The organism is Paracoccus sp. BR5-17, assembly GCF_055693925.1.
Map to the genome: position 1 here is coordinate 780,001 of NZ_JBVFUV010000003.1, position 56,046 is coordinate 836,046.

The following is a 56,046-nucleotide window of genomic DNA, read 5'->3' on the forward strand; positions in this document are numbered from 1 at the left end:
GAGGCGCGGCCACATAGGCCAGCCTGTGCAGCCTGCGCCACGCCGCGCCGCCCATCCTGCGGATCGAGGCGTTGTTCGATGTGACGGCCAAGGCCAGCAGCATCAGGAAGGCCGCCATGCCGAAGACCAGATAGGGCCGCTTGACCACGTCCTGCGCCATCAGCCCCCAGAGCAGCGCCATGTCCATGACCGACCACGCCAGCACATGCAGCCCGGCATAGGTGAAGCAGAGAAGGCCTAGGGCGCGGCGGAAGCGCATGAAGCTGATCCCGGTGATGCGCAGCACCGGCGTCACGGCCAGGCTTGCCACCAGGAAATACAGCGCCGTCCGGCCCAGCCGATGTTCGATGTCGCGGATCGGGTCGATCCCCAGGCCCCCGTTCAGCGTGTCCCAGACCAGCAGTCCCAGGGGCACCAGCCCGCCCAGCCACAGCGCCCAGACGGGAATCGCCCGAAGCCACCCGTTCACGGCGGCCCGCATCAGTAGTCCCTTGCCAGATCCATCCCGGCATAGAGCGACGCCACCTGATCGCCGTAGCCGTTGAACATCTGCGTCGGCTCGCGCCCGCCGAACAGGCCCGCGCCGATGCGGCGCTCGGTCGCCTGGCTCCAGCGGGGGTGGTCGACCTGCGGGTTCACGTTGGCGTAGAAGCCGTATTCCGACGGCTGCATCGCCTGCCAGGTGGACACCGGCTGACGGTTGGTCAGGGTGATCTTCACGATCGACTTGATGGACTTGAAGCCGTATTTCCACGGCACCACCAGCCGGATGGGCGCGCCGTTCTGGTTGGGCAGCACGTCGCCGTAAAGCCCGGTGGCCAGGATCGTCAGCGGGTGCATGGCCTCGTCGATCTGCAGCCCTTCCTTGTAGGGCCAATCCAGAAGCGGGCTGGCCTGGCCGGGCATCTCCTCGGGGCGGTAGAGCGTCTCGAAGGACACGAAGCGGGCGCCGGGCTGCACGCCGGCCTTGTCCAGCACGCCCGCCAGGGGAACGCCGATCCAGGGAATCACCATCGACCAGGCCTCGACGCAGCGCAGGCGATAGATGCGTTCTTCCAGCGCATTGTCCGGAGCCAGATCCTCCACGCCATAGCGTCCGGGCCGATCCACTAGGCCGCCGACCTCGACCGACCAGGGATCGGTGGTCATGGCGCCCGCATAGCGCGCGGGATCGGTCTTCTCCATGCCGAATTCGTAGAAGTTGTTGTAGTTGGTGATCTCTTCCAAGCTGTTCGGCTTCTGGTCCGTCGAATAGGCTGACGGCTTGCCGGTCAGCGCCCAGGCCGGCGCGGCCATCGCCGCGGCGCCTGCCGCGATGAAGGCGCGGCGGTTGAGGTAGTCGGCTTTCGGCGTGACATCGGACCAGCGAAGTTTCATGACACTCTCCCCAGGGGTTGCAGCACGAGGATAGTGATGCAGAAACGCCCGGGGCAGGGCATCACGTTCACTTTACACTGACGGGCCATCAAGCCGCTGCGATCTCGCGCAGGAAGGCGGCGCCGAAGCGGTCCAGACGCGCCGGGTCCAGGTGGCGCGCCAGGCCCGCCTCGTCTGCGGGCCGCGCCTCGGCGATGCGGCGGATCTGGGCGGTGGAACAGGACAGGGGCTTTTCCGTTCCGTCCGGCCCGCGCAGCAGATCGGCCTGCACCGCCACCAGCCGGTCGAACAGCGCGCCTTCCGGCCGGCCCGCCAGTTTCCGGCGCTGCGGGTGCATCTGGGGCACCTCGCCTGCAATCACCGACAGGAAGGCGCGGCCATAGCTTTCCAGCTTCTTCGCGCCCACCCCGCCGACCTGCGCCATCTGGTCCAGGGTCTGAGGGCGCTTCTCGGCCATCTCGATCAGGGTGCGGTCGGGGAAGATGACATAGGCGGGCACGCGCGCGGCCTCGGCCAGCGCGCGGCGCCTGGCCTTCAACGCGGACAGCAGCGGCTCGTCCTCCTCGTCCACCTGGGTGCGCAGCACCGTGGCGGGCCTGCTGGCCGTGGTGTCCTGGCGCAGGATCACGCTTTCCTCGCCCCGCAGCACCGGATGGGCAGCCTCGGTCAGGCGCAGGGCGCCGTGGCGTTCGGGGTCGGGGCGGCAGAGATCGCGGCCCATCATCTGCCGGAAGATCGCCTGCCACTGCGCGCGGCCCTGGTCGCGTCCGACGCCGAAGGTCGGCAGCCGGTCATGACCGCGCTCGCGCACCTTCTCGGTGGCGGTGCCGGTCAGGATGTCGATCAGGTGCGCGGCGCCGAACCATTCGCCCGAGCGCAGGATGGCCGACAACGCCTTGCGCACGGGCTGGGTCGCATCGAACAGCCTGGGGGGCGTCTGGCACAGGTCGCAATTGCCGCAGTCTTGCGCCAGTTCTTCTCCGAAATAGGCCAGCAGCCTGCGGCGGCGGCAGCCGGTCGCCTCGGCCAGGCCCAGAAGCGCGTTCAACCGCGCATGGTCGGCCGTCTTGCGGGCGGGCTCGGCCAGACCCTCGTCGATCTGGCTGCGGCGCAGGCGGATGTCGTCGGGACCGTAAAGCGTCAGCGTGTCGGCAGGATCCCCGTCGCGGCCCGCCCGGCCGATTTCCTGGTAATAGCCCTCGATGGTCTTGGGCAGGTCGGCGTGCAGCACCCAGCGGATGTCGGGCTTGTCGATGCCCATGCCGAAGGCGACGGTGGCCACGACGATCAGCCCGTCCTCGCGCTGAAACCGCGCCTCGGCCTCGCGGCGGGCGTCCGGGTCAAGGCCCGCGTGATAGGCGATGGCCGGGTGGCCCGCCTCGCGCAGGGCCTGGGCCAGGGTTTCGGTGCGGGCGCGGGCGCCGCAATAGACGATCCCGGACTGTCCGCGCCGGGCGGCGACATAGGCCAGCACCTGACGGCGCGGGCTGTCCTTGGGCTGGAAGGCCAGCCGGATGTTCGGGCGGTCGAAGCCGCGCAGGAAGGTCACGGGCTCCTGGCCGCCGAACAGCCGGGTGACGATCTCGGCCCGGGTTTCCACGTCCGCCGTGGCGGTGAAGGCCGCCAGCGGCACGCCCAGGGCGCGCCTCAGATCACCGATGCGCAGGTAGTCAGGGCGGAAGTCATGGCCCCACTGGCTGACGCAATGCGCCTCGTCGACGGCGATCGCCGTCACCCCGGCGCGCCGCAGCAAGGGCAGCGTCCCGCCCGAGGCCAGCCGTTCCGGCGCCATGTAGAGCAGCTTCAGTTCGCCCCGTGACAGCGCCTGGAACACCGCGTCGGTTTCCGCGTCGGTGTTGCCGCTGGTCAGCGCGCCCGCCGCGACGCCCGCCTCGCGCAGGGCGCGGACCTGGTCGCGCATCAGCGCGATCAGCGGCGAGATGACCACCGTCACCCCCTCGCGCATCAGCGCGGGCAACTGGAAGCACAGCGACTTGCCGCCCCCGGTGGGCATGATCGCCAGCACCTCGCGACCCTGGGCCACGGCCTCGACGATCTCTTGCTGGCCGGGGCGGAAGCCGTCGAAGCCCCAGACCTGTCGCAGCAGATCCGCGGGCATCACATGCCGTAGAAGAAGCCTGCGTTGTTCGCCAGGGCGCGCTGCAGGATGATGATGATGATGAACAGGACCAGGGGCGCCAGATCCAGCCCGCCGGTGTTCGGCAGCACGTTGCGGATCGGGCGATAGACGGGCTCCAGCAGGCGGTTCAGGCCGTCCCACAGTTGCGCCACCAGCGGCTGGCGCAGGTTCAGCACCTGGAAATTGATCAGCCAGGACATGATGATGTGGACGATCATCACGAACCACACCACCTGCAGGATCAGTTGCAAGGCCTCGTACAGCGTTCCCATCAGGTCCTCTTTGTCGTGTTCGGGGTTGTTATGGGGATGCGGGCGGTGCTTCGCAAGCAAGTTGCCGCAGCGTTCGTGGTTGACGATCGCGTGGGCCGGGGCCACGCCCTGCACCAGCCAATCGAAGGATCCGCGATGTATCCCCTGTTCCGCTTCGCCAAGGAGATGGTCAAGTTCCGCAGCGCCCCCCGGCTGGGGGTGACGGGGACGCATGTCTCGACGCATGTCTGCTGGCCCTGGGATCTGGATCCGTGGATCGAGCTGAACAACGGCCGCACCCTGACGCTGTTCGACCTGGGCCGCATCCCGATGGCGCAGCGCACCGGCCTGATCCCGGTGCTGCGCCAGCGGGGCTGGGGCATCACCGTCGCGGGCAGTTCGGTCCGCTACCGCCGCCGCATCAGGATGTTCGAACGCTTCACCATGTTCTCGCGCGTGGCGGGCTGGGACCAGCGCTTCCTCTACATGGACCAGTCGATGTGGAAGGGCCGGGACTGCTGCAACCAGGTGCTGATCCGCGCGGCGATCACGTCCCCGAACGGCATCGTGCCCCCGCCCGAGGTGATGGCGGCGCTGGGCGCCCCGGCCGAAAGCCCGCCCCTGCCCGGCTGGATCGCCGCCTGGGTCGAGGCCGACGCCCAGCGCCCCTGGCCGCCCGAGCTTGGCCCTGACGCAAAAGCCCACTTGTCAGCCTGACGCCGCTTCGGCCTTATGACGCGCCAACGGCGCGCGAGGGGGGATGGACCGAAAACGGATCTGGGGCTGGTGGTTTTTCGACTGGGCCAGCCAGCCTTTTCATACGCTTCTGCTGACCTTCGTCTTCTCGGTCTATTTCGCCGAGGTCGCGCAACGCCATTTCCTGGTGATCGGCGGCGATCTGCGGCTGGCGGGGGCGCAGGCGCAGGCGCTGTGGGGATACGGGCTGTCGGCCGCGGGCATCGTCATCGCCCTGGGCGCGCCGATCCTGGGGGCGATCGCCGACAGTTCGGGGCGGCGGATGCCCTGGATCTGGTTCTTCTCGATCCTCTATGTGCTGGGCTCGGCGGGCCTCTGGACGCTGATGCCGCAGCAGCCCGCGCTGGTGCAGGCGGTGGTGCTGTTCGGCATCGGCCTGATCGGCGTCGAATTCGCCACGATCTTCACCAACGCCCTGCTGCCGGGCCTTGCGCCCCCCGCCGAGATCGGGCGGCTGTCGGGGTCCGGCTATGCCTTCGGCTATCTGGGCGGCGTCGTGTCGCTGGCGGTCATGCTGGCGTTGTTTCAGGAAACGCCCGGCGGCAGGACGCTGATCGGCATCGACCCGCTTTCGGGCTGGACCCCGCCGCGCGCGAGGGCACGCGCTTTGTCGGGCCCTTCGTGGCGGTCTGGTATGTCGTCTTCATGATCCCCTTCTTCCTGTGGGTCCGCGAACCGCGCGGCCCCCGCCGCCCCGTCCGCATCGGCGCCGCCATGGGCGACCTGTGGGCGCTGATCCGCAGCCTGCGCCACCGCAGAAGCCTCGCCGCCTGGCTCGCCTCGTCGATGCTGTCGCGCGACGCGCTGAACGCGCTTTACGGCTTCGGCGGGGTCTATGCCGGGACGGTGCTGGGCTGGCCGGTGTTCCTGGCCGGCGTCTTCGGCGTCGTCAGCGCCGTCGCCGCCGCCGCCGTCAGTTGGGCGGGCGGGCGGGCCGACCGGCGGTGGGGGCCAAGGCCGGTCATCATCGCCGCCACCCTGGTCCTGACCGCCGTCTGCGTCGTGGTGGTCGGCATGACCCGCCAGACGCTGTTCGGCCTGCCGCTGCCCCAGAACCCGGCCCTCGGGCGCCTGTACGTGCCCGATCTGGTGTTCTTCCTCTGCGGGGCGCTGATCGGGGGGCGGGCGGCGCCCTGCAGGCCGCCAGCCGCACCCTGATGGTCCGCCACACGACACCCGACCGCGCGACCGAGGGCTTCGGCCTTTACGCCCTGTCCGGCAAGGCCACCGCCTTCCTGGCCCCGTTCCTGATCGCGCTGGTCACCGACATCAGCGGGAACCAGCGTCTGGGCATTTCTGCGCTGATCGCGCTTTTTATCCTGTCGCTGATCCTGCTAGTCTGGGTCAAACCCGAAGGAGAGGTAGAGCAGTGATCCGCAAAATCCTGGCCGCCGCCGCCATCGTGGCCGGCCTTGTCGTGCCCGCATCGGCCGATCCCTTGGCCAAGGACGTCTTCGGCGGCTTCCGCGCCGCATCGCAGGGGCCTGCGGTGTCCATCGGCTTCTATTCCCGGGGCTGCGGGCAGGGGTTCGTGCAACTGCCCGAAACCGGCCCAAGCTGGCAGGCCATGCGCCTGTCCCGCAACCGCAACTGGGGCCATCCGGAACTGGTCGATTTCCTGATCGGCCTGTCGCGGGCCGCCCAGCAGGCCGGCTGGCGCGGGCTCTATATCGGCGACATGAGCCAGCCGCGCGGCGGGCCGATGACCTCGGGGCACGCCAGCCACCAGCTGGGGCTGGACGCCGACATCTGGATGCTGCCGCCCTCGTCCCTGAGCCTGTCGCCGCGGCAGCGCGAGAACCTGTCATCGGTATCCATCACCGATCCCCGGGGCGTCGGGCTGACGGATGTCTGGAACGGCGGGCACATGTCAATCATCCGCGCCGCCGCCCGCGATCCGCGCGTGGAACGGATCTTCATCGACCCGGTCGCCAAGGTGGCCATGTGCCAGATGGAACGCGGCGACCGGGCTTGGCTGCGCAAGGTTCGTCCGATCAACGCCCACAACTATCATTTCCATGTCCGGCTGGCCTGCCCCCGCGGGTCGATCTGCGACCGCCAGGATCCGCCGCCCCCGGGCGACGGCTGCGCCGAGGCCGCCGAATGGATCAGGAACCGCATCGACCCCGGCCGCGTGGCGCCGACGCCGCCCGACCCGGACTATCGCCACCCCCGGACCTTCCGCCTTTCCGAATTGCCCCGCCAATGCCGAACCGTCGCCGGCGCGCCCTAGGCGGGCTGCTGTCGCTGTTGCTGATCGCGGCCGCCGCCCCGGCGCCGGCCGTGTCGCTGGACTATGTCGGCACCTTCGTGTGGTCGGCGGGCGACGACAGCTTCGGCGGCTTTTCCGGGCTTGAACTCAGCGCCGACGGCAGCCGCTTCCATGCGCTGACCGACCGTGCGCATCTGTACTGGGGCAGCGTCGACCGCGATTCCCAGGGCGTGATCCGGGGCATGAACATCGCCGGGCGCGCGCATCTGAAGAACCGCCAGGGCGTGCCCCTGAAGCCCGGCTATCACGGCGACAGCGAGGGTCTGGCGATCGGCGAGGATGGCCGGATCTGGATCAGCTTCGAGGGGCTGAACCGCGTCTCGCTCTATGCCGATCCCGACGCGGTCCCGGCCCGCCGGCGCCTGCCGCCCGACCTGCCCTGGATGCGGGTCAATTCGGGGCTCGAGGCCTTGGCGATCCGCGGCGACACGCTCTATGCCGTTCCCGAACGGTCGGGGGTCGAGGCCAGGCCCTTCCCCGTCCTGACCGTCCGCGACAACCGCTGGGGCCGGGCCGGAGAGGTCCGCCGCGATCCCCGCTGGCTGCCGGTGGGGGCGGATTTCGGGCCGGACGGCTGGTTCTATCTGCTGGAACGCGACTTCCAGGGCATCCTGGGCTTTGCCTCGCGCGTGCGCCGGATGCGGCTGACCGAAACCGGCCCCGCGGACGAGGAAATCCTGCTGACCACCCGGCCGCTGCAATACGACAACCTGGAAGGAATCGCCGTCTGGCACGACGGCCAGGGGATTCGCCTCACGCTGATCTCGGACGACAATTTCCTTTTCGTGCAGCGCACCGAACTGGTCGAATACCGGCTGCGCGATTGACAAGGCGGCGGCGCTGCGCATAAGCGCCCTGTCCCGCAGGGTGCGGGGCCGAGTTGTTCCGCGACCTTGTAAAACGGAAAAGCCATCCATGACCCGCCATCTGCCCGGCATCCTTGCCATGGCCAGCATCGTCCTGGCCTCGAACATCCTGGTGCAGTTCCCGATCGGCCCCTGGCTGACCTGGGGCGCCTTCACCTATCCCTTCGCCTTCCTGGTCACCGACGTGATGAACCGCGTCCACGGCGCGGCCGCGGCGCGACGGGTCGTGCTGGCGGGCTTCGTGGTGGGCGTCCTCTGGTCGCTGTTCGCCGCCGGGCTGGACCAGACCACGCTGCGGATCGCCGTCGGGTCGGGCGTGGCCTTCTTCGTGGCGCAGCTCTCGGACATCGCCATCTTCGACGCCTTCCGCAACCGCCGCTGGTGGGTGGCGCCGTTCCTGTCGTCGCTGATCGGATCGGCCCTGGACACGGCGCTGTTCTTCGGCATCGCCTTCGCCGCCAGCCTGCCCCACGACGCCAACACCGGCTGGGCCAACGAGGCCGTTCCGCTTCTTGGTCAAGGACCGCTCACCGCGCTGTGGGTTTCGCTGGCAACTGCCGATTGGCTGGTCAAGATCGGTCTGGCCCTACTGGCGCTTGTGCCTTTCCGCATCATCGTCCGCAATTTGTTGCGCAACGGCCGAACAATCTGATTGACTCGACCCCGATCTGTGTCACGCTTCCCCCATACGGCAACACATTGAAAGGAGGTGGTCCAGTGTCGAGAGTGATATTGGAGAGAGGTGTCGGAACAGTCGGGGGGGCCGTGGCCTGAGGGCAGCCCCGAGGGTCGTAAACCCTGATTGGGACCGGAACATCCGCCATCCCTAACCGGACCATCTCCGTGGATCTCGCGGGCCGCCTCGATCCGGGGCGGCCCGTTCCCTTTGGGGCCGGGGCCGGCGCGTGACCGCATTGGCGGCTTGCCTTGGCCGCGCCGATGGGCGAGTGCTTGGCCGTTCGCCGCAGCAAGGTCCGGCCATGTCCCACAACACCGCACGCCTCGGGCCTGCGTTCAACCTGCGCGGCGCGCTGTTCATGGTGCTGTCGATGGCCGGTTTCGCGATCGAGGATTCTGCTTCTCAAGATCGCCGCCCTCAGCCTGCCGCCCGGCCAGATCCTGATCACCTTCGGCATCTTCGGCACCGCCATCTTCACCCTGCTGACCCTTCTGGCGCACGAGCCGCCCGTCACCCGGGCCCTGCGGGGCCGCGCGATGGTGCTGCGGTCCCTGTCCGAGGTCACGGGCCGGCTGTTCTTCATGCTGGCCATCGCGCTGACGCCGCTCTCGACCGCCTCGGCCATCCTGCAGGCGACGCCGCTGGTGGTGATGATGGGCGCGGCCCTGCTGTTCGGGGAACGCATCGGCGCGCGCCGCTGGCTGGCGGTGGCCCTGGGCTTCGCGGGGGTCCTGCTGATCCTGCGCCCGGGAACCGACGGCTTCGGCCCGCTGTCGCTGCTGGCGGTCATGGCGATGCTGGGCTTTGCGGGGCGCGATCTGGCCACGCGCGCCGCGCCCGCGTCGCTGTCCTTCCGGCAGCTTGGCGTCGCGGGGTTTTCCATGCTGATCGTGGCGGGACTGATCGTCCTGCCCTTCGGCCATCCGCCTGTGGCCCCCGACGGCCCGACCTGGGCGGCGCTTGCCGCGGCCTCGGCGACGGGCGTCTGCGCCTATACCTTCCTGACGGTGGCGATGCGCACGGGCCAGGTCGGCGCGGTGACGCCCTTCCGCTATACCCGTCTGGTCTTTGCCATGATCGCGGGCGTCCTGGTCTTCGGGGAAAGCCCCGATCGCTGGACGATCATCGGCAGCGCGGTGATCGTCCTGGCCGGGATCGTGGCCCTGCGCCTGTCGCGGCAAGCCGGCCGGGCGCAGGCCGTGGGCGTCACACCAGTTCGATAGCCAAGGCGATGCCCTGCCCGCCGCCGATGCACATGGTGACCAGCCCGCGCTTGCCGCCGATGCGCTCAAGCTCGTAGAGCGCCTTGACGGTGATGATCGCGCCGGTCGCGCCGACCGGGTGGCCCAGGGCGATGGCGCCGCCGTTGGGGTTGACCCGCGCCGGGTCCAGGCCCAGCCCCTTGTTCACGGCAAGGGCCTGCGCGGCAAAGGCCTCGTTCGATTCGATCACGTCGAAGTCGCCCGCCGACAGGCCGGTCTTATCCAGCAGCTTCTGGACCGCCGGGATCGGGCCGATGCCCATCACCTCGGGGCGCACGCCGGCCACCGCATAGCCGATGATGCGCGCCCGCGGCGTCAGCCCGGCCGCCTGGGCGGCGTCGGCCCGCGCCAGCACCACCGCCGCGGCGCCGTCGTTGATGCCGCTGGCATTGCCGGCCGTCACGCTGCCGTCCTTCTTGAAGACCGCCTTCAGCCCGGCCAGCTTGTCCAGGCTGGTCTCCTTGGGATGCTCGTCGGTGTCGAACATGACCGGACCCTTGCGGCCCTTCACCTCGACCGGAACGATCTGGTCGCGGAAATGGCCCGCGGCGATGGCCGCCGCGGCGCGGCGCTGCGATTCCATCGCGAATTCGTCCTGCGCCTGCCGGCTGATGTCGTGTTCGGCCGCGACGTTTTCGGCCGTCACGCCCATGTGGCCGGTGCCCATCGGGCAGGTCAGGGCGCCGGTCATCATGTCGATCACCTTCTGGTCGCCCATCTTGGCCCCGAACCGCGCCGAACTGATGGAATAGGGCGACCGGCTCATGCTTTCGGCGCCGCCCGCCACGGCGAAATCGGCGTCACCCTGCATCAGCGCCTGCGCGGCCGAGACGAGGGCCTGCACCCCCGACCCGCACAGCCGGTTGACATTCATCGCGGGCGTCGTGTCGGGAACGCCCGCGTCCAGCATGGCCACGCGCGACAGATACATGTCGCGCGGTTCGGTGTTGATGACATGGCCGAAGACCACCTGCCCGATCCTGTCGGGGGCAAGGCCCGCCCGTTCGATCGCGGCGCGGGTCACGGTGGCGGCCAGGTCGATCGGCGGGACGGCGGCCAGGCTGCCGCCGAAGGTGCCGATGGCGGTGCGCGCGCCGGACAGGATGACGATGTCGTTGGTCATGACGGAACTTCCCCTTGTTGTCGGCCGCAGCATAGGCCGCGCCCCCCGCCCGCCAAGCGCATCGTGGCGTCGTTTGCGCCGGCCCTGCCCCTGTGGCTAACCTGCGGCAAGGACAGGAACCGAATCGCCATGGACAGGCACGGCCCCCGCATCAAGCTGCGGCTGGAATACGACGCTCCGCTGGTGCTGGGGCCGGGCAAGGCGCGGCTTCTGCGGCTGATCGGGCAGCATGGGTCCATCTCGGCCGCGGGCCGCGCCATGGGGATGAGCTACAGGCGCGCCTGGACCCTGGTCGAGGAGATGAACACCGCCTTCGCCACCCCCCTGGTGGACAGCAGCCGGGGCGGGCCGGGCGGCGGCGGCGCCGTGGTCACGCCCGCAGGCCGGACGGTCCTGTGCCACTACGAATCGCTGGAACGGCTTTTGCGCGACAAGGGGGCGGCCGACCTTGCCGCCATCGGCGCCCTGATGAAAACGGAGGAACCATGACGATACTGGCGATGGATCAGGGAACCACCTCGTCCCGGGCGCTTGTGTTTCGCGACGACCTGACGGTGCAGGCCAAGGCCCAGCACGAGTTCCCGCAGCATTTCCCGCGCTCGGGCTGGGTGGAACACGATCCCAACGACATCTGGACCAGCAGCGCCGGGACCGCGCGGGCCGCCATCGAGAAGGCCGGCGCCCCGCGCATCGACGCCATCGGCATCACCAACCAGCGCGAGACCGTGGTCATCTGGGACCGCCAGACCGGGGAACCGATCCACAACGCCATCGTCTGGCAGGACCGCCGCACCGCCGATGTCTGCGACCGCCTGCGCGACGAAGGGGCCGAGGATCAGGTCACCGGCACCACCGGCCTGCTGCTGGACCCCTATTTCAGCGCCACCAAGATCGCCTGGATGCTGGATCATGTCGAAGGCGCGCGCGACCGCGCCCGGGCGGGCGATCTGGCCTTCGGGACCGTGGACAGCTTCCTGATCTGGAAGCTGACCGGCGGGCGGTCCCATGTCACTGACGCCACCAATGCCAGCCGCACGCTGCTCTACGACATCCGCAAGGGCGACTGGTCCGACGACATGTGCCGCCTGTTCGGCGTCCCCCGCGCGCTGCTGCCCGAGGTCCACGACAGCGCCGATGACTTCGGCACCACGCGCGCCGACCTGTTCGGCCGCGAGATCCCGATCCTGGGCGTGGCCGGTGACCAGCAGGCCGCGACCGTGGGACAGGCCTGCTTCCGGCCGGGCATGATGAAATCGACCTACGGCACCGGCTGTTTCGCGCTGCTGAACACCGGCGATCAGGCGGTGCGGTCGCAGAACCGGCTGCTGACGACGATCGCCTATCGCCTGGACGGCAGGACCAGCTATGCCCTGGAAGGGTCGATCTTCATCGCCGGGGCGGTGGTGCAGTGGCTGCGCGACGGCCTGCGGCTGATCCGCGACGCGAAGGAGACGCAGGATCTGTCCGCCAAGGCCGACGACAGCCAGCAGGTCATCCTGGTCCCCGCCTTCACCGGGCTGGGCGCCCCCCACTGGGCGCCCAATGCGCGCGGCGCGGTCTTCGGGCTGACCCGCAACACCGGCCCCGCCGAATTCGCCCGCGCCGCCCTGGAAAGCGTAGGCTTCCAGACCCGCGACCTGCTCGAGGCGATGCGCGCCGACTGGCCGCAGGCGGGCGAGGCGGTGCTGCGGGTCGATGGCGGCATGACCGCAAGCGAACCGGCGATGCAGTTCCTGGCCGACATCCTCGGCGCGCCGGTGGACCGGCCCCGCAACACCGAAACCACCGCCCAGGGCGCGGCCTGGCTTGCGGGCTATCGCGCCGGCCTGTGCCCCGGCCCCGACGACTATGCCCGCGCCTGGCAGCTCGACCGCCGCTTCGAACCCGCGCTGTCCGACCAGGATCGCGACAGCAGGTATGCAGCCTGGAAAAGGGCCGTGCAGGCGGTGCTGGCGGTGTGATCTTCCGGCTTTGTGATTTCAACCGCCCGTGATTTTCCGTAAGATCGCCCCAAAACGACAAGAGGGCAGGATGAGCAGGCTTCTGAAACTCGCGATCGTCGGGCTGGTCGCGTCATGCGGCGGCGGCAATTATTCGGCGCCGCGCCAGCTGGACAACGCCTGTGCCATCGTGGCGGAACGACCGGCCTATTATCGCGCCATGAAGGCCTCCGAACGCAAATGGGGCATTCCCGTCCATGTGCAGATGGCCGCGATCCATCAGGAATCGAAATTCGTCGGCGACGCCCGCACCCCGCACCAGTACGCGCTCGGGGTGATTCCCATCGGCCGCCAGTCCAGCGCCTACGGCTATTCCCAGGCGCTTGACGGCACCTGGGAGGAATACCAGCGCGAAACCGGCAACCGCCGCGCCCAGCGCGACAACATCCGGCACGCCACGGACTTCATGGGCTGGTACATGCACAACTCGACGCAGCGGCTCGGCATCTCGAAATGGGATGCGGCGGGGCAGTATCTTGCCTATCACGAAGGCCGGGCGGGATTCGCGCGGCAATCTTATCTGGGCAAGCCCTGGCTGGTGCGGGTCGCCGCCCAGGTGGGCCAGCGGGCGCAGATGTATCGCGCGCAACTGGTGTCCTGCCGCAAGGCCTGAACCCTTGCCCTTCCCCGTCGGGCGGGTTGATATGCCCCGGCAACCGAAGGAGCCGCCATGACCGACCACCGCATCAGACGCGATGCCTGCGACCAGCCGGAATACGCCATCCACATCGGCGCCCGCCTGGTCAGCGCCACGCCCGACCGGGTCGAGTTCGAGATGCCGGTGACCCACGTGCTGGCCAACCGCAACGGCGTGCTGCACGGCGGCGCCATCATGGGGCTTGCCGACAATGCCGGCGGGACCGGGACCTTCCTGAACCTGCCGGAAGGCAAGACCACCACGACGCTGGAAAGCAAGACCAACTTCCTGCGGCCGATCCGTCTGGGCGACGTGGCCCGGGCGGTCAGCCTGCCCCTGCACATCGGACGCACGACGCAGATCTGGCAGACCACCATCAGCCGCGGCGACGGCAAGACCGCAGCGATCGTCACCCAGACGCAGTTGATCATCGACTGGAAGGGCTAGGGGCGGCCAGACCCGCCACCAGGCCAGCGCGTCCGCCGCCGCATCCGCCCTGACCTGCCTGCAATGGCCCATCCCGGCGGGCCGCCGTCTCCCTTGTCCAAGCCTCGTTCCCGCCAAAGGCGCGGCGCGATCAGCCGGATCCCGCCGCGGCCAGCCGCGCGGCGGCCGCCTGTCCGGCCAGCAGGCCGCTTCCCAGGCAGGCGGTCAGAAGATAGCCGCCGGTCGGCGCCTCCCAGTCCAGCATCTCGCCTGCGGCGAAGACGCCGGGCATGGCGCGCAGTTCCTGTCCCTCGGCGAGGGAATCCCAGGTGACGCCCCCGGCGGAGGAGATCGCGCCTTCCAGTCCCATCGGTCCTGCATGGCGCAGGGGCAGGGCCTTGGTCCGCGCGGCCCAGCCTGCAGGATCGGCGGGATAGGGCTTGCCCCATTCCAGCAGCAGCGCGACCCTGAGCGGATCCTCCAGAACCCGCCGCAGCCAGTTGCCCAGGGACAGCCTGCCCCTGGGCCGCGCGAAGCGCGCCGCCAGGGCCGCAGCGTCCAGATCGGGCGCCAGATCCACGAAGCCCGCCGCACCGTCGCGCAGGGCAGCCGAGATCTCGTAGATGCCGCCGCCCTCGACCCCGTGCCGGCCGACGATCCATTCGCCGCGGCTGGACAGATCGCCCGCGCGCAGGGCCGTCCCCTTGACCGCCGCGCCGAAATGCCGCGCCATGGGCGGCGACCAATCCACGCGAAAGCCCATGTTGGCCGGCCGGAACGGCGCCACCCCCACCCCTGCCGCCCGCAGCCAGGGAACCCAGGCGGCATCCGATCCCAGCCGTGGCCAGCTTGCCCCGCCCAGCGCCAGCACCGCCACGCGGGGCCGCAGGATGCGCGGACCCTGCGGGGTCTCGAACTGCCATCCGCCGCCGATCCATCGCCAGCGGGTCCGCACCTCGACCCCGCCCGACCGCAACCGCGCCAGCCAGGCCCGCAGCAGCGGCGAGGCCTTCATCCCGACCGGAAACACCCTGCCCGTAGAGCCGGTGAACAACTCGATCCCCAATCCCCGTGCCCAGGCCATCACCTCGGCGGGACCGAAGGCCGCTTCTTCTTTGTCCAAATACCCCGGGGTCCGGGGCAGAGCCCCGGCTTCTGCCCGGAACCGTCTCGCGAACTCCGCCAAGGGCTCGTCCCTGGTCAGGTTCAGCCCAGACTTGCCCGCCATCAGGAACTTGCGCGCCGGCGTGGGCATGGCCTCGGCTACCAGCACGCGGCGTCCCGGCGCGGCCAGCGCCTCGGCCGCCATCAGCCCGGCAGGGCCCGCGCCGACCACCAGGGCATCGACCGCCTCGCTCACCGCCGCCCCCGCGTCATGGCCAGGCGGATCAGCGCGCGCTCGACCAGGGCCATCTGCGGGGCGCGGGTCGATCCGCGCAGCGTCAGGTCGCAGTCCAGCAGCGACCGGACGGCTTCCTCCAGGGGCCCCATGCCCCAGGCCTGGGCCTGGCGGGCCATGCGGTCGCGGCGGGGACCGAAGACCGGCGGGCGCAGCCGGGACAGCGCCACGCCCGGCCCGCCGGGATCGGCCGCCGCCAGATGCAGCGCCCGGAAATGGCGCAGCGCCGCGATGCAGAGCGTGACCGGGTTCACCCCCTGCCCCTCGATCCGCCGCATCATCGGGCCGAACTCGGCCTCGCGGCGTTCGGCCACAATGTGGATCAGTTCGTCCAGATCCGCCTCGATGGTGGCGGGGGCCATCAGCGCGACCTCCTCCGGGGTGAGGGGGGCAGGATCGCTGTGCTTGTAAAGCCCGATCTTCTCGATCGTCTGGCGCAGATCCCCGGGATCCAGCGCGCGGGCCAGCGCCATGATGTCCCTCATGGCCGGGGCCGGCACCTCGCGCAGCCCCGCCTCGGACAGCCAGCGCGACACCTCGTCCTCGGCCGGGGGATCGTCATAGACGGGCGCGGCGACGGCGGCCGGATGCGGCTCGAACAGCTTGCGCAAGGCCGAGGTCCTGCCAAGCCCGGCCGCCGTCACCACCATCACCGCGTCGCCCGGCTTCCAGGCGGCCAGGGCCGCGCCGACGGGTTCGGCCGCGGCGTCGGGCGCATCCTCGACCAGGACGACCCGCTGGCCGGGAAAGAAGCCCACCTCCTTCAGCGCGTCCAGAAGCTGCGCGGGATCCTTGCGCAGCCCGCTGCCCGCCAGCCGGGTCAGGCGCATCTCCTCCTCGGCATTTTCGCCCAGCAGGGCCTTGACCGCCTCGGCCCGCTTCATCGCGACGCGCATCGCGTCCTGGCCGTGGATCAGCAGCGCCGGGCGCGAGGGGTCCGGCCGCGCCAGATAGCGCGCGATCTCGGCGCCCTTCAGGATCATGCGCCGGTCATCCGGGCAGGTGCACCGACGCCGCCAGCAGCCGCGTGACGACCTGATCGGCCAGCATCTCGGCCAGACGGGTGCGCGCATCGCCTTCGGCCGTCAGGGTGGCGATAGTGGTGCCGGTCGTGGAATACGAGGTGAAGTTGCTGACCCGGCCCTGCGCCAGAACCCGCCCCGTCCGGTCGGTCAGCGCGAAATCGGCGGTGCCGTTCAGCGAATAGCGGTTGGTCACCTCGTCCCGGGTGATCGCCTGCGGGACGACCCCCACGGTGATGCGGTAATCCAGATCGTATTGCGACCCCTCGCCGCCCAGACGCTCGGCCAGGCGGCGGTTGAAGGCGAAATCCTGATAGGTCTGGGGATCGCGCGGGCGGACCTTGCCGAACAGCCGCCGGCCCGCGCCGCCCGGGCCATAGACCGGCGTCAGCCCGCAGCCTGCAAGGGCCAGCAGCGCCAGCAGCACGGCGCGCCGGCCCTGGCGGTCAGGCGACCACATTGACGATCCGCCCCGGCACCACGATCAGCTTCCTGGGCACTGCGCCTTCCAGGAAGCGCTGCACGGTCTCGTCGGCCAGCACCATCGCCTCGATCTGGTCGCTGGGCATGTCCCGGGTGACGCGGATCTCGGTCCGGCGCTTGCCGTTGATCTGGATGGGCAGCGTCACCGTGTCGTCCTCCAGCAGCGCGGGATCCGCCTTGGGCCAGGGCGCATCGACCAGCAGGCCCTGCCCCCCGCCATGGCCCAGACATCCTCGGCCAGGTGCGGCACCATCGGGCCCATCAGCTGCGCCATGATCCGCAGGACGGCGCGGCGGCTCTCGCCCCCGGCGCCGGACTTGCCCAGGGCGTTCGCCAGTTCATAGATCCTGGCGACGGCCTTGTTGAAGGCGAAGCCCTCGATGGCCCTCGTCACCTCGGCGATGGCACGGTGCGCCGCGCGGGTCAGGTTGGGATCCTCGTCCCCCTCTCCCGCCTCGTCGGCCAGGCGCCAAACACGGGCCAGGAACTTGTTGGCGGCCTCGGCCCCGGCCGAGGTCCATTCCACGTCGCGTTCGGGCGGGCTGTCGGACAGCATGAACCAGCGGGCGGTGTCGGCGCCGAAGCTGGCGACGATGTTGACGGGATCGACGACGTTCTTCTTGGACTTCGACATCTTGGCCGAGGGGATCACCTCGACCGGCGTGCCGTCCGCCAGCCTGCCGTCGGTCACGTCCTCGGGCAGGTGATAGACCGGGCGGCCCCGGTCGTCGCGGGTCATGTAGATCTCGTGCGTCACCATGCCCTGCGTGAACAGCGCGTCGAAGGGTTCCCTGGCGCTTTCCGGCAGGTGACCGGTCCTGACCATGGCGCGGGCGAAGAACCGGGAATACAGCAGGTGCAGGATCGCGTGTTCGATGCCGCCGATATACTGGTCCACGTTCATCCAGTAATCCGCATCCGCCCGGTCGGTGGGTGTCTGCGCATGGGGGCTGGTGAAGCGCGCGTAATACCAGGACGAATCCACGAAGGTGTCCATCGTGTCCGTCTCGCGCAGCGCCGCGCCCCCGCAGCGCGGGCAGCGCGCCTGACGCCAGGTCGGGTGGCGGTCCAGCGGGTTGCCGGGCGCGTCGAAGGTCACGTCCTGCGGCAGCAGGACCGGCAGGTTCTCCTTGGCCTCGGGAACCGTGCCGCAGGCGTCGCAATGAAGCACCGGGATCGGACAGCCCCAATAGCGCTGGCGCGAGATGCCCCAGTCGCGCAGGCGGAACTTGGTCACGCCCTCGCCATAGCCGTTGGCCTCGGCATGGGCGATGGCGGCGGCGACCGCGGCCTCTCCGGTCTGTTCGGCCGCGCCGCTGAAGCCGCGCACATAGGTGACGGTCTCGGATTTCGGCGGAACGTAGGGTGCCTGTGCAACCATCGCGTCGGCCTGGTCCGGCGTCATGCCGCGCTGGCCGAAGGTGGCGCGGATCGGCAGCCCGTATTTCGTGGCGAATTCGTGGTCGCGTTCGTCATGCGCGGGGCTGCCGAAGATCGCCCCGGTGCCGTAATCCATCAGCACGAAATTGGCGATCCAGATCGGCAGGTGCCAGTCGGGGTCCAGCGGATGCCGCACCGTCAGGCCGGTATCGAGGCCCAGCTTGGGCGCGGTCTCGATGGCCTCCTCGGTGGTGCCGATGCGGCGGCAGTCCTCGACGAAGGAGGCGACGCGGGGATCGGCGGCGGCCAGATCCCTGACCAGAGGGTGGTCGGGCGACAGCGCCACGAAGGACGCCCCCATCAGCGTGTCGGGGCGGGTGGTATAGACCTCGATCGCCTCGAAGCCCTCGGGGGCGTTCACCGTCCGGAACCGCAACTGCAGGCCGCGCGACTTGCCGATCCAGTTGGCCTGCATCAGCCGCACCTTGTCGGGCCAGCCGGTCAGCCCGTCCAGCGCCGAAAGCAGTTCCTCGGAGTAGTCCGAGATGCGGAAGAACCACTGCGTCAGTTCCCGCCGTTCCACCGGGGCGCCCGACCGCCAGCCCCTTGCCGTCGATGACCTGTTCGTTGGCCAGCACCGTCATGTCCACCGGATCCCAGTTCACCTGCGCGGACTTGCGGGTGATGAGGCCGGCCGCCAGCATGTCCAGGAACATCGCCTGCTGCTGGTGGACGTAGTCGTCGTCGCAGGTCGCGAACTCGCGGCTCCAGTCGATCGACAGGCCCAGGGGCTTCAGCTGCTCGCGCATGGTGGCGATGTTGGCATAGGTCCAGTCGCGGGGATGGCCGCCCTGTTCCATCGCGGCGTTTTCCGCAGGCATCCCGAAGGCGTCCCACCCCATCGGGTGCAGCACGCTGAAGCCCTGGGCGCGCTTGAACCGCGCCACCACGTCGCCCATCGTGTAGTTGCGCACATGGCCCATGTGGATGCGCCCCGAGGGATAGGGGAACATCTCGAGCACGTAATACTTGGGGCGGTCGTCGCGCCGGGCGGTGAAGCTGCCGGCCTCGGCCCAGGCCTTCTGCCAACGGGATTCGCTGCTGGAGGGATCATAGGGCATCGTGCGGACCTTTGGCGTCGTTCGTCGCAGCCGGGTTTATACCCGCCCCCCGGCAGGTCCAGTGGGCGCCGCCCCGCGGACCCGCCCTGCGGGCGCCGCCTACAGGCGCCCGTCCTGGATCCGCAACTGCCGCGCGCGGGTCAGGATCGCGTCCTCGACCGCCCGCACGGTGCCGGGCTCGACCGCCGTCCCGCCGGGGCCCTGCAGCGACAGCTTGAGGCTGCGCGCGTCCAGCGCCGGATCGGCGATCTTGATGGTGGCGCGATAGGACCGTCCGCCGCCCGGCGGCGTTCCGTAACCGGTCTGGATCACCCCGGTGAAGGGATCGACCGTCTGCACCGGCAGGAAGTTCAGCACCTCGAGGCTGGCGTTCCACAGATACTTGTTCACGCCGACCGCGGTATTGGGGTCCTCGGACCCGTTCAGGGCATCCCAGATCGTCGTGCCCCGCACCTCGGGGCGCATGTCGGCGCTTTCCTGCGGGCCGGCATTCGGGCCGCCGCGGCCGCCGCAGGCAGCCAGTCCGGCGCAAAGCGTGGCGGCGACAATCAGGCGCGCGGCTGGTGCGGTTTTCATGCGGTCCCCCGTTCTTTCGCGTTGGCGAAGCTTTAGCCCGGATCGGCCCCGCGCCACAAGCGCCTTGCCCGGCCCGGCGAAACTTGCGGTTCCCGCCGTTCACGCAAAGGTGTGGCCCTTGTGCATCACAGATTCCGCCGTGGCTGCGGGGCCCATGCGATTCCGTTGCATCGTGAGGGCGGACGGGGGAAACAAACAGCATACCCAAGGCGGTAATGCCGGTTTGGGCATCAGAGAGACAAGAGGGAACTTGACATGAAAAAGGCTCTTATCGCCTCCACCGCACTGGTTCTGACAGCCGGCGTCGCCGCCGCCGACGTGACGATTTCCGGCTATGGCCGGACGGGTGTGCAGTACTACGAAGACGGCATCCTGACCGGCTTCGACCCGGTTCTGGGGATCGAGGGGGAAGAAACCCAGGTGATCTCGCGCCTGCGGATGAACATCGACGCCGCGACCTCGACCGATCAGGGCGTGGACTTCGGCGCCCGCTTCCGCATCCAGTGGGACCAGAACAGCAACTCGCGCGGCGACCAGGCCGAACTGAACGCCGGCAAGCTGTATGTCACCTCCAGCGGCCTGACGGTCGAGGTTGGTAACGTCGAAGGCGCGATCGATACCTCCAAACTCATCTATGCCTCGGAACTCGGCGCCTTCGACCGTTCGGTTGGCGGCAACGCCCTCGGGTCCTACTTCGCCTATGTGACCGGACCCTATGAAGATGACGACCGGGTGGGCGTCTATGCGGTCTACACGCTGGACACCCTGAAGATCGGCGTATCCTATATCGACCCCGATCAGACCGGCTTCCGCGAAGACTCCATCATCTTCGATCCGGATGCGGGCGAGGACGGCGAAGGCGCCTTCGTCGAGCAGAACGTCGAGGAAGAGTTCTCGCTGGTCATCGACTATACCTGGCAAGAGCGTCTGGAACTGTCGGCCGGTCTTGCCATTAACGGCGGCGGGGTCGAGGATCATGACGTCTACTTCGTCGGTGCCCGCTACGCCGTCATGGAAAACGCCCGCATCGGCCTGAACTGGTACGACAACGGCGAAGCCGGCAGCATCACCGGCATCAGCGGCAACTCGCCCGAGCCTTTCCTCCTCGATGACCTCGGCAACACCGTCACGCTTTATGGCGACTATACCCTGGCCGACGGCCTGACCAACATCGAAGCCTACATCGCCAACAACAGCGGCGACTGGACGCAGAAGGAAACCGACAACTCGTTCGGTATCGGCGTCAACTACGACCTGGGCGGTGCCCGTCTGGGCGCCTCGATCCAGCGCGACTACCAAGAGCGCGTGACCGCCGACATGGGCGTGCGCTTCGACTTCTGATCCTCTGGATCGGCAGTCAAACTGAGGAGCGGGCCTTGCGCCCGCTCTTTTCTTTTGTCTTGTCGCCTCATGGGACTGGATGACATCAGGCGCCGCATCGCCGCGGCCGAGGAACGGGCCGGCCGGGCGCCCGGCAGCGTCACGCTGATCGCCGTCAGCAAGGTGCAGCCCGAAAGCCGCGTGACCGGCGCGCTGCAGGCCGGGCACCGCGTCTTCGGCGAGAACTACGTCCAGGAAGCCCAAGGCAAGTGGCCCGGCTGGCGCGCCCGCTGGCCCGGGATCGAGCTGCACATGATCGGCCCGCTGCAGTCCAACAAGGCCAGGGCCGCGGTCGACCTGTTCGACGCCATCCACACGCTGGACCGCATGACGCTGGCGCGCAAGCTGGCCCAGCAGATCGCCCAGCAGGGGCGCAGCCCGCGGCTGTTCATCCAGGTCAACACCGGGGACGAGCCGCAGAAGGCGGGGATCCTGGCCGACGAACTGCCGGTCTTCCTGTCGTCCTGCCGCGATCTGGGCCTGTCGCCGCAGGGCCTGATGTGCATCCCGCCCGAGGGTCAGGACCCCCTGCCCCATTTCCGCCTGCTGCGCAGGCTGGCGCAGGACCACGGCCTGCCGGATCTGTCGATGGGCATGAGCGCGGATTTCGAGACGGCGATCGCCGAGGGTGCGACCCATGTGCGCGTCGGCTCGGCCATCTTCGGGGCGCGCGACCACGGCTGATTCCTCTTGCGGAACGCCTTGGTCCCGCGTATTCCCGGCGGCGGGACACCCTTCCCCAACGAAGGGCTTTTTAGCTGGAAGGCTAGCATGAAAGACCTGACCACTCCGGTGGCGCGCCCGGCAAACCCGCGCTTTTCCTCTGGCCCCTGCGCCAAGATCCCCCATTACAGTCTGGACCTGCTGGCGGACGCTCCTCTGGGCCGTTCGCACCGCGCCGCCGTCGGCAAGGCCAGGCTGGCCGAGGCGATCGACCTGACGCGCGAGGTTCTGCAGGTCCCCGCCGACTATCGCATCGGCATCGTTCCCGGTTCGGACACCGGTGCGGTCGAGATGGCGATGTGGTCGCTGCTGGGCGCCCGCCCGGTCGAGATGCTGGCCTGGGAAAGCTTCGGCGAGGGCTGGGTCACGGATGCCGTGAAGCAGCTGAAGCTGGATGCGACCATCCGCAAGGCGGATTACGGCCGGATCGTGGACTTCGCGCAGGTGGATTTCGACAGGGACGTGGTCTTTACCTGGAACGGCACCACCAGCGGCGTGCGCGTCCCCAACGGCGATGCGATCCCGGCGGATCGCGCGGGCCTGACCATCTGCGACGCGACAAGCGCGGCCTTCGCCATGGACCTGCCCTTCGACAAGCTGGATGTGGTGACCTTCAGCTGGCAGAAGGTGCTGGGCGGCGAAGGCGCGCACGGGATGCTGATCCTGTCGCCGCGCGCCGTCGAGCGTCTGGAAACCCATACCCCCGCTTGGCCGCTGCCCAAGATCTTCCGCCTGACCAAGGGCGGCAAGCTGATCGAGGGGATCTTCCAGGGCGAGACGATCAACACGCCGTCGATGCTGGCGGTCGAGGATTACCTGGTCGCCCTGAAATGGGCGAAGGGCCTGGGCGGCCTTCCGGCGCTGACCGCGCGCGCCGATGCCAACGCCGCCGCGGTGCGCGACTTCATCGCGGACAAGGACTGGATCGCCGATCTGGCCGAGGATCCGGCGACGGCGTCCAACACCAGCGTCTGCCTGCGCTTCACCGATCCCGCCATCAGGGACGGCGCGGCCTTCGCCAAGGCCGTCGCCAGGCGGCTGGAGAAGGAAGGCGTGGCCCTGGATGCCGGCGCCTATCGCGACGCGCCGCCGGGGCTGCGGATCTGGTGCGGCTCGACGGTCGAGACCGGCGATGTCGCGGCGCTGATGCCCTGGATCGAATGGGCCTACCGCGCCGAGCTGGCCGCGCAGGGCTGAGCGCCCGGCCCGGCCGCGCCGGGGGACTTTGCGTCCCCCGGACCCCCTGCAGGATATTTCCCCACAGAAGATGAACAGCGCCCCGGGGTGATGGGTGCCGCACAGAAGGATGAGCTGACATGCCGAAGGTTCTCGTGTCCGACAAGCTGTCGGAAACCGCCGTCCAGATCTTTCGCGATCGCGGGGTCGAGGTCGATTACCTGCCCGACCTGGGCAAGGACAAGGACAAGCTGGCCGAGGTGATCGGACAATACGACGGCCTGGCGATCCGGTCGGCGACGAAGGTGACCGAAAAGCTGCTGGAGCGCGCCAGCAATCTGCGGGTGATCGGCCGGGCGGGGATCGGCGTGGACAACGTGGACATCCCGGCGGCCTCGAAGAAGGGCGTGATCGTGATGAACACGCCCTTCGGCAACAGCGTCACCACCGCCGAACACGCCATCGCCATGATGTTCGCCGTCGCCCGCCAACTGCCCGAGGCCAGCGCCTCGACCCATGCCGGAAAGTGGGAGAAGAACCGCTTCATGGGGGTCGAGCTGTTCAACAAGACCCTGGGCGTGATCGGCGCCGGCAACATCGGCTCGATCGTCATCGACCGGGCGCTGGGCCTGCACATGAAGGTGCTGGCCTACGACCCCTTCCTGTCGCCCGAGCGCGCAAGGGAGATCGGCGCCACCAAGGTCGAACTGGACGAGCTGCTGGCAAGGTCCGACTTCATCACCCTGCACGTGCCCCTGACCGAGAAGACCAGGAACATCCTCTCGCGCGAGGCGATCGCCAGGCTGAAGCCGGGCGTGCGCATCATCAACTGCGCCCGGGGCGGGCTGGTGGACGAGGAGGCCCTGGCCGAAGCGCTGAAGGAGGGCCGGGTTGCCGGCGCGGCCTTCGACGTCTTCGCCGTGGAGCCGGCGACCGACAGCCCGCTGTTCAACCTTCCCAACGTGGTGGTGACCCCGCATCTGGGCGCATCCACCACCGAGGCGCAGGAAAACGTGGCCCTGCAGGTGGCTGAGCAGATGTCGGATTACCTGCTGACGGGGGCGGTGCAGAACGCGCTGAACATGCCCTCGGTCACGGCCGAGGAAGCCGCCGTCATGGGGCCCTGGATCAGGCTGGCGGGCCATCTGGGGGCCTTCGTGGGCCAGATGACCGACGAGCCGATCAAGGCCATCAACGTCCTTTACGACGGCCTTGCTGCGACCATGAACCTGAACGCGCTGAACGCGGCGGTCATCGCCGGCGTGATGAAGGCCACCAACCCGGACGTGAACATGGTCTCGGCCCCCGTCATCGCCAAGGAGCGCGGCGTGCAGGTTGCCACCACCACGCAGGACAAGGCCGGCGTCTTCGAGGGCTACATCAAGCTGACCGTCGTCACCGACACTCGCGAACGGTCGATCGCGGGCACCGTCTTCAGCGACGGCAAGCCGCGCTTCATCCAGATCCGCGGCATCAACATCGATGCCGAGGTCGGGCGGCACATGCTCTATACGCGCAACAAGGACGTGCCGGGGGTGATCGGGGCGCTGGGCATGACGCTGGGCGATCTGGGCGTGAACATCGCGAACTTCACGCTGGGACGGTCCACCCAGGGCAACGACGCCATCGCGATCCTGTATCTGGACGAGCCGATCAGCGACGAGGCCCTGGCCAGCTTGCAGAAGACCGGCAAGTTCCTCCAGGCCCGCCGGCTGGAGTTCGAGGTTTGACGATCCCGCCCCGCGCCCTTAGGCAAGGGGGCGGGGCACGTCCTGCCGGACGAAGCAGCGGAGGCGGCGATGCGGCTTTACGTGATTGGCGATGTTCACGGGCATCTGGACCAGCTGAAGGCCGCCCATGAGCGCATCTTCCGCGACGGCGGCCGGGACGCGACCATCGCCCATGTAGGCGACCTGATCGACCGGGGGCCGGATTCCCGCGGCGTCGTCGATCATCTGATGCGGGGGCAGGCCCTGGGACGGCGCTGGATCGTCACGCGGGGCAATCACGACCGCTTCCTGCCGCAATACGTCCTGCAACCCGAATGGGTGGATCCCGGCCTGGGTTCGAGACTGCACTGGACGCTGCATTCCAGTCTGGGCGCCCCGGAAACGCTGCGGTCCTATGGCGTCGATCCCGCACTGCCGCCCGCGGCGATGCTGGCCCAGGCCAAGCGCGCGGTGCCGGCGGATCATGTGACCTATCTGGCGTCGCTGCCGCTGTATTTCCTGCATCCGCTGGCCCTTGTGGTTCATGCCGGCATCCGCCCCGAGGTCGATCTGCAGGCGCAGACCGAGGAGGATCTGGTCTGGATCCGCCAGGGCTTTCTGGACAGCCGGGCGGATCACGGCCCGCTGGTCGTCCACGGCCATACCGCCATCCAGACCGCCACCCATTACGGCAACCGCCTGAACGTCGATGGCGGCGCCGCCTATGGGCGGCCGCTCTGCGCGGTGGTGATCGAGCCTGGGGCGGTGCATCTGCTGACCGACGACGGCCGCGTTCCGCTAGAGCCAGAAAGTTCCCGAGGCGGCTGACGGCGCCTGCCCCGCTGATTCGCTTCGGCTTGGCCCCGGTTGGCAATGTCCCTGGTCCGGCCGGCAAGGGCGTTGATCCGCCCATGCCGCCCGAGACTTGCTGGCAGGGGGATTCGGATGCTCCGGCCCGCCCGTCGCCCTCAGGCGGCCGGCCGACCCTGCCTTGGGGACCCTGCCGGTCGATGCGCCCGGCGCAGCCGGTTTCCCGCAAGACGCCTTTTTTTGTACCCGGCGGGCGCTTCTTTTCAAGCCGCTGTCGGTCAAGACCTTCCGGCCGCCCGAAAGATGGTGCCGGCCTGCGGGCTGGGTGCCGCCCGGGATCCGCAGGATCGGCCGGGACGGGGAGGCCCCGCATGGCACGCCGGGGGGATCGTCCGGGCGGCTTTTGCAGGCCGATCAATGCCGGTCCTGTGGCTGCGGCGCCCGGGGAATCGTGCAAATGCTGGCGATCCGGTGGACAAAATCGGTCCGAGGCGCTAGAACGCCCATCAGACCGGCCGTGAAGCCTATGGAAGATCTATGCCCATGCAAGGACAACATCGCATCGCCAAATATGGACTGGGACAGGTGGTGCGCCACCGCAACCGGCCGTTCCGCGGGGTGATCTTCGACGTCGATCCCGTCTTTGCCAATACCCAGGAATGGTACGACTCCATCCCCGAGGATGTGCGTCCGGCCAAGGACCAGCCCTTCTACCACCTCTATGCCGAAACCGAGGCGACCTATTACGTCGCCTATGTCTCGGAGCAGAACCTGGTGCCCGACCATTCGGGCGAGCCTCTGGAACACCCCGAGGTCTTCGAGATGTTCGGCGATTTCGAGGATGGGCGCTATCCGCTGATGGGCCCGATGAACTGAGGCGGCTGATAGGGGATGGTGAAGGCCAGGCAGTTGCGCTGTTCCTCGCGGTAATAGCACAGGGCCTGCGTCAGCCCCTGGATCAGGCACCAGCCGAAGCCGCCTTCGGGCAGGTCCAGCGGATCCAGCGCCGGCAGGGTCCGGGGCAGCAGGCAGTCGGGCGGCAGCATTCCCCCGTCGTCGGTGATCGCGCAGGACAGGCCCGTGTCGTGCATGACCACGCACAGATGCATCGAGCGCGGCCCGGCGGCTGCGGCCTCGACGTCGGCGGCGTGTTCGGCGACGTTGTTCATCACCTCGGCCAGGACCAGTTCCAGCCGGCCCATGGTGTCGGGGCTGACGGCCGGGGCAAAGCGCAGGCGCAGATCCGAGAGCGCCTGGCGCACCTCGAAGGGATCGGCCATCAGGACACGGTGAAACATCGGCCGCGTCCGGGAAACGTGGCGCGGGATCGAGCCGGCGTTCTGCCGTTCGGTGGAACTCATGAAGCTACTCCTGTGGGGTGGTGGCCGGGCGAATCTCGAAGACGCTGTCCATCCGCGTCAGCCGGAAGACGCGTTCGACGTTGGGGGTCAGCCCGTCCAGCACCAGCGGCAGGCTTTCGGGCAGGGCCTTGCGGACCGCGATCATGGCGCCAAGGCCCGAACTGTCCATGAAGTCCACGCAGCGCATGTCCAGCCGGACGGGCTTGCGGATGCGCAGCACGATCTCGCGCAGGTGGTCCTTGAACCGGGTGGCGATGGCGGCGTCGATGCGCGGTTCCTCGACGGTGACGGTCAGATTGGCTTCCGTTTCGTTGACGATCAGTTTGGGCATGTCGATCCTCTGCGCTTCCAGGGACCGACATTAGGGCGAAAAGGTTACGATCCGGTAAGCGCCGCGGCTTGCGCCCTGCCTGCAAAGACGGCAGCCCAGGCGCCCGCCCCGTACCTGCCGAAGGACCCTGCGCGGCCTGCGGAACTTTCGCGCAGGCTGCGCCATTTCCCCTGTGGACTTGGCGAAAACCGTCTTCGATCATCGAAGGAAGAAGGCCCGCGAAGGGTCCGGTGTCAGCGGGTGGATGGATGACCTATTACAACGAGATGTTCGAAGGATCGCAGGTCCGCGAGCCCTATGCGCGCCTCAGCCAATGGGTCGAGACCATGCCCGCCGATTTCCGGCAGATGAAGCAGGCCGAGGCCGAGGCCCTGTTCCGCCGCATCGGCATCACCTTCGCCGTCTATGGCGAGGGGGGCGACCCGGACCGGCTGATTCCCTTCGACATGATGCCCCGCGTCTTCGAGCAGGCCGAGTGGCGCCGCCTCGAACGCGGCATCAAGCAGCGCGCCCGGGCGCTGAACGCGTTCCTGCGCGATGTCTATGGCCGGGCCGAGATCGTGCGCGCCGGCCGCATCCCGGCCCGGCTGGTCTATCAGAACGACGCCTACGAGAAGGCGGTGGTCGGCGTGGTGCCGCCGCGCGGGGTCTATTCCCACATCATCGGCATCGACCTGGTGCGCACCGCCAAGGATCAGTTCTACGTGCTGGAGGACAACTGCCGCACGCCCTCGGGCGTCAGCTACATGCTGGAGAACCGGGAAATCATGATGCGGATGTTTCCGGGCCTGTTCCGCGGCAACCGGATCGAGCCGGTGGACCAGTATCCCCAGCTTCTGCGGCGCACTCTGGAATCCCTGGCGCCCGCGAAATGCGAGGGCCGGCCCACCTGCGTGATCCTGACGCCCGGCCATTTCAACAGCGCCTATTACGAACACAGCTTCCTGGCCAACCTGATGGGGATGGAGCTGGTCGAGGGCGCCGACCTGTTCGTGGACGGGGAATTCGTCTTCATGCGCACGACGCAGGGTCCGAAGCGGGTCGATGTGATCTATCGCCGGATCGACGATCCGTTCCTGGATCCGCTGTGCTTCCGGCCCGATCTCGCTTCTGGGGGTGCCGGGGCTGATGGACGTCTATCGCTCGGGCGGGGTGTCCATCTGTTCGGCGCCCGGCGCGGGCGTGGCCGACGACAAGGCGATCTACACCTTCGTCCCCGAGATGGTCCGCTTCTATCTGGGCGAGGAGCCGCTGCTGCAGAACGTCCAGACCTGGACGCTGTGGAAGGACGACGACTATCGCTACGTGATGGAGAACCTGCCCGACTTGGTGGTAAAGGAGGTCCACGGATCGGGCGGCTACGGGATGCTGGTGGGGCCCAAGGCCACCCGCGACGAGATCGAGGCCTTCCGCGCCAAGATCGAGGCCGATCCGGGCAACTATATCGCCCAGCCGACGCTGGCCCTGTCCACCTGCCCCACCTTCGTCGAGGAGGGCCTGGCGCCCCGCCATGTGGATCTGCGCCCCTACTGCCTGTGCGGCGACCGGATCGAGCTTGTGCCGGGCGGGCTGACGCGGGTGGCGCTGCGCGAAGGCAGCCTTGTCGTGAACTCGTCGCAGGGCGGGGGCGTCAAGGATACCTGGGTCCTGTCGGAATAGGGGGACGCAGATGCTCAGCCGCACCGCCGCCAACCTGTTCTGGATGGGCCGCCACCTGGAACGCGCCGAGACCGCCGCCCGCCTGCTGGACGTGGGCCAGCGGATCACGCTTCTGCCCAACACCGCCTCGGGCTATCAGAACGAATGGAACTCGCTGCTGCAGGCCTCGGGAACGGCCACGCTGTTTTCCGAGAAATACGGCGAGATCAGCCAGGAGACCATCGAGGAGTTCATCTTCTTCGACCGCCAGAACCCGTCCTCGGTCATGTCCTGCGTCGAGAAGGCGCGCGAGGCCGGCCGCATCGTCCGCACGGCCCTGACCAGCCAAGTCTGGGACGCGCTGAACATGGCCTATCAGGATCTGCGCCGCATCGAGAAGACGCCCCGCGACACCATCCACATCCCCACGCTGACCGAGGTGACAACCAGCCACACCTCGACCGTCCGGGGCGCCATCAACGCCACCCAGCTTCGCAACGACGGCTGGCACTTCATGAACCTGGGCTATGGCCTGGAACGGGCGGACGCCACCGCGCGGCTGCTGGACGTCAAGTATTACGTGCTGCTGCCGCGGATCGAATTCGTCGGATCGGGGCTGGACAGCTATCAGTGGCAGGTGATCCTGCGCGCGCTGTCGGCGCACCGGGCCTATCACTGGGCCTATGGCGGCGATATCACCGCGGGCCGGGTGGCCGACTTCCTGATCCTGAACGACGAGAACCCCCGCTCGCTGGTCACCTCGCTCGACGAGACGCTCTGGAACCTCGAAAGGCTGGCGCGCCGCTATGGCGAGGCGGTTCCCGCCACCGCGCGCGACAAGGCACGCGAGGTGCTGGGGCGGCTCCAGGCCCACGACATCGACATGATCTTCGACGAGGGGCTGCACGAATTCCTGACCTGGTTCATCGGCGAGATCGGCACCATCTCGACGCTGGTGCACGAGGATTACCTGCTGGGAGGGGCGTGAGGCCATGAAACTGCGCGTCTTCCACCAGACGTCCTACCGCTATGACCGCCCGGCGCGGAACCTGGTGCAAAGCCTGCGCCTGACGCCATCCGTCTTCGAGGGGCAGCGCCGGCAGGACTGGGACATCGAGGTGTCGGGCGGGATCCGCGGCCCCGGCTTCCGCGACGGCGCGGGCGACTGGATCGAAGGCTGGACCGTCCGCGGCCCGACCAACGAGGTCACCGTCACCGTCACCGGCTGCATCGAGACGCGCGACACCGCGGGGGTGCTGCGCGGCCATCGCGAACTGATCCACCCCCTGACCTATGGGCGCCACACCGCGCAGACCCGGCCGGACGCGGGCCTGCGAGAGCTTGCCGCATCGGTCGGCCCGGTCGCGGATCCGCTGGATCTGGCGCACCGCCTGGCGGCGGCGGTCGCGGAGGCGATCCTCTATGCCCCCGGCCGGACCGGGTTCCACACCACCGCCGCCGAGGCCCTGGCGCAGGGCGAAGGGGTCTGCCAGGACCACGCCCAGGCCCTGACCGCGGTGGCCCGGCTGCGCGATCTGCCGGCACGCTATGTCTCGGGCTATCTGCACACCACCGCGGAGGGCGAGGCGCACGAGGCCGCCCATGCCTGGGCCGAAATCCATGTCGAGGGGCTGGGCTGGGTGGGTTTCGACCCGGCCAACCGCTGCTGCCCCGACGAACGCTATATCCGGCTGGGATCGGGCCTTGACGCCTCGGACGCGGCGCCCATCCGGGGCATTTCCGCGGGCCACGGGGCCGAGACGCTGGACGTGACGGTGAAGGTCGAGGAACTGGACCGGCTTCAGGCACAAGTCCAGGCCCAGAGCCAGGGCCAGACCCAGGGCTGAGACAGGAAGGCGCGGGGCCGCCGGGATCGGGGAAACAGCGGATTGCGACCCGCCGCCGCGCGGCTTAACCTGCCGCGCAATCATGACGGGAAAGACGCTTCCATGACCTATTGCGTCGGCTTGAAACTGGATGCCGGACTTGTGCTGCTGTCAGACACCCGCACCAATGCCGGGCTGGACAACATCGCCTGCTACCGCAAGATGTTCTTCTTCGAGGAGCCGGGCGAACGGGCCATCGTGGTGATGACGGCGGGATCGCTGTCGGTCACGCAGACGACGCTGGCCCGCCTGAACGAGGCCATCCATGACGAGATGGCCGACGAGATGACCTCGATCATGAAGGCCCAGACGATGTTGCAGGTCGCCACGATCATCGGCGACACGCTGTCGCGCACCCGCCGCGAAATCGCCGAACAGACCCGCGACCTGCGCCAGCAGGCCTCGGCCAGCCTGATCGTGGCGGGCCAGCGGCGCGGCGGCGACATGCGGATGTTCCTGATCTATCCCGAAGGCAACTTCATCGAGGCCACCGACGACACGCCCTTCCTGCAGATCGGCGAACACAAGTACGGCAAGCCGATCCTGGATCGCGTTGTCACGCCCAGGACCAGCCTGGGGGACGCGCAAAAGGCCGTCCTGCTGTCGATGGATTCGACGCTGCGATCGAACCTGTCGGTCGGGATGCCGCTGGATCTGGCGGTCGTCGAACGGGACGCCTGCGCCGTCACCCATCGCCGCCGGATCCGCGAAGGCGACGCGGATTTCGCCCGCATGAGCGAAGCCTGGTCGGCCGCCCTGCGCGACAGCTTCGTCAAGGTCCGCATCTGACGCGCCGCCTGCACGCACCCGCGCGGCGTCCGGCCGGCGAAGCCTGTTGAGCCAGCGTCGGGGCGGGGCTAAAGGGGGCCATAGCCCCGGAGAAGCCGATGACCGACAAGACCCCCCGCAGCGCCCGGATCACCCCCGAGGAAGCCCTGGCCTACCACATGGAGCCGCGGCCGGGGAAATACGACGTGGTGGCCTCGACCCCCATGGCGACGCAGCGGGATCTGTCGCTGGCCTATTCGCCGGGCGTCGCGGTGCCCGTGCAGGCCATCGCGGACCGCCCCGAAACCGCCTATGACTATACCACCAAGGGCAACATGGTGGCGGTGATTTCCAACGGCACCGCCATCCTGGGCATGGGCAACCTGGGCGCGCTGGCCTCCAAGCCGGTGATGGAGGGCAAGGCGGTGCTGTTCAAGCGCTTTGCCGACGTGAACGCCATCGACATCGAACTGGACACCGAGGACGCGGACGAGTTCATCAACGCCGTCCGCCTGATGGGCCCGACCTTCGGCGGCATCAACCTGGAAGACATCAAGGCGCCGGAATGCTTCATCATCGAGCAGCGCCTGAAGGAGATCATGGACATTCCGGTGTTCCATGACGACCAGCACGGCACGGCGGTGATCTGCGCGGCGGGCCTTCTCAATGCGCTGGAACTGACGGGCAAGCGCATCGAGGACGTGAAGATCGTCCTGAACGGCGCCGGCGCGGCGGGCATCGCCTGCCTGGAGCTGCTGAAATCCATGGGCGCGCGGCACGACAACTGCATCATGGCCGACACCAAGGGCGTCATCCACCAGGGCCGCACCGAGGGGATGAACCAGTGGAAGTCGGCCCATGCCGCCGCCACCGAGGCCCGCACGCTGGAGGAGGCGATGCGGGGCGCGGACGTGTTCCTGGGCGTCAGCGCCAAGGGCGCGGTGACGCAGGCGATGGTCGAGAGCATGGCCGACAACCCGGTGATCTTCGCCATGGCCAACCCCGATCCCGAGATCACCCCCGAGGACGCCCACGCCGTCCGCCCCGACGCCATCGTGGCCACCGGCCGCAGCGACTATCCCAACCAGGTCAACAACGTCCTGGGCTTCCCCTATCTGTTCCGCGGCGCGCTGGACATCCACGCCCGCGCCATCAACGACGAGATGAAGATCGCCTGCGCCCAGGCGCTTGCCGCCCTGGCGCGGGAAGACGTGCCCGACGAGGTCGCGGTGGCCTACGGGCGCAAGCTGCAGTTCGGCCGCGACTACATCATCCCCACGCCCTTCGATCCGCGCCTGATCCACGTGATCCCGCCCGCCGTCGCCCGCGCCGGCATGGATACCGGCGTCGCCCGCCGGCCGATCATCGACATGGAGGGCTATGTCCAGTCGCTGAAGAACCGCATGGACCCGACCGCGGCGATCCTGCAGGGCATCCACGCCCGCGCCCGCCAGAGCCAGGCCCGCATGATCTTCGCCGAGGGCGACGACCCGCGCGTGCTGCGCGCCGCCGTGGCCTGGCAGCGCGGCGGCATGGGTCAGTCGCTGGTGGTGGGCCGCGAGGCCGATGTGAAGGAGACGCTGGAGGCCGCCGGTCTGGCCGATGCGGTGCGCGAACTGACGGTGGTGAATGCCGCCAACTCCCGGCACCTGGACGCCTATCACGAGTTTCTTTACGCGCGCCTGCAGCGCAAGGGCGTGGACCGCGAGGATGCGCACAAGATGGCCAACCGCGACCGCCACGTGTTCGCGGCGCTGATGCTGGCGCATGGCCACGGCGAGGGGCTGGTGACGGGCGCCACGCGCAAGAACGCCCATGTGCTGGCGCAACTGGGCACGGTCTTCGACCTGCGCCCGCAGGACGGCGCGGTGGGCATCACCGCCGTGCTGCACAAGGGCCGGATCGTGCTGATCGGCGACACGCTGGTTCACGAATGGCCCGAGCCCGAGGATCTGGCCGACATCGCCACCCGCGGCGCCGCGGTCGCCCGCGGCCTGGGGCTGGAACCGCGCGTGGCCTTCCTGTCCTTCTCGAACTTCGGCTACCCGGTCAGCGAACGGGCCGTGAAGATGGCGAAGGCCACCGAGGTCCTGGACCGCCGCGGCGCCGATTTCGAATACGAGGGCGAGATGACCGTGGACGTGGCGCTGAACATGGAATCGGCCGCGCGCTATCCCTTCAGCCGCCTGACCGGGCCCGCGAACGTGCTGGTTGTGCCCGCGCGCCATTCCGCCTCGATCAGCGTGAAGCTGATGCAGGAGATGGCCGGCGCGACGGTGATCGGCCCGATCCTGACCGGCGTGCCGCAACCGATCCAGATCTGCTCCACCACCTCGACGGTCAGCGACATCCTGAACATGGCGGCCATTTCCGCCGGCGGACTGGGCCGGGGACGCTAGGCGCCCTCAGCCCTCGGGTGCACGGGAAAACAGTTCCCCCCGCGCGACCTGGCGCTGACGGTCGCGGAACCGCGCGCGGTCGGCCTCGTCGTATTCGCCGATGCAGCGGTGGCAGCTGACGCCTTCCTCGTAGTCGGGCCGGTCACGATCCTCGGGGGCCAGGGGGCGGCGGCAGGCGTGGCACAGGCCGTGGCGGCCGGGCCGCAGGCCGTGCGTCAGGCTGACGCGGCCATCGAAGACGAAGCATTCGCCGCGCCACAGGCTGTCCTGCGGCGGCACCTGTTCCAGATAGTTCAGGATCCCGCCTTTCAGGTGGAAGACCTCATCGACGCCCTGCGACAGCAGCCAGTTGGTCGATTTCTCGCAGCGGATGCCGCCGGTGCAGAACATCGCCACGCGCCTGCCCGCGAAGCGGTCGCGGTTGGCCTGCCACCAGGCCGGAAACTCGCGGAAGCTGCGGGTGCCGGGATCGACCGCGCCGGCGAATGTGCCGATCTCGACCTCGTAGGCGTTGCGGGTGTCGATCACCGCCACGTCGGGCGCGGTGATGAGGGCGTTCCAGTCGCCCGGCTCGACATAGTGGCCCACCGCCGCGTGCGGGTTGACGTCGGGCTGGCCCATCGTCACGATCTCGCGCTTGAGCCGCACCTTCAGCCTGCCGAAGGGCATCGCCGCGGCCCGGCTTTCCTTCCACGTCAGACCGCCGCAACCCGGCAGCGCCCGGACATGGGCCAGAACCGCGTCGATCCCCTGGCGCGTCCCGGCGATGGTGCCGTTGATCCCCTCGGGCGCCAGCAGCAGCGTGCCCCGCACGCCGCTGGCGCAGGCCAGCCGGGCCAGCGGGCCCCTGAGGGCGGCGGGATCCTCGAAGCGGGCGAAGTGATAGAGCGCGGCGACGGTCAGCATGGGCGCGGCCTCTATCCCGCCGCGCCCCGGCCTGCAAGCGTTCAGAAGCTGAGCCCCATCGCAAGGCCGCCCAGCAGGTAGCAGATCCCGGTGATCAGGACGATGCCCACCAGGTTCAACACGATCCCGCCGCGCGCCATCTGCCCGATGGTCACGGTCCCGGTGCCGAAGACGATGGCGTTGGGCGGGGTGCCCACCGGCAGCATGAAGGCGCAGGTGGCGGCGAAGGCCGCGGGGATCAGCAGGCTCATGGCGTCGGCGCCGATGCCCAGCGCCACCCCGCCCAGGATCGGGATGAAGGTCGCGGCCGTCGCGGTGTTCGAGGTGACCTCGGTCAAGAACAGCACGATCGTCACCACCGACGCCACCAGCAGCACGCTGGGCAGGGTGCCCAGGCCCTGGACCTGCTGCCCGAACCAGCTGTCCAGCCCCGACGCCGCCACCGCCGAGGCCAGGCTGAGGCCGCCGCCGAACAGCAGCAGCACGCCCCAGGGCAACCCGTCCTCGGCGTCCTTCCAGTCCAGCACCATGCGGCCGCGCCCGTCGCCCGGCAGGATGAACATGAACAGCCCCGCGCCGATTGCGATGGCGGTGTCGTCCAGGCCGCCCAGCCAAGGCAGCGCAGAGCCCACCGGCCCGAGGCTGGCCAGCAGCCCCGGCACGACCCACAGGAAGGCCGCGCCCAGAAACACAAACATCACCATGCGTTCGCCCTGGCTCATCGGGCCCAGCGCGGCGATCTGGTCGTCGATCATCCGCCGGCCGCCCGGCACCTCGGGCAGATCGAAGCGGTAAAGAAGCCGGGTCATCAGGAACCAGGCGATCAGGATGAAGCCCAGCGACAGCGGCACCCCCAGGATCATCCATTCCAGAAAGCCGATCTCTCGGCCCAGTTCGTCGGCGGCATAGCCCGCGACGATGGCGTTGGGCGGGCTGCCCAGCAGCGTGCCCAACCCCCCGATCGAGGCAGACCAGGCGATCGACAGCATCAGGCAGACGCCGAAGGCGCGGATATGGGGATCGGCCACGACTTCGGTGATGGTTCCGCCCCCGGACATGGCCTCGGCGGCGGCGGCGCCGTCCTGGCGCGATCCGCGATCCACCACCAGGGCCAGCACCGACATGCCGATGGGCAGCATCATCAGCGTGGTGGCGGTGTTGGACACCCACATCGACAGGAACCCCGTGGCCAGCATCATGCCCAGCACGATCCGGCGCGGCGCCACCCCCACCCGGCGCAGCGTCAGCAGCGCGATGCGGCGGTGCAGGTTCCATTTCTCCATCGCGATGGCGATCAGGAAGCCGCCGAGAAACAGGAACACGATGGAACTGGCATAGGGCGCCGTCGCCTCGGTCACGGTGCTGTCGGTCAGGGCGGGGATAAGCACGATGGGCAGCAGCGAGGTCGCGGGCAGCGGCACCGCCTCGGTCATCCACCAGATCGCCATCAGCGTGCCGACGGCGGCCACCCAGCGGGCGTCGGGGGTCAGCCCCTCGGCGCCGCCCAGCAGCAGCCAGACCAGGCCCGCGACGATCAGGCCCAGCGCCCGCAGGCCCCAGATCAGTCCGGGCGCGCGTCCCGCGCCGATCTCGCCGTCGTAGTCGTGATGGTCAGGATGCTGATTTCGCTCCACGAGGGTCTCCCTTTTGGGCTGTCGTTGCGCAGGTCGCCGCATCGGGCGCGCTGATACAGCGCTTCTGGCGCGAAGGTCGTTCCAAATCCCGGGCGGGCCGCAGTCAAGGATTGACCGTGCCGCCTGCAGTTTCTACCCATGATCCAGTCCGACGGAAGGAAGCCGCATGGCCCGTGCCCTGATCGTGATCGACATGCAGACCGATTTCTGCCCCGGCGGCGCACTGGCGGTGGCCGGCGGGGATGACATCGTCGAGCCGATCAACGCGCTGATGCGCGGCTTCGACGCGGTGGTGCTGACCCAGGACTGGCACCCGGCGGATCATGCCAGCTTCGCCGACAACCATCCGGGCGCGGATCCGTTCAGCCTGACGCAGATGCCCTACGGCCCGCAGGTCCTGTGGCCCCGCCATTGCGTCATCGGCTCGGCGGGGGCGGCGTTCCACCCGGGCCTGGATCTGTCCCGCGCCGACCTGGTGATCCGCAAGGGCTTCCGCCCGGCGATCGACAGCTATTCCGCCTTCTTCGAGAACGACCACCGCACCCGCACCGGGCTGGCGGGCTATCTGCGCGACCGGGGGCTGTCCGACCTGACCTTCGCGGGCCTGGCGCATGATTTCTGCGTCGCCTGGAGCGCGATGGACGCGGCGCGGCTGGGCTTCGGCGCCAGGGTGATCGAATCCGCGACCCGCGCCATCGACCTGGACGGCAGCCGCGACCGCGCCCGCGCCCAGATGCGCGCCGCCGGCGTCAGCCTGGAGTGAGCGCCGATGGTCGACATCGCCACCCGCGTCTATAACCACAAATGGAAGATCGACCCGATCGTGCGGTCGCTGATCGACACGGACTTCTACAAGCTTCTGATGTGCCAGTCGATCTTTCGCAACCGGCCCGATACGGTGGTGCGGTTCCAGCTGATCAACCGCACCCGGTCCATCCGCCTTGCCGACCTGATCGACGAGGGAGAGTTGCGCGAACAGCTGGACCACGTGCGCGGCCTGTCCCTGACGCGCGGCGAATCGACCTGGCTGCGGGGCAACACCTTCTACGGCAAGCGCCAGATGTTCCGCCCCGACTTCATGACGTTTCTGGAAGGACTGCGCCTGCCCGACTATCGCCTGGACAAGCGCGACGGCCAGTACGAACTGACCTTCGAGGGCCCCTGGCCCGAGGTGATGATGTGGGAGATCCCGGCCCTTGCCATCCTCATGGAACTGCGGTCGCGCGCCGTCCTGACCACGCTGGGGCGGTTCGAGCTTCAGGTGCTCTATGCCCGCGCCATGACCCGGCTGTGGGAAAAGATCGAGGTGCTGCGCGGCCTGCCCGACCTGCGCATCGCCGATTTCGGCACGCGCCGCCGCCACAGCTTCCTGTGGCAGGACTGGGCGGTGCAGGCCATGATCGAGGGCCTGGGCGAAAGGTTCACCGGCACCTCGAACTGCCTGATCGCCATGCGCCGCGACATCGAGGCGATCGGCACCAACGCCCATGAACTGCCGATGGTCTATGCGGCCCTGGCCGACACCGACGACGAACTGCGCCGCGCCCCCTACGAGGTTCTGGCCGACTGGCACGAGGAACACGACGGCAACCTGCGCATGATCCTGCCCGACACCTACGGGACCGAGGGCTTCCTGAAGGGGGCGCCCGACTGGCTGGCGGGCTGGACCGGCATCCGCATCGACAGCGGCGATCCGGTCCAAGGCGCGGAAACCGCGATCCGCTGGTGGCGGGACCGGGGCGAGGATCCGCGCCAGAAGCTGGTCATCTTCTCGGACGGGCTCGATGTCGGCAAGATCGTCGAGCTGCACCACCAGTTCCACGGCCGAGTCAAGGTCAGCTTCGGCTGGGGCACGCTTCTGACCAACGATTTTCGCGGGCTGGTGGCCGGCGACGGGCTGGCCCCCTTCAGCCTGGTCTGCAAGGCCGTTTCCGCCAATGGCCGGCCCACGGTCAAGCTGTCGGACAACCCCGCCAAGGCCACCGGCCCCGCCGACGAGATCGCCCGCTACCGCCGGGTCTTCGGCGTGGGCCGGCAGGCGGCGACAGAGCTTGTCGTCTGAGAGGCGCGCTCAGACCCCCGTCACCCGCAGCATCGCCAGGCAGCACAGCGCGCCCAGCGCCGCCGTGATCGGCACCGTCACCATCCAGGCCACGGTGATGGTGGCGACATGGCTGCGGCGCACCAGCATCCGGTGGCGCCGCTCCTCGACCGGCAGGGGCGCGGGCCGGCGGGCATTGGCGCGCCGGTCCAGCATCTCGCGCGCGAAACCCACGCCGAAGACGCCGCCCACCGCCACATGGGTCGAGGACACCGGCAGCCCCAGCCCCGAGGCGATCAGCACGATCATCGCCGTGGCCAGGGTGATGCAGAAGGCGCGCACCGGGTTGAGCCGGGTGATCCCCTCGCTGACCATGCCGACCAGGCGGCGGCCGAAGAGGACCGCCCCCAGGGCGATGGCCGCCCCGGCAAGCGCCAGCATCGCCCAGGGAACCTGCGCCCCCCGCCCTGCGGCCCCTGCGGCGAAGGCGTCAGGATCACCAGCAGCGGCCCGGCCACGTTGCCCGCGTCCCCGGCGCCGTGGGCAAATCCCATCATCACGGCCGCAAACACCAGGGGACGGCGCAGGATGCGCTTCATTCCCGGGCTTTCACCCGCCCCGGGCAGCGCCGGATACCGCGTGCGGCGCATCAGCAGCGCAGCGCCCAGACCGGCCGCCGTGCCGGGCAGCAGGGCCAAGGGCAGGCGCAGGGACAGGAAAGGCAGCAGGGTCGCGACATAGGCCACGAACAGGCCCACCATCGCGCCGATCAGGGGCGGCAGCCAGATCCGGGCCGCGCGGGCGCGATCAGACGCCTCGGCCACGCGGCGGCGCAGCAGCGCCAGCAGCGCCCCCGCCAGCAGCGCCGCCGCGAAGGGCGTCAGCACCCAGGCCAGGGCGATGGACAGGATCCCGCCCCAGGAGAGGGCCGAAGCCCCCGCTGCGGCAAGCCCGGCGCCAGCGATCGCCCCGACGATCGAATGCGAGGTCGAGACGGGCAGGCTGGCCGCCGTCGCGGCCGTGATCCAGGCCGCCGCGGCGATCAGCGCGCCCAGCATCATCACCTGCGCCTGCGCGGCACTGTCCAGGCCGGCTGGATCGACGATCCCCCCCGCCAGCCGCGAGGTGACGGCCTGTCCCGCCAAGACCGCGCCGGCGATCTCAGCCAGGCCCACAAGCACCAGTCCCGGCCCTAGGGCGATCGCCCCGGCCCCCACCGCCGGCCCCAGCGAATTGGCGATGTCGTTGGCGCCGATGGACAGGCCAAGCCAGCCCGCCACCAGAAAGCCCGCGCCGGTGGCCACCAGCCCCGGCTGGCGGCCGGTCAGGCCCAAGGCCAGAAACAGCAGCGCCACGCCCAGCAGGATGACGGCGCCCATCCGCAGGACCGGGCGGACGGCGTGGAAGCGCGCGGCCTCGGCCACGGTGACGCGCCGCAGATCCTTGTCCAGAACGCGATACCGGTCGTCGCGCGGGCTCATGGCCCGGTTCCCGCCGCCGGCGGCGGCAGGGCAAGCAGGATGTCGCGCAGGCCGGGCTCGGCCACCCGCCGGGCGGCCTCGGCCGGGGGAACCAGCGGCGCCTGCGCTGCGCCGATTCGGGGAAATCGGGACGCAGATGATCGACCTCCAGCAGGAACACCCGGACCTCGACCGGGATCGCATAGCCCCGGTCCTGTTCCTTGTCATAGCGATAGCGGCCCAGTTCGGGATCGGCGATCCGCCCCCGGACGCCCGCCTCCTCCCAGGCCTCGGTGGCGGCGGCGCCCGCCAGGCTCTTGCCCTCCATCGGCCAGCCCTTGGGAATGACCCAGCGGCCCGTGCCCCGGCTGGTGACCAGCACCACCCGGCCCGTGGCGGGGCAGCGGCAGACGGCGCCCACCTGCATCGCCGGAGGGCGGCGCCCGAAGAGGATGCCCAGCCAGCGCCACCACGCGGTCATTCGGCCTCCTCGACGCGGCCGCGAAGGGCTTTGACCTCCTTGCGGGTGGACTTGGCCTTCAGGCGCCGCTGCTGGCTGCCGAAGGTCGGCTTGGTGGCGATCCGCGGCCGGACCGGGACGCTGGCCTGCCGGACCAGCTCGGCCAGCCTCTCGCGGGCGATCTCCCGGTTGCGGGCTTGGCTGCGGGTTTCCTGCGCCAAGATCACCACGGCGCCGTCGCGCGTCCAGCGGCGTCCCGCCAGACGCTGCAGCCGGCGCTTGACCGGGTCGGGAAGGTTCGGCGACCGCGCCGCCTCGAAGCGCAGTTCGACCGCCGTTTCGACCTTATTGACGTTCTGCCCGCCCGGGCCCTGGGATCTGGTGAACTGTTCGGTCAGTTCCCATTCCTCGAGGGTGATCTTGTCGTTGATATGCAGCATGGGCAGGCACTATGGCAGGGTTCGGCGCGATGAACAGAGCCCCGCGACAGATAAACCCGGGTGGTGAAGAAAAGGTTTCTGCCCTGTCAGCCGATCAACCCCGCCCCTTCGCTTTCAGGCCAATGGGCGAAGGGCAGGACGGCGCCGTTGCGGCGGCTTTCGCCGACGTGAGCCAGATCGACCTCGGCGACGATCCAGCCGGCCCGGTCCATCGCCCCTTCGGCGACGACGCCGGTTTCCGGCCAGAACCCGTCGGGCGGGGCATAGATCGCCGCCCGCCCCCGGTTCCTGTCCAGGGCAGGCATCCAGTCGCAGGTTCCGACCGTGGCCGAATGGACGACGACGCACTGGCTTTCAAGCGCGCGGGCCATCGCCCCGATGCGGACCCGCGAAAAGCCCGCCACCGTGTCGGTGCAGCTTGGCACCAGCAGAATCTCGGCCCCGGCGCGGGCCAGGGCGCGGGCCAGCAGCGGGAATTCGCTGTCATAGCAGATCAGGATGCCGATGCGGCCCAGCGCCGTGTCGAAGATCCGCAGTCCCGGCGCGCCGGTCACGTCCCATTCCTCGCGTTCGAACCGGGTCATGATCTGCTTGTCCTGGTGGCCGATCACGCCTTCGGGGCCATAGAGCACCGCGCGGTTCACCGGCCGCGCCGCGCCGAAGAAGGGACCGGAGGCGCCCAGGATGTGGCAGCCATGCCGGGCCGCCAGCCGCAGGTGCAGCGCCTCGACCGCCTCGCGGTGCCGCGCCACCTCGTGCAGCGAGGCCTCCAGATCGCCCGCCACGGCGCGCCCGCCCAGCGAGGCAAGCTCCATCGCGCCGTATTCGGGAAAGACCAGCAGATCCGCCCCTGCCGCGTCCCCGACCCATCGGGTCAGCTTCGCCTCGTAATCGGCCAGGCTGTCGAACCAGTCGATCGGGTAGGCGCTCGCAGCGATCTTCACAGCGGTCTCATCCAGAATTGCAGGGGTTTCTCGGTTTCGCCCGCCTCGCCCAGATCCTTCCAGGAGAAGCGGGCGACGACGCCGGGCAGCGGGCGATAGCCCCGCCTGCGCCAGAAGTCGTCCAGCGGACGATAGGCCGGGGGCCGGGCCGGATGATCGGCGGGGCGGATGACGCTGCAGAAGGCGCTGTAGGTCAGGCCCAGGTCGCGGGCATGGGCCTCGCGCGCGTCGAAGAAGGCATGGCCGATGCCCCGGCCGCGGTATTCCGGCAGCAGCACGGATTCGGCGCAGTAGAAGATCTGGTCCAGCGGCTCGGGCCGATCGGCGAAGGCGGCGGCGAAATCGGCGGCGTGATCGACCATCGGCGCCCCGGTGGCGGCCCCCACCACCGTCGGGCCGTCAAGCGCGGCCACCACCACCGCGCCCGGCGACTGGTAGGCGCGCAGGTAGTCGCGTTCGTAATCCGCATCGCCGTCATAGAGATAGGGAAAGTCCCGGAACACCCGGATGCGCAGACGCGCCACGTCCTCCAACACGGCGGCCAGCGCCTGTCCCGTCAGCACGCGCGTCGTGACGGTCATCGGCTGACCTGCCGCGTCCAGTCGGCCAGGTTGTAATAGGTCGTCACGCGGGCGATCCTGCCGTCGCGGAGGGTGAAGAAGGCGCCGGCGGGCAGGCGATAGGTCTGGCCCCGCGCCGGGGGCAGGCCCTCGTCGGTCTTCAGATAGGTGCCGTTCACCACGAATTCCGCCGCCGCCCGGTCGCCCGCCTCGTTGGCGAAGATCACCATGTCGGTCAGGGTCTCGCGATAGCATTCGGCCATGTGGGCATTGAACCGGGCGAACAGCGCCTTGCCCTTGCGGATGGCGCCCTCGTTGACGTGATGCTCGACCTCGTCATGCAGCAGGTCCAGCATCTCGTCGGTCCGGCCGGCGTTGAAGGCGTCGTAGTAGGCGGCGATCAGGGTTCTGGCATCCATCGGCATCTCCTTCGTCGGGAACGGTTCCGGCGTCCTTCGCGTTGCGCGTCACCCGGACCGGAAGGACCAGATGCGCCTTGTAATCCCAGGGCGTCCTGCTAGCGCTTGGTCTGTTCGACTGTTCAGCAAGGATCCTGCCCATGAGCGACAAAGGCAATCTTGGCCATCGCGAAATCACCTGCTTCAAAGCCTATGACGTTCGCGGCGAACTGGGCAAGAACCTGGATGCCGATGTCGCCTACCGCATCGGCCGCGCCTTCGCCCAGGCGCGCGGCGCCCGGCGCGTGGTGGTGGGGCGCGACAGCCGCGAATCCTCGCCCGAACTGGCGGCGGCCCTGATCGAGGGGCTGACCGATGGCGGCGCCGACGTGCTGGACCTAGGCTTGGCCGGCACCGAGGAGGTGTATTTCCACACCGGCAACCAGGACACCGACGGCGGGATCGAGGTCACGGCCTCGCACAACCCGATCAACTACAACGGCATGAAGATCGTCGGGCGCGGATCGGCCCCGCTGGATCCGGCCACCGAACTGCCGCCGATCGTGGATCTTGCCACCTCGGGGCGGTTCGCCTCCGCCACCAAGGGCAGCGTCACCGACTTCAGCCACGCCCGGGCGGACTATGCGCGGGCGATGGCGGATTTCGTGGATGTCTCGGTCCTCAAGCCCATGAAGATCGTGGTCAACGCCGGCAACGGCACGGCGGGGCCGACCTTCGACGCCATCGCCGCCGAACTGGACCGGCGCGGCGCGCCCCTGACCTTCGTGCGGATGCACCACGAGGTGGACAGCCGCTTTCCCAACGGCATCCCCAACCCGCTGCTGCCGGAAAACCAGCCCCCCACCGTCGAGAAGGTCAAGGCCGAGAACGCCGACCTCGGGGTGGCCTGGGACGGCGACTTCGACCGCTGCTTCTTCTTCGACGAGAACGGCCGCTTCATCCCCGGCGAATACATCGTCGGGCTTCTGGGTGCGGCCTTCCTGGAAAAGTCCCCTGGCGAGAAGATCGTCCACGATCCCCGCGTCATCATGAACACCCGCGCCATGATCCGCGAGGCCGGCGGCGAGGCGGTGGTCAGCAAGACCGGCCACGCCTTCATCAAGCGCAAGATGCGCGACGTGGGCGCCATCTACGGCGGAGAGATGTCGGCGCATCACTATTTCCGCGACTTCTATTACTGCGACAGCGGCATGATCCCCTGGCTGCTGATGGTCGAGCTGCTGTCGAGGAAGGGCAAGACCCTGGCCGAACTGCTCGAGGAGCGGATGCGGCTCTATCCGTCCTCGGGCGAGACGAACTATCACATCGACGACCCCGATGCGGCGATCGCGCGTCTGATCGAGAAGTACGAGCCGCAGGCGAAGGGCCGCGACGATCTGGACGGCGTGTCGCTGGATTTCGGCACCTGGCGCTTCAACCTGCGCAAGTCGAACACCGAACCCGTGGTGCGGCTGAACCTGGAAGCGGACGGGGACGCGGCCCTGGTCAGGGAAAAGCAGGCGGAACTGGCGGCGCTGCTGCAGGGCTAGGCCGCCCGCCAAGGCCCGGGGCTTCGCGCCCCGCCCCTGCAGGAAGGATGCAGCGGCGCTGCCGCCCCGGCGCTAGGGCATCAGCGCAAAGCCGAAGGTGATGTAGTCGCGCAGATAGGCGGCCCGCGCGGCTTCGGCCAGCGCCCTGTCGCGCAGGGCCGCCGGGATGGGCGCGGGCGCCGGCCCCCCGGTCCGGCACCGCCGATGCCCACGGCGCGCGTCAGATGCGACAGATCCTCGGCCAGCCGGTCCTCGCGCACCAGCATGTCGGGCGGGGCCAGCCGCGCGAAGCCGGACACCACCTCGGTCTGGCTGGCCCAGATCGGCGGCGTCGGCAGAGAGGTCTGGCCGTTCAGGTTGCGGCGCAGGAAATCCAGGAAATCGGCAAAGACCGCGATCCGCGCCGCGTCCGGAAGATCGGCCAGTCTGCCTTCGGGCGGCAGCGCGACGCGGTGCAGGCGGCGCAGGATATCGCGCTGCTGGGCCTGACCTTCGCCCAGAAAGTGATCGAAGGCCCGCCAGGCGCGCAGCAGCGGGTGACGCAGCACGCAGAAGCTGCGGTGGCCCGGGCGGGCGCGCCGCCACTGGCGCAGGCTGGACTGGGTGAAGCCGCCCTGGAGGGGGCCGAGGCGCGACAGCCAGTCCCGGATCCGCGGCCCGGGGCTGCCCCTGACCGGCAGGAACAGCAGGCCCCGGCCCGCATCCGCCGCCACGAAGCTGGGCACGGCGGGGCCGCGCCGCGGCTCGAAGGCCGGCAGGCGGTGCAGCCCGAAGGGGTCCAAGCCGCGCAGATCGGCCTGCATCGCGTCGAAATTGGCGACCTTCTGCGCCAGTTCCTGCGGGTTCTGCGGCACCTGATCGCGGGCAGGCTCGACCCGATCAAGATCGGTGCGGCCCAGCCAGTGCAGCAGTCCCGTCATCACCGCCGGATCGCGCAGATCGTCGTAGTCCAGAAGGAAGGCGGTCTGGCCCAGCGACTGCAGCCGGTTGACGACGCGAAGCCGGAACGATTCGGCCTCGGCCAGCATCCGCCGGAACTCCTCGCCGTCATAGGTGATGCGGGCCGGGATCGGCGTCTCGGATCTCGTTCAGCTTCCACTGGTTGGTGTCCCGGGCAAGCCGGGTGGACACATAGCTGTCCAGCGGGTTGCGCGTCAGGATGATCTTGGCGCAGGACCGGTCCCGCAGGACCGGCTCCAGCACGCGGGGATCGTGGTCGTGGAAATAGCGAAACCCCGGAAGATGCCCCGGCCTGTCCATCAGCCTGGCCAGAAGCGGCAGGGGATCGGCCTCGCGTTCGGCGCGGGTGACGCCCAGCAGCTCCTCCTTGTCGGGCCAGCCCATCATGTAGGGGTTGAAGGCCTCGCCGAAGCAGGTGACGCCCTTGACAGCGTTCAGCGTCGCTTCCAGCAGGTTCGACCCGGTCCGCATCCCGGCGAAGATCACGAAGCTGCGGAACGCCGTGGTCATTCGGCGGCGACCCGTTCGCTCGCCAGCAGGTCGGCAAGCGGCAGATCCTCGGCCGTCAGGCGCGGGCGCAGGCCGGCGTTGCGCAGGCGCCGCAGCATCTGGTCCAGCCCGGTCAGATCGCGCATCGCGGGCAGGCCGGTGACGGGAACGGAATGCGGGTCGATCTGCAGCAGGAAATCCTGAAGGATCCCGGCGGGGTTCATCAGGAAGTCGCCCAGATCGTGGTGATGCAGCCGCGCCCGCACCCAGAGCGAGGTCAGCACGTCCAGCTGGTCCAGTTCGGTCCGCTGCAGTTTCGCGAAGATCCGGCGCACGTCGTCGAAGGGCATGTCGGAATGCAGCAGCGGCAGTTGCCAGGCACCGGTGACCACCAGCATATGCGCGTTGGGGTCGGTGGCCATGAACCAGTTCAGCGCCTGGTTGTCGCGCGGGCCGAACTGAAAGACCTGCATCCGGTCGGTGATGCGGATGAGCGAGGTCAGGAAGCCCTGGGGGTCGCGGTCGCGGATCAGCGGATCGGCCGAGATCGCCCCCGGGCCGATCCGCGTCCGTCCCGCGAATTCCGCCCCTTCCGGTCCCAGCAGGTGGCCGTGGACCTGGGCCGACAGGTGCGCGCGCAGCCAGGGCTCGAAATCGGGAAAGATGTCGCTCGGCCCCTGGATGACGGCATAGGGGGCCGAGGTCTTGCCGTTCTCGGCATCCTTGCGGGGAAACCGGCTCTGCATGTAGAGCCCGGGCCGCCCCAGGACGCGGCGGCGCACGGTCTGGTTGATGATGCGCGAGACCCGGGCCGGATGGGGCGGATCGACCTGCGGCTGGCCCTGGTCGGGCAGCGGGAACTGCGACAGCAGCCGGTTTGCGCCGGGCCAGACCTTGCGGGCCACGAAGCAGCGCGATTCGGCCAGCATGTCCGCGTGATCGTCGTAAAGCGCATAGGGCCGCCCCGCATGGTCGAACTTGGCCATGGTCAGCGACCAGCTTTCCACCTTCGGGGAATGACGACGCACGAGGGTCTGGAAATAGCTTTCATCCGGGATCCAGACCCAGCGGAAGAAGCGGTCGAACTCGGCCCGGCGGGGGTCGTCCAGGATGGCCCGCAGGGTGCGCGCGGTGAGGCACCACCATTGCGAGCCAAGATGCGGCGACAGGCCCGCGGGCATCCGGCGGCAGATCCCGCGGCGCCGCTGCCAGTCCACGAAGTGGTCGAACAGCCAGCGGCGACGGCGCCAGTCGAAGGGAAAGAACAGCGTGAAGCGTTCCTCGTTCAGCCCGCCGACGGTCCAGCCGACCTCGCGGCTGCTGACGCTTTCGATGTGGTCCCGGTCGGGATCGGCCGCCAAATAGGCGATCAGTTCGCGGATCGGGCGCAGCGGAAGGCAGGCGCCCGAGGCCAGATAGACGTGGGTCGTGTCGGGAAAGCGCGCCAGCAGGTCGGTCGCCGCGTCCTGCGTGGCGCGCACCAGGCTGAAGCGCCCCCAGCAGCAGCGGTGGCGCCGCGTGAAGATCACGCCGGGGCAGTCGCCAAGGGCCTTGCGCAGGGCGGCCGCCTGCCGGGTGGGAACCTTGGCATCCACATGGACCGCCACCCGGGCGCCCCCATCGGCCCAGACGCGCGCCAGCCGCGCCGCCATGTCCAGGTCGTCGTGGCACAGCAGCACCACCCCCAGCCGCACCGGCCCCGGCTCTCTCATGCCCAGTTCCCCCGCGACATGAGGCCCAGATCCTCGAGCTGGCGCCAGTCGCGGAACTCGCGCGATTCGCTGCACCACAGCTGCACGCCCCGATGCAGGCCCGCGTGATAGGCGCGGTATTCCTGGCTGCCGCCGTAATGCTGGCGTCGCTCCAGCTCCTCGGCCGACTTGGCGGCGAGGCTGGACAGGAACTTGGCGTGCAGCAGGCAGCCCGCGACCAGTTCCCCCCGTCCTCGTCATAAAGCAGGTTCAGCCCGCGCGGCAGCAGCATGTGGGTGGAACTGACATAGGCATAGCGCGCGCTCCATTTGACCAGGGGGATCTTGTTCAGCGCCGGGCCGGACAGCGGATCATGGGCGAAAAACGCCCTGGTGCGCGGCCCGCCCTGGATCCACAGGTTCCCGAAATAGTCGTTCTTCTGGATCGAGTAGTTGGCCGGGTCAAACCAGCGGGCGATGTCGAAGGGGTTCTGCCCCTCGGCGCAGACCGCGTCCTCGATCGGGCCGCGGGGGTACATATCCAGAAGCATGGCCGGGAAGGACCGCCGTCCGGTCGCCTCCAGCCAGCCGGTCAGGGCCGGCAGCGGGCGATGTTCCATATGCGGATAGACCAGGAACTCGTCCGGATCGACGGTCAGGCACCAGTGCCCCCGGCCGTGGCGCAGAAGCAGCCAGCTGATCCAGTCCATGCCGAAGCGCGCACCCTTGTAGCTGTGGTCGGTCCACCACAGCGACACGTCGGGCTGCGCGCGCAGATAGTCGCCGCTGCCGTCGCGGCTGGCATTGTCCACCATCAGGAAATGGCGCACCCCCAGCGCGCGGTAGTAGTCGAGGAAATAGGGCAGCCGCACCCGTTCGTCGCGCAGGGTGACAAGGCACAGGATGTCGCCGGGGGTGATCTGCCCGGTCCGGTCGGCCAGGACGCGCAGGGCCTTGCGCCGCCGGATCGCCCGCCCGATCAGGCGCTGCCGGTCGGCGCGGCGGCGCAGCCGGCTGACCAGGGGATGCGCCCCTAGTCCCCGCATTGCCGCGCCCCTTCATCGAAACCCTGCCGCCTGTCTGCCATGATACCCGCAACCGATGCCTGCAGCTATGCGGGAAAATCGTTAATTTTTCGTCAATGTGCGGGCGGCGCCCAGTCCTCGCCCGCCATCAGACCCAGGGCAACCAGCTGCTGCCAGCCGCGATAGCGCAGCGCGCCGGGATGCCACAGGGTCGGCCCACGGGCGATTTCCGCGTGATATCGGCGATAGCCTGCCGGATCGACAAAATGCTGGCCGCGCTCCAGTTCCTCGGCGGCGCGGGCCCTGCTGTCGGGCAGGAACTTGCTGTGCAGCAGCACCCCCGACAGCCGCGGATCGCCGGGTCCGTCATACTGGTCGTTCAGCCGCGGCGGCAGCGCCGAATGGGTCGAGTTGACATAGACATGCCGCCGGTTCCAGCGGATCAGGGGCAGCTTGTTCAGCGTCGGGCCGCGGCAGGGATCGTCCGGGAAGAACACCCGTTCTCGCGCCCCGCCCTGCAGGATGCGGTTGCGCCAGGGCGCCGCCACCCGGCAGCGATAGGGGCCGGGATCGAACCAGGGCAGCCGGTCGGTCAGCGGCGCCGGGGGACCGGCGTCGGCCTGGCCCAGCGGCCCGCGGGGATACAGATCCAGCATCATCGCCCCCAGGGCCGGCCGGCCGACCGCGTCCAGATGGGCCGTCAGGTCCGGCAGAGGCCGCCGGTCCCAATGGGGATAGACAAGCAGTTCGTCCAGATCGACCGTCAGGCACCAGTGGCCGTGCCCGTGGCGGATCTGCAGGGCGCCCAGCCAGTCCATCCCGAAGCGCGCATGGCGATAGCTTCCCGCCGCCCGCCACAGCGACACGTCGGGCTGGTCGATCAGCAGGGCGTCGGACCCGTCGGTGCTGAGATTGTCGACGATCAAGAAATGCCCGACGCCCAGCCCGCGGTAATGCGACAGGAACTCGGGCAGGCGCAGCATCTCGTTGCGCAGCGTGGCAAAGCACAGGATGTCGCCGCGCCCGATCCTTGTGCTGCGATCGGCCAGGGGCCGCAGGTCGCGCCCGGCCCGCAGGCAGCGCCACAGCAGCTCTCGCCGCTTCCAGCGTTGGCGATAGGCCGACCAGGCCCGACGCAGCGCCGGGATCCGGCTGCCCGTCACGCCTGATAGGCGCCGTTCTGGTGCCACCGCCAGGCATCGCCGATCATCTGCTTCATGGTCGAGCGGTGCGGCTGCCAGCCCAGTTCCGCCTTGGCGCGCGTGCTGCCGCAGACCAGCTTGACCGCATCGCCGCCCCGGCGCGGGCCATCGACCATCGGCACCGGGCGGTTGGTGACATGGCGCGTGGCGTCCACCACCTCGCGCACGGAAAAGCCCGATCCGGTGCCCAGGCAGAAGACCCGGCTGCCGCGCCCCGCGCGCAGCCATTCCAGTCCCTTCACATGGGCATCCACCAGATCCATGACATGGACGTAATCGCGGATGCAGGTGCCGTCCGGGGTCGGATAGTCGGTGCCATGCACCGTCAGCGCCGCCCGCTTGCCGTCGACCGCGTCCAGGATCAGCGGGATCAGATGCGTCTCGGGGCGGTGGTGTTCGCCCACCTCGCCATCCGGGTCGGCCCCGGCCACGTTGAAATAGCGGAAGATCACCGAACGCAGGCCGTGCGAGGCGCCGAAATCGGCCAGCATGTCCTCGATCGCCCGCTTGGAGGCGCCATAGGCGTTCAGCGGCGCCTGGGGGGTTTCCTCGTCCAGAACCTCGCCGTCGCGGTCGCCATAGGTGGCGCAGGTGGAACTGAAGACGAAATCCAGACAACCCGCCTCGACCGCCGCCTCGATCAGGTTCAGCGAGCCGCCGACGTTGTTGCGCCAGTATCTGCCGGGCTCGCTCATCGCCTCGCCGACCTGGCTCAGCGCGGCGAAATGCAGCACGGCATCGGGGCGATGCTCGGCGAAGGCGGCATCCAGCGCCTTGCGGTCCAGCAGATCCGCCTGCACGAAGGGGCCGAACTTCACCGCGTCCCGCCACCCCGTCGAAAGATTGTCCAGCGTCACCGGCAGGTAGCCGGCAGCCGCCAGGGCCTTGCAGGCGTGCGAGCCGATATAGCCCGCACCCCCCGTCACCAGCACCGTTCCCGGCATCGGCTTATTCGGCCGCCCGGCGCAGCGACATGATGTCGTGCAGGTATTCGGCGAATTCGGCCTTCAGTTCCTCGCGTTCCAGGCCGAAGGCCACCGTCGCCTGCAGGAAGCCGGCCTTCGAGCCGCAGTCGAACCGCTGGCCGCGGAAGCGCAGGCCGAACACGTCGCGCCCGGCCTCGATCTCGTCGGCGATGGCGTCGGTCAGCTGGATTTCACCGCCCGACCCGGCCTTCAGCTTGTTGAGGTTGGCCATCACCGTGGGCGCCAGGATATAGCGGCCGATCACCGCAAGGTTCGACGGCGCCGTGCCCAGGGGCGGCTTCTCGACCATGCCGCGCGCCTTGACGATGGCGCCCATGTCCTCGGCCACGTCCAGCACGCCGTAGGCCTGCGCCTTCTCGGGCGCGACCTCCATGGTGGCGACCATGCTGCCGCCGGTCTCGCCATAGGCCTCGATCATCTGCTGCAGGCAGGGCGGGTCGCCCATGATGACGTCGTCGGTCAGCACCACCGCGAAGGGCTCGTCGTCGGTCAGCAGGCGCCGCGCGCACCAGACCGCATGGCCCAGGCCCAGGGCCTTGTGCTGGCGGATATAGGCGATGGCGCCCGATTCCATGTTTGTGGTGCGCAGGATGTCCAGAAGATCGGTCTTGCCGGCCTTCTTGAGACTGCTTTCCAGTTCGTGGGCATGGTCGAAATAGTCTTCCAGCGCGCCCTTGCCGCGCGAGGTGACGAAAATGAACTCGGTGATGCCGGCGGCCCGTGCCTCGTCGATGGCGTACTGGATCAGCGGCCGATCGACCAGGGTCATGATTTCCTTCGGGATGCTCTTGGTCGCCGGAAGGAAGCGCGTGCCCAGACCAGCTACTGGGAAGATGGCCTTGGTAACTTTACGAGTCATCTGATGTGAAACCCTTGTTCGATCATTCGCGGCGGCCGGACGGCCAGACGCATCCACAACCCTCATCAGCCCCCGAGGCTGCATCATCAAGCGGAATAGTAGCCTGCTCGGCGAAATCGCGCCAATCCAAATGCGGAAAATCGACGGTTATTATGTAAAGATTAATCCAATGCCTTTTCCGGCGGGCGGCATGTCAATCCAGGTTCATCGCGCGCATCATCGTTTCAAGCCGGGCGACGTCCTCGGGGTTGTTCAGTTCCCAGAACTGCCGGCCCCGCGCCTCGACCTCGACGCAGCAGATGCGGCGCCCGCGTTCCAGGAAGCGCAGTTGCTCAAGCCCCTCCAGCCGCTCCAGCGGTCCCTCGTCCCAGGTGGCATAATCTGCCAGGGCGGGAGGGCGATAGGCATAGACGCCGACATGGTGAAAGACCGGGCTGGGATCGTCGGGGCCGAAGTCCCCCGCCGCGAAGGGGATCACCTCCTTGGAGAAGTAGAGCGCCTGCCGGTCCCGGCCGAACACCGCCGTGGTGCCGCCGACGCGGCCGGCGCGCCGGTCGGCGATCAGGTCGGCGCGCATCCGCCCGGTGCAGCGCAGCACCGGCGTCGCCACGTCGGCGTCGCGGTCCGCGCGCAGGCCGGCCACCAGATCCTCGACGAACCACGGCGGCGTCAGGGGCGCGTCGCCCTGCAGGTTCACGACGATCTCGGGCGACCGGCCCAGGCGGGCGACTGCCTCGGCGCAGCGTTCGGTGCCGTTGCGGCAGGCGGCCGAGGTCATCACCACCTCGGCCCCGAAGCCCCGGGCGTGGTCGCGGATGCGCGCGTCGTCGGTGGCGATCACCACCCGGTCCACGCCCGACACCGCCATCGCCGCGTCCCAGCTGCGCCGGATCAGGCTGCGCGCCTGCCCCGAGGCGCCGCGCAGTTCGACCAGCGGCTTGCCCGGATAGCGGGTCGAGGCGTGGCGGGCGGGAATGACGATCAGGACCGACACGGCTCAGCCCCTCACCAGCAGCACCCCGGGCGCGTAGGCGATGAAGAAGGGGTTCTCGAAGCCCGGCTTGCCATAGGTCAGCGGCGCGTGGTCGTCGAAGCGCACGACCTCGCCGCCGGCGCCGCGCAGGACCGCGTCGCCCGCCGCCGTGTCCCATTCCATCGTCCGGCCCAGCCGCGGATAGAGGTCGGCCTCTCCGGTGGCGACCAGGCAGAACTTCAGCGAGGATCCGGCGCTGGTCATGTCGCGCACGGCATAGCGGGCGATATAGCTGTCGGTCGCCGCGTCCCGGTGGGATTTCGACGCCACGACCATCAGCGCGCGATTGTCGGGGATCGGGTTCACGCCGATCGGCACCGTCTGGCCGGGGGCGTCGCCGAAGGGCCCCTGCTCCTCGACCGAGCGGCCGTCCGCGGTGGTGTAGAACAGCCGGCCCTTGGCGGGGGCATAGACGACCCCGCGCACGGGCACGCCGTCCCGCACATAGGCGATGTTGACGGTGAAATCCCCCGCCTCTGGACGAACTCCTTCGTCCCGTCCAGGGGATCGACGATCAGGAAGCTGCGCACCTCCTGCGTGTGGGTCGCGGCCTGTTCCTCGGTGATGAGGGGGTGTCGGGAAAGGCCGCGCGCAACCCCGCCGAGATCAGCGCGTCGGCGGCCTCGTCCGCGGCGGTGACGGGCGAATCGTCGGACTTGGCGCGCACCTCGAAGTCGGGGGAATCGTAGATCTCCATGATCCGCGTTCCGGCCTGCAACGCCAGGCGCCGCATCTCGGGGATCAGTCGTTCAAATTCCATCCAGTTTCCTTCCCCGCCGGCCTGTTCCGCGCGGCGCCGCCGATTGTGACGCGCGCCCGTTCCCCTTATGATCGCAGCCGACGGCTTGGGCAAGCGCCCGCGGGACCGGCAGCAGGGGGCGGGCGCAGGCATTGTTCAACCAGAGGAAGAACAGCACGGTCGTGCAGGCGGTGGGCACCACGCTGGGGCTGATCTATCACCAGACCGTCTACAACCTGCGCAACGACCACCGCAACGCCGTGCTGGGCCTGCTGCTGACCGTGCTGCAGTCGGCGATCTTCATGATGGCCTTCCTGCTGGTCTATCTGATCGTCGGGATGCGCGCCTCGCCCATCCGGGGCGACTTCATGCTGTATCTGATGTCGGGCATCTTCATGTTCATGGTCCATGTCCAAGCATCGGGGGCCGTGGCCGGCAGCCATTCGGTGTCGGGCGGGCTGGTAAGGCACGAACCGCTGAGCCCGGCGGTCCTGATCGCCTCGGCCGCGCTTGCGGTCCTGTATCGCCAGACCGTCAGCTGCATTGCGATCCTGTGGCTGTATCACGTGCTGATGACGCCGATCCAGTTCGATTTCTGGCCGGGCAGCGTGGCGATGTATCTGCTGTCGTGGTTTTCAGGCGGCTGCATCGGCCTGATCTTCCTGGGCATCCGGCCCTGGTCGCCGCGCGGCTCGAAGCTGGTCACCACGGTCTATCAGCGCATCAACGTGTTCGCCTCGGGCAAGATGTTCGTGGGCAACCTGCTGCCCAACGCGCTGCTGCCCTGGTTCATCTGGAACCCCCTGTTCCACCTCATCGACCAGCAGCGGGGCTTCCTGTTCATCAACTACACGCCGCTGAAATCCGATCCGCTCTATGCGCTGTGGTTTTCGCTGGCGGCGATGATGATCGGGCTTCTGGTGAACTTCACCACGCGGAAATACGAATCCCTCAGCTGGAGCGCGGCCGATTGAGCGGGCGCAAATTGCCGCCATCCGGCGCTTGCGGGGTCTCAAACCATCCCTATATACAGCCCGAAGCGTCCGGTCAGCCGGGCCTGGAAATGCATTTTGGGATCGGGCCTTGGGGGCCATAGCGGACCTGAAGCCCTTTGAAATCGCCGCAAGAAGGAAATCAGCATGTCAAAAGTCATCGGCATCGACCTCGGCACCACGAACAGCTGCGTCGCGATCATGGACGGCAGCCAGCCCAAGGTCATCGAGAACAGCGAAGGCGCCCGCACCACGCCCTCGATCGTGGGTTTCACCGAAAGCGAGCGTCTGGTCGGCCAGCCTGCCAAGCGCCAGGCGGTCACCAACCCCACCAACACCATTTTCGCCGTCAAGCGCCTGATCGGCCGCCGCATCGGCGACGAGGCGGTTGAAAAGGACAAGAAGCTTGTCCCCTACAACATCGTGGACGGCGGCAACGGCGACGCCTGGGTCGAGGTTCGGGGCGAGAAGTATTCCCCCGCCCAGGTCAGCGCGATGATCCTTCAGAAGATGAAGGAAACCGCCGAATCCTATCTGGGAGAGCCGGTGACGCAGGCCGTCATCACGGTTCCCGCCTATTTCAACGACGCCCAGCGTCAGGCGACCAAGGACGCCGGCAAGATCGCCGGCCTGGAAGTCCTGCGCATCATCAACGAGCCGACCGCGGCCGCGCTGGCTTATGGCCTGGACAAGAAGGACAGCAAGACCATCGCCGTCTATGACCTTGGCGGCGGCACCTTCGACATCACCATCCTGGAAATCGACGACGGCCTGTTCGAGGTGAAATCGACCAACGGGGACACGTTCCTGGGCGGCGAAGACTTCGACATGCGGATCGTCAACTACCTGGCGGACGAGTTCAAGAAGGAACACGGCGTCGATCTGACCAAGGACAAGATGGCCCTTCAGCGCCTGAAGGAAGCCGCCGAGAAGGCCAAGATCGAGCTGTCGTCCTCCAGCCAGACGGAAATCAACCAGCCGTTCATCTCGATGGACAAGAACAGCGGCACGCCGCTGCACCTGGTCGTCAAGCTGACCCGCGCCAAGCTGGAAAGCCTGGTGGGCGACCTCATCAAGCGCACCATGAAGCCGGTGGCCGACGCTCTGAAGGATGCGGGCGTGTCCAAGTCCGACATCGACGAGGTGGTTCTGGTTGGCGGCATGACCCGGATGCCCAAGGTGATCGAGGCCGTGACCGAGTTCTTCGGCAAGGAACCCCACAAGGGCGTGAACCCCGACGAGGTCGTGGCCCTGGGCGCCGCCATCCAGGCCGGCGTGCTGCAGGGTGACGTCAAGGACGTCGTGCTGCTGGACGTGACGCCCCTGTCGCTGGGGATCGAGACCCTGGGCGGCGTGTTCACCCGCCTGATCGACCGCAACACCACCATCCCGACCAAGAAATCGCAGATCTTCTCGACCGCCGAGGACAACCAGAGCGCCGTGACGATCCGGGTGTTCCAGGGCGAACGGGAAATGGCGGCCGACAACAAGCTGCTGGGCCAGTTCAACCTCGAGGACATCCCGCCGGCACCGCGCGGTCTGCCGCAGATCGAGGTGACCTTCGACATCGACGCCAACGGCATCGTCTCGGTGTCGGCCCGCGACAAGGGCACCGGCAAGACGCAGAACATCACCATCCAGGCCTCGGGCGGCCTGACCGACGAGGATATCGAGCGGATGGTGAAGGACGCCGAGGCCAATGCCGAGGCCGACAAGCAGCGCCGCGA

Annotated in this window: 50 protein-coding genes and 6 pseudogenes (2 of these 56 cut by a window edge); 26 read left to right on the forward strand and 30 right to left on the reverse strand. The window is 68.8% G+C overall.

What is annotated here, in order from left to right; translation table 11 throughout:
* The 4 genes from ACZ1HC_RS05255 to ACZ1HC_RS05270 all read right to left on the reverse strand — a co-directional run.
* Positions 1–481, reverse strand: the 5' portion of a protein-coding gene (locus ACZ1HC_RS05255; RefSeq protein WP_472699044.1) for a protein-methionine-sulfoxide reductase heme-binding subunit MsrQ. Its footprint begins 143 nt before the window's first position; 481 of the gene's 624 nt are visible here — the first part of the coding sequence; it begins with the start codon at positions 479–481; the stop codon falls past the left edge of the window.
* Positions 481–1,377 carry a protein-methionine-sulfoxide reductase catalytic subunit MsrP gene (gene msrP, locus ACZ1HC_RS05260; protein WP_472699045.1) on the reverse strand — a complete coding sequence of 299 codons (897 nt, stop codon included), beginning with the start codon at positions 1,375–1,377 and terminating at the stop codon, positions 481–483. The genes ACZ1HC_RS05255 and msrP overlap by 1 nt, the downstream gene beginning before the upstream one ends.
* A gap of 88 nt (positions 1,378–1,465) precedes the next feature.
* Positions 1,466–3,496 carry a DNA helicase RecQ gene (gene recQ / locus ACZ1HC_RS05265; RefSeq protein ID WP_472699046.1) on the reverse strand — a complete coding sequence of 677 codons (2,031 nt, stop codon included), beginning with the start codon at positions 3,494–3,496 and terminating at the stop codon, positions 1,466–1,468.
* On the reverse strand, positions 3,496–3,789 hold the full coding sequence (locus tag ACZ1HC_RS05270; RefSeq protein ID WP_472700785.1) for a YggT family protein: 294 nt from the start codon (positions 3,787–3,789) through the stop codon (positions 3,496–3,498). The genes recQ and ACZ1HC_RS05270 overlap by 1 nt, the downstream gene beginning before the upstream one ends.
* Before the next feature lie 135 nt (positions 3,790–3,924).
* Here ACZ1HC_RS05270 and ACZ1HC_RS05275 point away from each other — a divergent pair, with 135 nt between their 5' ends.
* The 6 genes and pseudogenes from ACZ1HC_RS05275 (at position 3,925) to ACZ1HC_RS05300 (ending at position 9,564) form a co-directional block, all read left to right on the forward strand.
* Entirely contained in the window at positions 3,925–4,485 is a 561-nt protein-coding gene (locus ACZ1HC_RS05275; RefSeq protein ID WP_472699047.1) for an acyl-CoA thioesterase, read from the forward strand.
* A gap of 43 nt (positions 4,486–4,528) precedes the next feature.
* Positions 4,529–5,897, forward strand: a pseudogene (locus ACZ1HC_RS05280) (MFS transporter).
* Complete coding sequence (mepA, locus tag ACZ1HC_RS05285; RefSeq protein WP_472699048.1) at positions 5,894–6,757, forward strand: penicillin-insensitive murein endopeptidase; 864 nt, start codon at positions 5,894–5,896, stop codon at positions 6,755–6,757. Before ACZ1HC_RS05280 ends, mepA begins: the two are co-directional and overlap by 4 nt.
* Positions 6,730–7,623, forward strand: coding sequence for an esterase-like activity of phytase family protein (locus ACZ1HC_RS05290; RefSeq protein WP_472699049.1), 894 nt, complete (start codon positions 6,730–6,732; stop codon positions 7,621–7,623). The genes mepA and ACZ1HC_RS05290 overlap by 28 nt, the downstream gene beginning before the upstream one ends.
* 88 nt (positions 7,624–7,711) lie before the next feature.
* Positions 7,712–8,314 carry a queuosine precursor transporter gene (locus ACZ1HC_RS05295; protein WP_472699050.1) on the forward strand — a complete coding sequence of 201 codons (603 nt, stop codon included), beginning with the start codon at positions 7,712–7,714 and terminating at the stop codon, positions 8,312–8,314.
* A gap of 299 nt (positions 8,315–8,613) precedes the next feature.
* On the forward strand, positions 8,614–9,564 hold the full coding sequence (locus ACZ1HC_RS05300) for a DMT family transporter (protein ID WP_472699051.1): 951 nt from the start codon (positions 8,614–8,616) through the stop codon (positions 9,562–9,564).
* Here ACZ1HC_RS05300 and ACZ1HC_RS05305 read toward each other — a convergent pair.
* Complete coding sequence (locus ACZ1HC_RS05305) at positions 9,548–10,726, reverse strand: acetyl-CoA C-acyltransferase family protein (protein WP_472699052.1); 1,179 nt, start codon at positions 10,724–10,726, stop codon at positions 9,548–9,550. The genes ACZ1HC_RS05300 and ACZ1HC_RS05305 overlap by 17 nt on opposite strands.
* Positions 10,727–10,855: 129 nt before the next feature.
* Here ACZ1HC_RS05305 and ACZ1HC_RS05310 point away from each other — a divergent pair, with 129 nt between their 5' ends.
* From ACZ1HC_RS05310 to ACZ1HC_RS05325, 4 genes are all read left to right on the forward strand, one after another.
* Complete coding sequence (locus ACZ1HC_RS05310) at positions 10,856–11,215, forward strand: winged helix-turn-helix domain-containing protein (RefSeq protein ID WP_472699053.1); 360 nt, start codon at positions 10,856–10,858, stop codon at positions 11,213–11,215.
* Positions 11,212–12,687 carry a glycerol kinase GlpK gene (gene glpK / locus ACZ1HC_RS05315; RefSeq protein ID WP_472699054.1) on the forward strand — a complete coding sequence of 492 codons (1,476 nt, stop codon included), beginning with the start codon at positions 11,212–11,214 and terminating at the stop codon, positions 12,685–12,687. Before ACZ1HC_RS05310 ends, glpK begins: the two co-directional genes overlap by 4 nt.
* A gap of 70 nt (positions 12,688–12,757) precedes the next feature.
* Positions 12,758–13,339 carry a transglycosylase SLT domain-containing protein gene (locus tag ACZ1HC_RS05320; RefSeq protein WP_472699055.1) on the forward strand — a complete coding sequence of 194 codons (582 nt, stop codon included), beginning with the start codon at positions 12,758–12,760 and terminating at the stop codon, positions 13,337–13,339.
* 57 nt (positions 13,340–13,396) lie between these two features.
* A complete protein-coding gene (locus ACZ1HC_RS05325; protein ID WP_472699056.1) occupies positions 13,397–13,810 on the forward strand; it encodes a PaaI family thioesterase in 414 nt (137 codons plus the stop codon).
* 130 nt (positions 13,811–13,940) lie between these two features.
* On the opposite strand, the gene ACZ1HC_RS05330 is transcribed toward ACZ1HC_RS05325, so the two are convergent.
* From ACZ1HC_RS05330 to ACZ1HC_RS05350, 5 genes and pseudogenes are all read right to left on the reverse strand, one after another.
* Complete coding sequence (locus ACZ1HC_RS05330) at positions 13,941–15,098, reverse strand: TIGR03862 family flavoprotein (protein ID WP_472700786.1); 1,158 nt, start codon at positions 15,096–15,098, stop codon at positions 13,941–13,943.
* Between the two features lie 47 nt (positions 15,099–15,145).
* A complete protein-coding gene (gene holA, locus ACZ1HC_RS05335) occupies positions 15,146–16,171 on the reverse strand; it encodes a DNA polymerase III subunit delta (protein WP_472699057.1) in 1,026 nt (341 codons plus the stop codon).
* A gap of 7 nt (positions 16,172–16,178) precedes the next feature.
* Positions 16,179–16,670, reverse strand: a complete 492-nt coding sequence (gene lptE / locus ACZ1HC_RS05340) for an LPS assembly lipoprotein LptE (RefSeq protein WP_472699058.1) — start codon at positions 16,668–16,670, stop codon at positions 16,179–16,181.
* Positions 16,657–19,194 (reverse strand): annotated as a pseudogene (leuS, locus tag ACZ1HC_RS05345) (leucine--tRNA ligase). The gene lptE and the pseudogene leuS overlap by 14 nt, the downstream one beginning before the upstream one ends.
* 99 nt (positions 19,195–19,293) lie before the next feature.
* Complete coding sequence (locus ACZ1HC_RS05350; RefSeq protein WP_472699059.1) at positions 19,294–19,770, reverse strand: DUF3576 domain-containing protein; 477 nt, start codon at positions 19,768–19,770, stop codon at positions 19,294–19,296.
* Between the two features lie 255 nt (positions 19,771–20,025).
* Between ACZ1HC_RS05350 and ACZ1HC_RS05355 the strand changes: the two genes are divergently transcribed.
* The 6 genes from ACZ1HC_RS05355 to hspQ all read left to right on the forward strand — a co-directional run bounded on the left by ACZ1HC_RS05355 (position 20,026) and on the right by hspQ (position 26,444).
* Positions 20,026–21,111, forward strand: a complete 1,086-nt coding sequence (locus ACZ1HC_RS05355; protein WP_472699060.1) for a porin — start codon at positions 20,026–20,028, stop codon at positions 21,109–21,111.
* A 69-nt stretch (positions 21,112–21,180) separates the two neighbouring features.
* The gene (locus ACZ1HC_RS05360) at positions 21,181–21,834 is read left to right on the forward strand and encodes a YggS family pyridoxal phosphate-dependent enzyme (RefSeq protein WP_472699061.1); all 654 of its coding nucleotides are present in this window, start codon (positions 21,181–21,183) and stop codon (positions 21,832–21,834) included.
* Between the two features lie 87 nt (positions 21,835–21,921).
* On the forward strand, positions 21,922–23,070 hold the full coding sequence (locus ACZ1HC_RS05365; RefSeq protein ID WP_472699062.1) for a phosphoserine transaminase: 1,149 nt from the start codon (positions 21,922–21,924) through the stop codon (positions 23,068–23,070).
* A gap of 119 nt (positions 23,071–23,189) precedes the next feature.
* On the forward strand, positions 23,190–24,779 hold the full coding sequence (gene serA, locus ACZ1HC_RS05370) for a phosphoglycerate dehydrogenase (RefSeq protein ID WP_472699063.1): 1,590 nt from the start codon (positions 23,190–23,192) through the stop codon (positions 24,777–24,779).
* A 69-nt stretch (positions 24,780–24,848) separates the two neighbouring features.
* Entirely contained in the window at positions 24,849–25,586 is a 738-nt protein-coding gene (locus ACZ1HC_RS05375; RefSeq protein WP_472699064.1) for a metallophosphoesterase, read from the forward strand.
* A 519-nt stretch (positions 25,587–26,105) separates the two neighbouring features.
* Positions 26,106–26,444: a heat shock protein HspQ gene (gene hspQ / locus ACZ1HC_RS05380; protein ID WP_472699065.1), complete on the forward strand. Its 339-nt coding sequence runs from the start codon at positions 26,106–26,108 to the stop codon at positions 26,442–26,444.
* On the opposite strand, the gene ACZ1HC_RS05385 is transcribed toward hspQ, so the two are convergent.
* Together ACZ1HC_RS05385 and ACZ1HC_RS05390 are read right to left on the reverse strand one after the other, a co-directional pair.
* Positions 26,417–26,929, reverse strand: a complete 513-nt coding sequence (locus ACZ1HC_RS05385) for an ATP-binding protein (protein WP_472699066.1) — start codon at positions 26,927–26,929, stop codon at positions 26,417–26,419. The genes hspQ and ACZ1HC_RS05385 overlap by 28 nt on opposite strands.
* Positions 26,930–26,933: 4 nt before the next feature.
* The gene (locus ACZ1HC_RS05390; RefSeq protein WP_472699067.1) at positions 26,934–27,260 is read right to left on the reverse strand and encodes an STAS domain-containing protein; all 327 of its coding nucleotides are present in this window, start codon (positions 27,258–27,260) and stop codon (positions 26,934–26,936) included.
* A gap of 248 nt (positions 27,261–27,508) precedes the next feature.
* Between ACZ1HC_RS05390 and ACZ1HC_RS05395 the strand changes: the two are divergent.
* The 5 genes and pseudogenes from ACZ1HC_RS05395 to ACZ1HC_RS05415 all read left to right on the forward strand — a co-directional run bounded on the left by ACZ1HC_RS05395 (position 27,509) and on the right by ACZ1HC_RS05415 (position 33,951).
* A pseudogene (locus ACZ1HC_RS05395) lies at positions 27,509–28,919 on the forward strand (circularly permuted type 2 ATP-grasp protein).
* 10 nt (positions 28,920–28,929) lie between these two features.
* Positions 28,930–29,886, forward strand: a complete 957-nt coding sequence (locus ACZ1HC_RS05400; protein WP_472699068.1) for an alpha-E domain-containing protein — start codon at positions 28,930–28,932, stop codon at positions 29,884–29,886.
* A 4-nt stretch (positions 29,887–29,890) separates the two neighbouring features.
* Positions 29,891–30,745 (forward strand): transglutaminase family protein, encoded by an 855-nt coding sequence (locus ACZ1HC_RS05405; RefSeq protein WP_472699069.1) that lies wholly within the window; start codon positions 29,891–29,893, stop codon positions 30,743–30,745.
* A 102-nt stretch (positions 30,746–30,847) separates the two neighbouring features.
* Positions 30,848–31,573, forward strand: a complete 726-nt coding sequence (locus tag ACZ1HC_RS05410; protein WP_472699070.1) for a proteasome-type protease — start codon at positions 30,848–30,850, stop codon at positions 31,571–31,573.
* Positions 31,574–31,671: 98 nt separating this feature from the next.
* Complete coding sequence (locus ACZ1HC_RS05415) at positions 31,672–33,951, forward strand: NADP-dependent malic enzyme (protein ID WP_472699071.1); 2,280 nt, start codon at positions 31,672–31,674, stop codon at positions 33,949–33,951.
* 6 nt (positions 33,952–33,957) lie between these two features.
* Here ACZ1HC_RS05415 and trhO read toward each other — a convergent pair whose 3' ends face one another.
* Both trhO and ACZ1HC_RS05425 read right to left on the reverse strand, forming a co-directional pair.
* Positions 33,958–34,857 carry an oxygen-dependent tRNA uridine(34) hydroxylase TrhO gene (trhO, locus tag ACZ1HC_RS05420; protein WP_472699072.1) on the reverse strand — a complete coding sequence of 300 codons (900 nt, stop codon included), beginning with the start codon at positions 34,855–34,857 and terminating at the stop codon, positions 33,958–33,960.
* A 41-nt stretch (positions 34,858–34,898) separates the two neighbouring features.
* Positions 34,899–36,491, reverse strand: a complete 1,593-nt coding sequence (locus ACZ1HC_RS05425; protein WP_472699073.1) for an SLC13 family permease — start codon at positions 36,489–36,491, stop codon at positions 34,899–34,901.
* Between the two features lie 166 nt (positions 36,492–36,657).
* On the opposite strand from ACZ1HC_RS05425, the gene pncA reads away from it, so the two are divergent.
* Together pncA and pncB are read left to right on the forward strand one after the other, a co-directional pair.
* Positions 36,658–37,254 (forward strand): bifunctional nicotinamidase/pyrazinamidase, encoded by a 597-nt coding sequence (pncA, locus tag ACZ1HC_RS05430; RefSeq protein ID WP_472699074.1) that lies wholly within the window; start codon positions 36,658–36,660, stop codon positions 37,252–37,254.
* Positions 37,255–37,260: 6 nt separating this feature from the next.
* The gene (gene pncB / locus ACZ1HC_RS05435) at positions 37,261–38,553 is read left to right on the forward strand and encodes a nicotinate phosphoribosyltransferase (RefSeq protein ID WP_472699075.1); all 1,293 of its coding nucleotides are present in this window, start codon (positions 37,261–37,263) and stop codon (positions 38,551–38,553) included.
* Positions 38,554–38,562: 9 nt separating this feature from the next.
* On the opposite strand, the gene ACZ1HC_RS05440 is transcribed toward pncB, so the two are convergent.
* From ACZ1HC_RS05440 to ACZ1HC_RS05470, 7 genes and pseudogenes are all read right to left on the reverse strand, one after another.
* Positions 38,563–38,949 carry an inorganic phosphate transporter gene (locus ACZ1HC_RS05440; RefSeq protein WP_472700787.1) on the reverse strand — a complete coding sequence of 129 codons (387 nt, stop codon included), beginning with the start codon at positions 38,947–38,949 and terminating at the stop codon, positions 38,563–38,565.
* Complete coding sequence (locus ACZ1HC_RS05445; RefSeq protein ID WP_472699076.1) at positions 38,838–40,013, reverse strand: inorganic phosphate transporter; 1,176 nt, start codon at positions 40,011–40,013, stop codon at positions 38,838–38,840. Before ACZ1HC_RS05445 ends, ACZ1HC_RS05440 begins: the two co-directional genes overlap by 112 nt.
* Positions 40,014–40,158: 145 nt before the next feature.
* Positions 40,159–40,473 (reverse strand): annotated as a pseudogene (locus tag ACZ1HC_RS05450) (NUDIX domain-containing protein); the annotation flags it as partial.
* Positions 40,470–40,892: an alternative ribosome rescue aminoacyl-tRNA hydrolase ArfB gene (arfB, locus tag ACZ1HC_RS05455; RefSeq protein ID WP_472699077.1), complete on the reverse strand. Its 423-nt coding sequence runs from the start codon at positions 40,890–40,892 to the stop codon at positions 40,470–40,472. The pseudogene ACZ1HC_RS05450 and the gene arfB, both read right to left, overlap by 4 nt.
* 86 nt (positions 40,893–40,978) lie before the next feature.
* Positions 40,979–41,836 (reverse strand): carbon-nitrogen hydrolase family protein, encoded by an 858-nt coding sequence (locus ACZ1HC_RS05460; RefSeq protein WP_472699078.1) that lies wholly within the window; start codon positions 41,834–41,836, stop codon positions 40,979–40,981.
* Positions 41,833–42,417, reverse strand: coding sequence for a GNAT family N-acetyltransferase (locus tag ACZ1HC_RS05465; protein ID WP_472699079.1), 585 nt, complete (start codon positions 42,415–42,417; stop codon positions 41,833–41,835). The genes ACZ1HC_RS05460 and ACZ1HC_RS05465 overlap by 4 nt, the downstream gene beginning before the upstream one ends.
* Positions 42,414–42,815 carry a ketosteroid isomerase-related protein gene (locus tag ACZ1HC_RS05470; RefSeq protein ID WP_472699080.1) on the reverse strand — a complete coding sequence of 134 codons (402 nt, stop codon included), beginning with the start codon at positions 42,813–42,815 and terminating at the stop codon, positions 42,414–42,416. Before ACZ1HC_RS05470 ends, ACZ1HC_RS05465 begins: the two co-directional genes overlap by 4 nt.
* Positions 42,816–42,955: 140 nt before the next feature.
* On the opposite strand from ACZ1HC_RS05470, the gene ACZ1HC_RS05475 reads away from it, so the two are divergent.
* Positions 42,956–44,344 carry a phosphomannomutase/phosphoglucomutase gene (locus tag ACZ1HC_RS05475; protein ID WP_472699081.1) on the forward strand — a complete coding sequence of 463 codons (1,389 nt, stop codon included), beginning with the start codon at positions 42,956–42,958 and terminating at the stop codon, positions 44,342–44,344.
* An 80-nt stretch (positions 44,345–44,424) separates the two neighbouring features.
* Here ACZ1HC_RS05475 and ACZ1HC_RS05480 read toward each other — a convergent pair whose 3' ends face one another.
* The 9 genes and pseudogenes from ACZ1HC_RS05480 to cysQ all read right to left on the reverse strand — a co-directional run bounded on the left by ACZ1HC_RS05480 (position 44,425) and on the right by cysQ (position 53,348).
* Positions 44,425–45,372: a hypothetical protein gene (locus ACZ1HC_RS05480; protein ID WP_472699082.1), complete on the reverse strand. Its 948-nt coding sequence runs from the start codon at positions 45,370–45,372 to the stop codon at positions 44,425–44,427.
* A 19-nt stretch (positions 45,373–45,391) separates the two neighbouring features.
* Positions 45,392–45,814, reverse strand: a complete 423-nt coding sequence (locus ACZ1HC_RS05485; protein WP_472699083.1) for a hypothetical protein — start codon at positions 45,812–45,814, stop codon at positions 45,392–45,394.
* Complete coding sequence (locus ACZ1HC_RS05490; RefSeq protein WP_472699084.1) at positions 45,811–47,505, reverse strand: DUF5927 domain-containing protein; 1,695 nt, start codon at positions 47,503–47,505, stop codon at positions 45,811–45,813. The genes ACZ1HC_RS05485 and ACZ1HC_RS05490 overlap by 4 nt, the downstream gene beginning before the upstream one ends.
* Positions 47,502–48,529 (reverse strand): annotated as a pseudogene (locus ACZ1HC_RS05495) (glycosyltransferase family 2 protein). Before ACZ1HC_RS05495 ends, ACZ1HC_RS05490 begins: the two are co-directional and overlap by 4 nt.
* Positions 48,530–48,621: 92 nt before the next feature.
* Positions 48,622–49,671 carry a glycosyltransferase family 2 protein gene (locus ACZ1HC_RS05500; RefSeq protein ID WP_472699085.1) on the reverse strand — a complete coding sequence of 350 codons (1,050 nt, stop codon included), beginning with the start codon at positions 49,669–49,671 and terminating at the stop codon, positions 48,622–48,624.
* Positions 49,668–50,654, reverse strand: coding sequence for a UDP-glucose 4-epimerase GalE (gene galE / locus ACZ1HC_RS05505; RefSeq protein ID WP_472699086.1), 987 nt, complete (start codon positions 50,652–50,654; stop codon positions 49,668–49,670). The genes ACZ1HC_RS05500 and galE overlap by 4 nt, the downstream gene beginning before the upstream one ends.
* 4 nt (positions 50,655–50,658) lie before the next feature.
* Positions 50,659–51,555, reverse strand: coding sequence for a UTP--glucose-1-phosphate uridylyltransferase (locus ACZ1HC_RS05510; RefSeq protein WP_472699087.1), 897 nt, complete (start codon positions 51,553–51,555; stop codon positions 50,659–50,661).
* 193 nt (positions 51,556–51,748) lie between these two features.
* Entirely contained in the window at positions 51,749–52,549 is an 801-nt protein-coding gene (locus tag ACZ1HC_RS05515; RefSeq protein WP_472699088.1) for a 3-deoxy-manno-octulosonate cytidylyltransferase, read from the reverse strand.
* A 3-nt stretch (positions 52,550–52,552) separates the two neighbouring features.
* Positions 52,553–53,348: pseudogene (gene cysQ, locus ACZ1HC_RS05520) on the reverse strand (3'(2'),5'-bisphosphate nucleotidase CysQ).
* 131 nt (positions 53,349–53,479) lie between these two features.
* Here cysQ and ACZ1HC_RS05525 point away from each other — a divergent pair.
* Complete coding sequence (locus ACZ1HC_RS05525) at positions 53,480–54,301, forward strand: ABC transporter permease (protein ID WP_472699089.1); 822 nt, start codon at positions 53,480–53,482, stop codon at positions 54,299–54,301.
* Positions 54,302–54,466: 165 nt separating this feature from the next.
* Positions 54,467–56,046 carry the 5' portion of a molecular chaperone DnaK gene (gene dnaK, locus ACZ1HC_RS05530; protein ID WP_472699090.1) on the forward strand. It continues 337 nt past the right edge of the window, so the window shows 1,580 of its 1,917 coding nt (coding positions 1–1,580); its start codon is at positions 54,467–54,469; the stop codon falls past the right edge of the window.

Coding starts and splice junctions, on each gene's coding strand:
- ACZ1HC_RS05490 (WP_472699084.1), bottom strand. CDS start 47,505: ATGAGAGAGCCGGGGCCGGTGCGGCTGGGGGTGGTGCTGCTGTGCCAC.
- ACZ1HC_RS05410 (WP_472699070.1), top strand. CDS start 30,848: ATGACCTATTGCGTCGGCTTGAAACTGGATGCCGGACTTGTGCTGCTG.
- ACZ1HC_RS05390 (WP_472699067.1), bottom strand. CDS start 27,260: ATGCCCAAACTGATCGTCAACGAAACGGAAGCCAATCTGACCGTCACC.
- recQ (WP_472699046.1), bottom strand. CDS start 3,496: ATGCCCGCGGATCTGCTGCGACAGGTCTGGGGCTTCGACGGCTTCCGC.
- hspQ (WP_472699065.1), top strand. CDS start 26,106: ATGCCCATGCAAGGACAACATCGCATCGCCAAATATGGACTGGGACAG.
- ACZ1HC_RS05385 (WP_472699066.1), bottom strand. CDS start 26,929: ATGAGTTCCACCGAACGGCAGAACGCCGGCTCGATCCCGCGCCACGTT.
- ACZ1HC_RS05330 (WP_472700786.1), bottom strand. CDS start 15,098: ATGGCGGCCGAGGCGCTGGCCGCGCCGGGACGCCGCGTGCTGGTAGCC.
- galE (WP_472699086.1), bottom strand. CDS start 50,654: ATGCCGGGAACGGTGCTGGTGACGGGGGGTGCGGGCTATATCGGCTCG.
- pncA (WP_472699074.1), top strand. CDS start 36,658: ATGGCCCGTGCCCTGATCGTGATCGACATGCAGACCGATTTCTGCCCC.
- serA (WP_472699063.1), top strand. CDS start 23,190: ATGCCGAAGGTTCTCGTGTCCGACAAGCTGTCGGAAACCGCCGTCCAG.
- ACZ1HC_RS05350 (WP_472699059.1), bottom strand. CDS start 19,770: ATGAAAACCGCACCAGCCGCGCGCCTGATTGTCGCCGCCACGCTTTGC.
- ACZ1HC_RS05475 (WP_472699081.1), top strand. CDS start 42,956: ATGAGCGACAAAGGCAATCTTGGCCATCGCGAAATCACCTGCTTCAAA.
- ACZ1HC_RS05355 (WP_472699060.1), top strand. CDS start 20,026: ATGAAAAAGGCTCTTATCGCCTCCACCGCACTGGTTCTGACAGCCGGC.
- ACZ1HC_RS05320 (WP_472699055.1), top strand. CDS start 12,758: ATGAGCAGGCTTCTGAAACTCGCGATCGTCGGGCTGGTCGCGTCATGC.
- ACZ1HC_RS05470 (WP_472699080.1), bottom strand. CDS start 42,815: ATGGATGCCAGAACCCTGATCGCCGCCTACTACGACGCCTTCAACGCC.
- msrP (WP_472699045.1), bottom strand. CDS start 1,377: ATGAAACTTCGCTGGTCCGATGTCACGCCGAAAGCCGACTACCTCAAC.
- ACZ1HC_RS05445 (WP_472699076.1), bottom strand. CDS start 40,013: ATGAGCCCGCGCGACGACCGGTATCGCGTTCTGGACAAGGATCTGCGG.
- lptE (WP_472699058.1), bottom strand. CDS start 16,670: ATGTGGTCGCCTGACCGCCAGGGCCGGCGCGCCGTGCTGCTGGCGCTG.
- ACZ1HC_RS05405 (WP_472699069.1), top strand. CDS start 29,891: ATGAAACTGCGCGTCTTCCACCAGACGTCCTACCGCTATGACCGCCCG.
- arfB (WP_472699077.1), bottom strand. CDS start 40,892: ATGCTGCATATCAACGACAAGATCACCCTCGAGGAATGGGAACTGACC.
- ACZ1HC_RS05465 (WP_472699079.1), bottom strand. CDS start 42,417: ATGACCGTCACGACGCGCGTGCTGACGGGACAGGCGCTGGCCGCCGTG.
- ACZ1HC_RS05400 (WP_472699068.1), top strand. CDS start 28,930: ATGCTCAGCCGCACCGCCGCCAACCTGTTCTGGATGGGCCGCCACCTG.
- holA (WP_472699057.1), bottom strand. CDS start 16,171: ATGATCCTGAAGGGCGCCGAGATCGCGCGCTATCTGGCGCGGCCGGAC.
- ACZ1HC_RS05375 (WP_472699064.1), top strand. CDS start 24,849: ATGCGGCTTTACGTGATTGGCGATGTTCACGGGCATCTGGACCAGCTG.
- ACZ1HC_RS05295 (WP_472699050.1), top strand. CDS start 7,712: ATGACCCGCCATCTGCCCGGCATCCTTGCCATGGCCAGCATCGTCCTG.
- ACZ1HC_RS05290 (WP_472699049.1), top strand. CDS start 6,730: ATGCCGAACCGTCGCCGGCGCGCCCTAGGCGGGCTGCTGTCGCTGTTG.
- glpK (WP_472699054.1), top strand. CDS start 11,212: ATGACGATACTGGCGATGGATCAGGGAACCACCTCGTCCCGGGCGCTT.
- ACZ1HC_RS05275 (WP_472699047.1), top strand. CDS start 3,925: ATGTATCCCCTGTTCCGCTTCGCCAAGGAGATGGTCAAGTTCCGCAGC.
- ACZ1HC_RS05510 (WP_472699087.1), bottom strand. CDS start 51,555: ATGACTCGTAAAGTTACCAAGGCCATCTTCCCAGTAGCTGGTCTGGGC.
- ACZ1HC_RS05305 (WP_472699052.1), bottom strand. CDS start 10,726: ATGACCAACGACATCGTCATCCTGTCCGGCGCGCGCACCGCCATCGGC.
- pncB (WP_472699075.1), top strand. CDS start 37,261: ATGGTCGACATCGCCACCCGCGTCTATAACCACAAATGGAAGATCGAC.
- ACZ1HC_RS05365 (WP_472699062.1), top strand. CDS start 21,922: ATGAAAGACCTGACCACTCCGGTGGCGCGCCCGGCAAACCCGCGCTTT.
- ACZ1HC_RS05360 (WP_472699061.1), top strand. CDS start 21,181: ATGGGACTGGATGACATCAGGCGCCGCATCGCCGCGGCCGAGGAACGG.
- trhO (WP_472699072.1), bottom strand. CDS start 34,857: ATGCTGACCGTCGCCGCGCTCTATCACTTCGCCCGCTTCGAGGATCCC.
- ACZ1HC_RS05415 (WP_472699071.1), top strand. CDS start 31,672: ATGACCGACAAGACCCCCCGCAGCGCCCGGATCACCCCCGAGGAAGCC.
- ACZ1HC_RS05485 (WP_472699083.1), bottom strand. CDS start 45,814: ATGACCACGGCGTTCCGCAGCTTCGTGATCTTCGCCGGGATGCGGACC.
- ACZ1HC_RS05480 (WP_472699082.1), bottom strand. CDS start 45,372: ATGCTGGCCGAGGCCGAATCGTTCCGGCTTCGCGTCGTCAACCGGCTG.
- ACZ1HC_RS05325 (WP_472699056.1), top strand. CDS start 13,397: ATGACCGACCACCGCATCAGACGCGATGCCTGCGACCAGCCGGAATAC.
- ACZ1HC_RS05310 (WP_472699053.1), top strand. CDS start 10,856: ATGGACAGGCACGGCCCCCGCATCAAGCTGCGGCTGGAATACGACGCT.
- ACZ1HC_RS05270 (WP_472700785.1), bottom strand. CDS start 3,789: ATGGGAACGCTGTACGAGGCCTTGCAACTGATCCTGCAGGTGGTGTGG.